This window comes from Psychrobacter sp. JCM 18900 (assembly GCF_904846625.1).
GTDB lineage: Bacteria > Pseudomonadota > Gammaproteobacteria > Pseudomonadales > Moraxellaceae > Psychrobacter.
Genome location: NZ_CAJHBL010000007.1, coordinates 113035 through 155873, shown reverse-complemented (window position 1 = coordinate 155873; position 42839 = coordinate 113035). Strand labels below are relative to the sequence as shown.

Below are 42839 nucleotides of genomic sequence, written 5' to 3'. Positions count from 1 at the left end.
TATCATGTTTTAATAGTCTGTCAACTTCTTTTTTTTAATTTGTTTCAACAAGTTAACTGGGTTATTAATGTGTAATCTACACACTAGCTACTTCCAGCTCGTCTTGATGAGGTGCGTATTATAGACGCTATATTTATTTAGTCAAGAAGTATTTTCTATTTAATTCAAACAATTTACATCGTCCAAATCAGTAAGCCACTTCCCTTTCAACTGGGTGGCATTATACGGAGTTTTAGATAGAAAACAAGGAAACTCTATAAATAATCTCAGTTATTTTCTATCAGTGATATCGTATTAACCTAACCCATTGTTATCGCTATCAAACTTTAAATACTGTCTTTTATATTTGTAGATTGATCTTGTTTACAGTGGCTGACGTACTTCAGCAGTATATATAGCGCGTAAAAAAGGAACTTACCTGACGGTAAGTTCCTTTTTTTAAAACCTAAATACAGCGTTTAGCTTTTCACTTTCGTTTTAATCGTAGTCACGATACCTGATAGTGCATAGATAATACCAATCGCTAAGATACCAACAGGAATATCATAGAGCACGATGCTCATGACTAGCACCCCAATGATAAGCACTACAAAAGGCACTTTCTTTTTATCAAATTCTTTAAAGCTATAGTATTTGACATTACTGACCATCAGTAAACCACAAGTGACGACCCAAGCCGCAAACAGTAGCATGACGGCTGTATCGTATTGACCAATCCACTCGTTATGATCGACTGCAACCATCACAGCGGACGTCACCAATATGGCAGCAAGTGGACTTGCCAAACCAACAAAGTACTTTTTATCGACGATGCCGACCTGAACATTAAAGCGTGCAAGGCGAAAAGCAGCACAAGCGGTAAAAACAAACGCACAGCCAATGCCGATACGACCCAATGGCTCTAAAGCAAAGCTATAAATCAAAATAGCAGGGGCAACGCCAAACGCTAGCATATCTGCTAAAGAGTCGTATTGCTCACCAAATGGACTTTGCGCATTAAGCATACGTGCGACACGTCCATCTGCGCCATCAAGAATAGCGGATAAAAAGATAGCCAAAGCTGCCTTATAGAACTCGCCTTGGGTACTCGCCAAAATCGAGTAAAAGCCTGACAGTAACGATAAGGTTGTGATCAGATTGGGTGCCAAATAGACACCGCGACTAACCACTCTCTTACCTTCGGCTACTTCAGCTTCAATCACCTCAAATGTCAAACCATCATAGCTGTCGTTATCCGCTAGACGGATATTAAACTCATGCTCATCAATAAACGGTGGCTGAGTCGCTGCATTATCTTGCAGCGAGCCGTCGTTTAGCGATGAGTTATTCAAAGGTGCATTATTCGGCTGGCCGATAGGTGGCTGAGTCGTCATCTTAATATCCTTATTGGCCGTTATTGCTATTCGCCGACGAGCCAGCGCACATTGGTCGCACTATCAGGCGTCAAGTTTGGCGCGTCTTCTACTTTTAGTACTGGCTGTAAGAAACGTAATATCTCACGTGCATGGTTATCAAATTGCCATGGCGGATTGATAACCAGTAGACCTGTACCGTTCAGACCAACCGCAACATCATTAGGATAAATGTTTAGCTCACAAACCAGCTGACGTCTCATTTCAGTACGTTTGAGCTTTTTATAGAAGAGCTCTACGGCTTCGATGTTTTTGATTGGGAACCAAAGCGCATAAGTACCTTGTGGCCACTTGTTATAAGCCGCGACCAATAGGTCGATAAGGCGCGTAAAGTCTTTATGCTCTTGCTCATAAGGGGGATCAAGGAAAATCAAACCGCGCTTTTCTTTTGGTGGAATAACAGCGGTGATACCTTCAAAAGCATCACGATGCTGGATACCAATTGGCAACTTATGTAGCTGATAGTTCAACGCATCGTATTCAGTCGCTTTGGCTTCAAAAGCCTCAGCACGCACACCAGCATCAGGCTTTTTAGCGGCGGTTTTTTCGACGTGATGGGCCACCCACCATGGCGAACCAGGATAGACTTTATTGTCATAAGTGAATTTGGCTTGCTTGATGCCTTCCATATAATCTTTGACAGCAGCTGGTGCCTTTTCGGTATCTGCTTTCAGAAAAGCTTGAATACCGCCTTTGGCCTCACCTGTTTTGCGCGCTTCTTCACTGCTTAGTGAATACAGTCCACGACCGCCATAAGCGTCAAGCACATAAAAAGGTTTGTTTTTCTGCCCCAGTTGATTAAGCAGTTGTACCAATAAAATGTGTTTAACCACATCAGCAAAGTTACCAGCGTGGTAGGCGTGTTTATAGTTCATAATCTCAAAAGTTTAAATAAGAAAAATTGCATCTATGGTAGCATAGGCAGAGTAAAAGATAATGTGGTTTTAGTAAGTGCTTTCAATAAAAACGCATTGAATGACGGTATATTGACAGCTGATTGATAATAATGAGATGAAATGACGCAGATTATTAGCAACCTTAACAAGACAGCGTTGGTCGTTGATCATCCGATAGGTCAGGATAATCCACCATTACTGCTGCCAGATACTCATGATGTTAGCCAAGAAATTCCTACTCAGCACGTATTGCAAATGTCTGACTTTGCGGTGGACTGGGAAGATAAGCTGACGGATAAACAGCTCGACACCTTTGTTACTGATGGTTGGCTCATTATTGATGATGTATTCAATAGTACTGCCTTATTAGCACTACAGGCAGAAAGCGGTTTTATTGACTATCGTGATGCAGAGCTGACCGCTGGTGTTCGCATCAGTGATATTCGCGGTGATAGAATACGCTGGATTACTGAAGACTTTTTTGCAGGCTACTATTACCTGCAAAGCATCAATGCTTTGGCCTCGCTATTCAATCGTAGTTTATTCGCTGGTATTCGCCATAGTGAAGCGCATTATGCGTGCTATCCAACTGGCTTTGGCTATCAATGGCACAGTGACAACCCTGCTGAACGTGATGAACGTGTTATTTCGGCAGTGTTTTATCTCAATGATAATTGGGAAGCAACCGATGGCGGCGCGCTAGAAGTCGTGGATAAACATGGCACGCACCATGAAGTGATGCCAGTTGCCAATAGACTGATTATTTTTGATAGTGATTTACGTCATCAAGTACAAATCGCGCATCGTCAACGCTACTCTATCGCTACTTGGATGCGCCGTGACGGTCTTGTACCCTTTGTCGAAGTAGCCGTTTAGCATTTAACCTCTACTCTTTATTTATATTTACCATCTTAATTTATTATACAAAAGGCTTATCCATGTCTGACTCTCATAACCAATTAAGCGCGTCTCAACACACGACCCATCAGCAAGAAACATTAGACTTGAGCATTGCACTGTTAGAGCGTCCTTCAGTGACGCCCGATGACGATGGTTGCCAAGATATGTTGTCAGCACGGTTAGAACAGGCAGGCTTTGATTGCGAGTTTATGTATTTTGGTGATAGAAAACAAAGCGGTGAACATGCCGAAGTTAAAAATTTATGGGCACGCCGCGGTACTACCGATCCAGTGATTTGCTTTGCTGGACATACTGATGTCGTACCAACAGGTGACGAAAAAAACTGGACCTACCCTCCGTTTACTCCAACTATCGCTGATGGGTATCTGTGGGCACGCGGTGCCGCCGATATGAAAACGGGTATTGCAGCTTTTACTGTTGCAGCCGAACGCTTCGTCGCCAATCATCCTGAGCATAATGGCTCGATTGCCTTTTTGATTACTTCAGATGAAGAAGGCCCGTCAATAAATGGTACGGTCAAAGTAATCGAGACTTTAGAAGCTCGTCAAGAAAAAATCACCTACTGTCTCGTTGGTGAGCCATCAAGTACCGATACGTTAGGTGATATTATCAAAAACGGTCGTCGTGGCTCATTGGGCGCAGAGCTTACTGTTACAGGTAAACAAGGCCATGTCGCCTATCCACATCTAGCATCTAATCCGATTCATGCGGCGATGTCTGCCCTTGCTGAACTGACGTCTACCGCATGGGACAATGGCAATGACTACTTCCCAGCCACGTCATTGCAAATATCAAATATTAACGGCGGCACTGGCGCAACCAATGTCATTCCTGAAACGCTAAACGTGGTTTTTAACTTCCGTTTCTCAACTGAAACGACTGAAGATGAACTAAAGGCAAAAACGCATGCTATCTTTGATAAGCACTTTGCCAACAGTAAAGCGAGCTACGATATTCATTGGAAATTATCTGGTCAGCCGTTTTTGACCCCTGAAGGAAAACTGGTTTCGGCATGTCACAATGCCATCAAAAAAGTTACTGATGTCGATACAACGCTATCTACTTCTGGTGGTACCTCCGATGGACGCTTTATCGCGCCAACTGGTGCCCAAGTCGTTGAACTGGGTGTGCGTAATGCGACGATTCATCAAGTAGATGAAAAAGTAGAAGTCGATGATCTAGGAAAGCTTGCGAAGATTTACGAAGGCATTTTGGAAAATTTGTTGCTAGATTAAATGTAGTATTAATTGCGACTGTCTAATTGATGACATCCGCTCAAAGAAAAAGCGCTACCTGATTTAGGTTAGCGCTTTTTTTGTCATTGTTTTTGTCGATAATGGGTCGAGCAGCTTAAGTTACTTAAGCCAATTACTAATTTTACTCGATACCAATATAGACATCAACTTGACCGTATTCTAAGTTACCACCGATATAATGCTCAAAATCTACATTAAAAGTGCGGGTATGCTCGCAATCTGGTGCATTGAAATACTCCCAAGCACTTTCCCATGCATTCATCACAGTGTTAGGCATATAACCTTCTTCAGAAAACACCAAGTACTTTCCTGCAGGAATATCAACCGTCACTACGTTACTAGCATTGGCTACACTGTCGCTTTCTGACTGAGCATCTTGCTCGCTGGCTACTTTCCAACTGGCCACAACGTCAAAGGCTCCTGCCAGATCATCGCTTTCATAGTTGTGATAGACACCATAAATGTCTTCACCTTCAGGGAGTTCACCCGCATGATTTTGATAAAACTTCTGCCATAATCTGCCAAGCTTGGCAGTGTCATGGCTTATCTCAGCGTTATTAGTGGTACGAACGCTGATACCGCGACAAGCTATCGCTTCTGGTAGCTCTTTAATTTGTGAGGTCATGATGCGGCCTTTTTTATCTGTTTATTTAGTTTTCTGTTTGTAGCAATGCTGGCATATCGAATCGATTAATCTGCTTCATCAATCCAATTCATTTGAATGGCTTCTAGGATGCCTTCATTTGATTTTTGTGGATCATCATCAAAGCCTTCAAGCTCAGTTACCCAGCGATGCAAATCAGTAAAACGAATATACTGCGGATCTGTTTCTGGGAATTTTTCATAAAGCTCAATCGCGATATCTAAGCTGTCTGTCCATTTTAATTTTTGTGGGGTCATAACGGTACCTTTTTTTAGTCGTTTTGAGAATCATCATCTTAAAGACGATACCATCGTCCTAATACTGATGACTTGATGGGCTCTATCCTACCAAAATTCAGCAAATGATTATAGCCAAGTTATTTTACGATGCTATTTTTCAATACTGGGTTTCAATACTGGTTTGCGATGTGGCTTAGGCTGATTTAGTCGATTTTACCGCGACTTGATGCTCATTCCATGTATTAATGGTGTCTGTTAATTGCTCGCCCATCATATCTAATACTTCTGGTGTTCGCATACCTTTACTATCTGTAAAAACAAACTTAGTCATACCAACACCCATCAGCTGATTTTTAACAAAAAACCGATGCTCAAAATACACGTATTTATGATCCCATCCTGCGACTGCACTGCTAAGCGTCATTTTATCCAAAAATTTAATTTGCTTAAGATAAATCATCTCTTGCATGGCAATCACCCAATTGAGCGACTTGATGCCTTTTTCGTGACAGCACGCCTTTACCCAACGTGTCACGTTTAGCTCAATAAATGATAGATAACGATAATTGGGCAAATGATCGCGAAATCCCATATCGTGGGGCAAAATTCGATAATGACGGACGGTCGGTGCAGTCAATGTCTCTAGACTGATAGTTTCGCTCGTCGATTGATGCTTGAGCTGTTGTTTAAGTAAGCTGACCATAATAAAAAAACGCAGTAGCATATTCATAAATCTTTCTCTTATTTCATCGTATTTATAATTGGTAATCGTCTATCGTTAAAGCTATTCAGATGGGTTAAAAGGTTAATCAGGTGCATACCGTATAGTGAGTATATAAAGCACAATTGATTTTGTGATCATTGAAAAACCAACTCTAGTTGGCAATAACCTCAGTCTATAGTCAGCTCATAAATGTCGCCCACTTTAACGCAAAAAAAGCCACCTCAGTGACTTTCTTTATCTAAAACTTATCTGCAAATAATAATGGTTAAAAACATAGCTTAGAGATTAATGACCGCCGCCATTGATAGTACGTACCATCTCTTCTACCATTTTCTTGGCATCACCAAAGATCATCATCGTTTTGTCCATGTAGAATAAGCTGTTATCCAGACCAGCATAACCGGTACTCATTGAACGCTTGATAACCATAACCGTCTGAGCTTTGCTGACTTCTAGAATCGGCATACCGAAGATTGGAGAAGTAGGATCATCTTTCGCAGATGGGTTCACAACGTCGTTTGCACCAATAACCAAGACCACATCTGTACTCGCAAAGTCTGAGTTAATCTCGTCCATTTCTAAAATATCATCATAAGGTACATCAGCTTCAGCCAATAGGACGTTCATATGACCTGGCATACGACCAGCAACTGGATGAATGGCAAAACGAACATTCACACCTTCTTCTTTTAATAGCTCATATAGCTCTTTTACTGCATTCTGTGCACGGCCTTGTGCCATACCATAACCTGGTACGATGACCACGCTGCTAGCATTAGACATGAGGAACCCTGCGTCTTCTGCTGAGCCTGCTTTGTAGTTCTTCGGTGCACCATCATCGCCGCCTGCGGCAACAGCTGACGTACCCATCCCACCAAACAAGACATTAAGTAGTGAGCGGTTCATGGCTTTACACATGATGTAAGACAAGATCGCACCTGATGAACCGACCAGCGAACCCGCGATAATCAGCATCGAGTTGCCAAGCGTAAAACCAATGCCTGCTGCTGCCCAACCTGAGAATGAGTTCAGTAGTGATACGACTACTGGCATATCACCGCCGCCAATTGGGGCAATCCACATCCAACCAAAGATAACCGCAATCACTGCCATCGCATAAAATGCTGGTAATGAATCAGTGACGAAATACACCCCGCCGAAACCAATCATCGCAATGAATAATAGCGCTTGAACCGGTTTTACCCAGCCGCCAACCAATGTTTTCGCCCAGCTTTTCGCTGCCAATTTACCAAAGGCAAAGACTGAGGCTGAGAACGTAATCGCACCGATGAAGCAACCGATAAATAGCTCGATGCGAGCAACGGCACCATGCTGCTGTTCAGTGTGTAATACCGTCGCAAGTGCAATCGCAACCGCTGCCAAACCGACGAATGAATGCATCAAAGCAACCGTTTCTGGCATTTGCGTCATCGCGACCGTTTTTGCCTTCCACATACCAACAAGAGCACCCAATACCATCGCACCGATGATCAACCAAAGCACAGGGCCTTCTGCTAAGAAGAACGTCGTGACGACAGCAATTGCCATCGCTGCCATACCAAAACGGTTGCCGCGAATCGCTGTCTTTGGGCTAGACAAACCACGTAACGTTAAAACAAAGAGGATAGCGCCGACTAGATAGAACCAATCTGCATTTGCCGCAATCATTGTTGAAAAGTCGTTCATGCGTCACCTCCGGCATCAGTGGTTGCGACTGGTGCTTTTTTCACTTTCGGTTTGAACATTGCAAGCATACGCTCAGTCACGGCAAAGCCACCAAAAATATTGATACTGGCTAAAAATACCGCGAAGGCACCAAGCAAACTGGTCGGTGTAAACATTGAACCATCAATCGTGACGGTCTGTAGCATCGCACCCACGATGACGATACTTGATAAAGCGTTGGTTACCGCCATCAATGGCGTATGTAATGCAGGCGTCACGCCCCAAACCACGTAGTATCCGACAAAAATAGCGAGCACAAATACAGTGAAAATCGCTACAAATGGTGTGCTACTCATGGCCGCACCGGCTGGCGCTGCAGCTAAAATAGTGGCAATCATCTAATCCTCCTAAAAATTTATTCATTACTGGCAAATGTGTAGTGACAAAATATGTGGTAATAGACTGTTCAAACTAGCGTTTGGCTAGTCGTACCTGACTGTCATGTGTCACTGCCAGTGCGCCCTGAATCTCGTCTTCCATGTCTAAGTTAAGTGCCAAGCTAGCCGATGCATCATCGCCAGCAGGTGCAATCAATGTCGTAATAAAGTTAACAAGGTTATTGGCATACAAATCTGAAGACTGTGCGGCTAGCATAGATGGGATATTGGCGGCACCAACGATACGTACGCCGTTGTCTGTGGTGATGGTTTCGTTAGGCACACTGCCTTCGACGTTACCACCTGTGCCAGCCGCCATATCGATCAGTACGGAACCTGCTTTCATTTTGGCAAGCGTTGCGCCATGTACCAAACGCGGTGCGTTACGACCAGGGATTTGCGCCGTGGTAATAACGATGTCAGCGTTGCTCAATGCTTTGTCCACGACAGCCGCTTGATCTTTGACATATTGCTCTGATGGCGTCCATGCATAACCACCGGTAGACTTGGCTGTTTCAGCCTCCTCTGCACTCATCGGCACATCAAGCCATTTACCACCGAGTGATTCCACTTGCTCGCGAGCGGTCGGACGTAGGTCACTGGCTTCTACCACTGCACCCAAACGCTTTGCTGTCGCAATCGCTTGTAGACCTGCAACCCCAACACCTAGGATAACGACTTTGGCTGGCTTAACCGTACCCGCTGAAGTCATAAACATCGGGAAAGGACGCGAATACTCATTGGCCGCGAGCAATACGGCTTTATAACCAGCAAGGTTGGCTTGTGATGACAATACGTCCATATTTTGTGCGCGTGACAGTGTGCGAGGCAATAACTCCATTGCAAAGACTGTCGCGCCTTTGGCTGCATAAGTGTCAAGCTGAGTGTTGCGATACGGGTCAAGCATACCAATGACAATCTGACCAGACGACAAGCTTTCAGTGGCTTCAGCTGGTAGGTCATTGACGGTGGTAATAATCTTAGACTGGGTAATCACCTCGGTACGACTACTGGCAATGTCGGCGCCCGCAGCCTGATACAACTCATCAGCATAGTATGCTGCTTGGCCTGCACCTGACTGAATGACGACTTCAAACCCAAGTTTACGCAATTTTTTGACTGCGTCTGGGGTTATGGCTACACGGCTCTCGCTCGTGATATCTGCACTGATTACACCGATTTTCATACCGTCTCCTTACTTACGTCCAATGACTATATTTACGTCTCACGACTACCTTTAATACCCTCAACGCACATCTAAAAAGCACAGGGGACAAAACCCTTTGATCATGATTAATCCATTACAGCGACCAAAGGTTATCAATTTAATAAATGATAGCTACTTTACCATCATGCCTTTTTATTATAGAGATATCGTTCGTCAAGTTTCATTGTCTAATGATGACCCACAAGTAAAATAAAAATTTAGGTATTTACACCATTGGCATACTTTTTGTTGGTATATTAAAGCCTTTTATTTTTCCAAAAAACGCTTAAGCCTTATAGATACGGGCCTACATTCATTTATTTCCTAATTCTAAATCCATCTTTTTGTTAAAAATATAACGTCAATAAACATAAAGTAAGCAAGGTGAAGTCAAGTTCCACCCATGCATACCGTATAATAAGAATACTTGACACTCGAAAAAACCCGTCATCGACTCATTATAATAAGGAATAACCATGTATTTTTTGCTTTCCCCTGCAAAATCTCTGAACGAAACAGACGCTATACCACTAAACTTAGGTAACTATTATAGTCAGCCCGAGCTAATCGAGCGCTCACAAGAATTGATGAAAGTACTGAAGTCAAAAGAGCCCGTTGACCTACAAGAATTGATGAGTATATCTGACGATTTGGCTCAGCTTAATGCTACGCGCAATCAACAATGGCATTGGAGCGAAGCGCAACCATTTACTAACGATGCCTCTGATAATGCCGCTAAGCCTGCAGGCTATTTATTCGATGGCGATGTCTATACTGGACTTGATATGTATCATATGGACAAAGATACCGCTACTTATGTCAATGAGCACTTAGGTATTTTGTCTGGACTGTATGGAGTACTAAAGCCACTAGATCTGATCCAGCCATATCGTTTAGAGATGGGCACCAAGCTGAAAAATGAGCGCGGTGACAATCTTTATGAGTTTTGGGGTGAGGAAGTGACTAACGTTATCAATGCGCGTATGGCTGACAGCGATGACAAAACATTGGTTAATTTAGCTTCTAATGAATACTTTAAGGCGGTAAAAAAGAAAGCACTGAAGGCAGATATCGTCACGCCACGATTTGAAGACGAGAAAAATGGTCAATACAAAGTGATTAGCTTTTATGCCAAAAAAGCCCGTGGACTAATGGTGAAATATGCTGCTGATAATAAGCTGACCAATGCTGAACAGCTAAAGCAGTTTGACTTGGCAGGATATTACTATTGTGAAGACGCGTCTGATGATAAGACGTGGACGTTTAGAAGGGATGCGGCGGATCAGTAACTTGATATAATATGAGTCACAATTATAAAAAACCCATCATAAGCCGAAACTTATGATGGGTTTTTCATTCTCCAACTACTAAACATTTTAGGTCCTATACTCTAAAGCGCAACTTATCCCTTGATACATCAAGTACCACTGTTGCATTATAAACATTATAGGTATGGAGACGATCAATATCTGTCTCCCAGTCCGGTTGAATATAACGTACAAAGGTTTCCTTATAAGAGGTCAGTGTCAACTCTTCTACTAGATACAAAGCAATCCTACGCCCGTATCTAATGGTTCCATCTTGAGCAGTGCGAAATAACTGACCATTTTTTCGAAATAGTGCTCCCGCTAGTCGTGAGCCACGCACATCAATCTTGAAAGGTGCACAAGGATGAATGACCCAGTTATCTGATTCTAAGCTGTCAGAAGTATAGATATGCAGCTCTAAATCTATTGTCATATTTGACACTGAACCATGCGTTGTAAAAAGATACCATAATCCATTGTGCCCTATGACTGCACTATCTGCTGCCTGAACGCCCGAAACTAACTCTTTAACTTTCTTCCACTTTCGGGGAAAATCTACTGCCTTCAATAAGTTGATACAATGAGTATCTGCAGCTTCTGGAATCATATATACCGCACCCTTATGCTCAAACACATTGGGAAAGCTTAAGTGCGTGCTAATACCTAAATCTGCGGGACCAGTGTCAATAATTTGACGGTTTTTATTTAGTTCTATCCACTCTATTCGACCAATATTCTCTTTATAGTTCAAGCTTTCAAAAAATATGTAACGTCTTGAGTCGTGTTCAATATAAAAGGGATCAGCCCAAAAGCAGCCTTTCGCAGGCAGTATCTCTGTGTATGTGTGTATTGGTTGATCAACAGATCCAATAAAGAGGCTCCACTGATTGAGATAAAAACTCTTATAAAAAGTTTTGACAGTATAGTATTTTAAGAATCTAGGTAAGTGTTTGATGGTCATTGATAAGTCAGGTTTATGATGAACCGTGTGTTCGTCAGTTGTCTTGATAGACTTTCCGGTATTAACTCCAACTCTATTCCTGTGGAAGTACCAATATAATATCGATGCTGCTATCCCATTTGACTTACGCTTAGTTAAGTTATAATCCCAGTAAAATAACGTGCCATAACCTTCCCCTACTACTTTATCTACATTAAGGTGTTCATTTAATAATTGCAAAGTAACGACGCTACTTTCCCATTGTTCAGCAAACTGCCAATATAACGTAGGCTTATCATGTTGTATTGCATTGTTGCCATAATGAAAAAAAAGCACGCCATTTTTTGTAATACTTAAAATTTTTCCTGTCAGCGCTCCGAAACCAATATTAAGCAGGTAATCTAAATCCGCAGCTTCGATTTTCTCAATCACTGAATCTTCAATTTCTTCAGTGTACTCACCCTGCTTCGGTATAGACATGATAGTAGACATTGAGCCATTTTCTGATAAGTCGTGGATAGAATAATGTTTAGCATTACTCTTAGTTCGAGAAAGAGAAGAGAATATTTTTTGATTAATTAGGGGAATAGACTTTAGTACACTGCGTTTTTGTTTTATATTTCGTTGAATAGCGATACAAACCTCGACAACTCCTTCATCCACTAATGACTTAAGTGGTTCAAAGTTGTACCACGCCAAGGTCTTATCTTCTACAAGGATTCCAAGTCTAATCTTCTTCATCGTGATCACATTAAATGGCACACGATATTTTGCGCATTCTGATCCGCAACACGTGTCCAAACTCCTTTTAAGTAAAATGTCATTCCATTATATATTCAAATAATAGCATATATAGTAGTACATGTTAAAAGAAACTCACCATTAAAATTAGACACAAAAAAGTCCTGCTATCTTTCGATAACAGAACTTTTAATAGCCAAATAGACTTTATGACAAAATCATACTTTTAGCGAAACGCGATTCATCGAGAAAGGTGAGAAAATGGTCAATATAAAGTGAAGTGCTGAACAGCTAAAGCAGTTTGATTTGGCAGGATATTATTACTGTGAAGACGCGTCCGATAATAAAACGTGGACGTTTAGACGAGATGCGGCGGATCAGTAGCTTGATATAAAATACATTTATTACATTCAATAGAAGCGTTGCATTCAGTACTTCTAACCCAGTCATCCAATATCTTTTAGTTGAACATATGAACAGATCACAACAACCCTTCTTGTGTCATCATTTCTTGTATCGAGGCACGGTTTAGCATGGCTTGATAATGTGCGTTTAGGTGTGTCCAATCCTGTGCTCGACTCGCATATCGCTGACTCCAGTGAGCAATCATAAATAAATGAAAATCAGCCCCACTTAATTGATCGCCTAACAACCATGGACCATGACTCGCCAATCCCTTTTCAATAATATCCCAGCAGTGGGTTAGCACATCATTCGCTTTATCTTTCACTTGCTGCAAATTGTGCTCGTCACTGATGTACTGCTCGGGATGTGCCCAGTGATTAGCGGCTTCTTGCAGTGTAGAAGACATCCAAAACAAATACTGGTAATAGACACCGCGCTTAGGGCATCCTATATTAGGTGCTAGCCCAGACTCTGGTTGTTGATCTAACACATACATTAAAATTGCCGCAGACTCATAAACAACCTGTCCTTTATGCACTAACGTAGGTACCTTACCATTTGGGTTAATGGCTAGATATCCAGCTGATTTTTGCATGTTTTTAGACAGGTCTATTTCTATCATTTCATAAGACGCGCCTAGCTCCTCAAAGACAGCATGGGTGGCCATATTGGCACCACCCTTGTCCCAATATAAAGTATAAATAATCGTGTCCTTCTTGCTGTGGCAATTAATAGATAAAACCATTGCACTGAGTTATAAAGATTATTCTCTAACGTGAAATAATCGACATGATAGCGTCCGCTAGTTGAGGGATTTCCGTCATTTTCAAACCGGCAATATTGATTCTGCCATTTGGCATGCCATAGATAGCGAACTCATCTTGCAACATGAGCATTTGACTCTCTGTTAGCGGTAATAGAGAAAACATGCCTTTTTGATGCGAAATATCCAAAAACTCTGCAGGTGCACCCCTATCTTTTAATGCTGCGCCTAATGCTTGGCGAATAGTATCTACCCTACTACGGTAGCTTGCCAGCTCGACTAGCCAAGCGTCTGGTTTGTCTAGCAAATAAGAAGCCACTGCGGCACCGTGATTGGGCGGCATAGAATAGTTGGCACGTGTGATGGTTTCTAAAAGTGTCTGTATATCTGCGTGACGCTCATGGTTCGTCGTCATCACCGTAGCAATACCCGTACGCTCGTTGTACAGCCCCATATTTTTTGAACAGCTGGCGGCGATAAATGCAAAGTCAGCGTCTTCGATCATTAGACGAAGACCTGCAGCATCGGTATCAGGATCATCGCCAAAACCTTGATACGCCATATCAATAAACGGGACAATATTTTTCTGTTTACATTTATCAGAAAACAGTTGCCACTGCTCTAAAGAAGGATCTATACCGGTAGGATTGTGGCAGCACGCATGTAATAACAACACGTCTCCTTCTTTTGCTTTTTCTAGCGCGGCAAAACACGCATCAATATCTAACTGACCATTTTTATTTTGCCATGGATACGTATTAATCGTTAACCCAGCACCTTCCATCAGCGGACGATGATTGATATAGCCAGGGTTACTGATCCAAACGGTTGCATCTGGAGAGAGCGTGGCGATAAAGTCAGCAATGAGTCGTAGCGCCCCTGATGCCCCAACCGTCTGAATCGTGCATTGGTTTTTTAGACTTGGACTGTCACCCAGTACAAATTTTGCCATTTGCTGGTTAAAATTAGCGTTACCCGATAACATGCCGTAAGCCTTTGAATGCGCTTGGTGAGCAAGATGGATTTCTGCGTCTTGCACGGTTTTCATCACAGGTGTATTGCCATGCTCATCTCGATAGACACCAACCAATAGATCTATTTTATTTTTACGCTGGTCAGCGCGAAACCTACCTAACAATGCCCACAGTGGATCACCATTGATAACAGGCATATTATCTAACATCATGATACTTCCTTAATTAATTTATTGCGCTCGATTGGACAAAATGACACCAATGGTACTGAGTACGATGCCGCATATCATAATAACTGATAGAGACTCATTGAGTATCAGCGTAGCCAGTATAGCGGTTAATCCGGGTGACAAAGAGCCAAGTAATAAGGTACGAATGGAGCCTAGCTGTTTAACCGCATAAGAAAACGCAATGGTTGATACTACCCCTACACCAAGTCCTTGTACTAGGATAAACGGAAGCGCGTCATCAAAAGATACAGACCCTATATTCGTCTCCACGATACCAGACAGAACCATCATCAATGTCAGAAAAAACGAGGTATAAGAGAGCACGATCGCGATAGCTATTGGACTCAGTTTGGTGCTTTTTAACCCTAAGGTATAACCCGCCCAAATCAGGCTTGCCATCAGTAATAACCCCACACCGTACAGAAGACTATTAGGTATTGACTGTGCACGCCCGCCAATCATAGTAGCGATACCGAAGAGAATAAGAATTAATGCGGCAAATTTTCTTAATGATATTCGCTGGCGATAAAAAACAAAAGACAATATTGCGGCAAAGAAGACTGGCGTACCTGTCAAAATAGTACCAACGTAAGCTGCTGGCACTGTACTTGCACCAAAAGCGGCTAATAAAAGAAAAGGCACGCCACCAAGTAAAACGAACATGATATCTGGCAGTCTTATGTTTTTGACTTCATTCAAACTAGAGAGTACCCAAGGAGTCAACAAAACCAGCGGTACACTAAAGCGAATAAGCATGACATCGGCAATAGTTAGCGACGATGCTCCAACCGCTCGTACAGTCAACGCAAAGCCTGACCAAATCAATAATACGACGCTCATCGCCACATAGCCTTTGGTTAGTGGCGACATTACAAACAAAGGATTTTTGCGCGATGAGGGATGGAATATCGTATTCATAGTCGTGTCTTATGCTGGTATACAAAGACCAATTATCGATTAAAATACGCGCTTTTATCTCTATTTATTCATTGCAATTTTGCGAATATTTGGTGGATAATGCTAACTAAATAAAAATTATTGGCATAAAAAGCCAAAAGGTAAATTATGGACAAAATCGATCGCCATATCTTGGAAGTGCTCCAAAAAGAAGCGCGCTTATCTACGGCGGAATTGTCCGAACGTATAGGGCTGTCGCCTTCTCCTTGCGCGCGACGCCTAAAACGTTTGGAAGATGAAGGTTATATAGAGAACTATCAAGCAAACGTAAATAAAGCCAAAGCGGGTATTGCGATGAGTTTCTTTGTGGAAGTCAGTCTCAACAGCCACCAAGAAGAATCTATCGCAGCCTTCGAGCGTGCCCTTTCCAATATGGACGAGGTGATTAATGGACATGTGGTATCGGGTTCTTACGATTATTTATTAGAAGTGGTGAGCCCCAATCTCGATGGTTATGAGCGGTTCACCCGTAAGCTACACAAGCTTGCTAGCGTAAAAGACATTCACACTCATTTATCGGTAAGAAAGGTAATCAATAAGACGACTCTACCTATTTTTGTATGAGATTCTTCTATACTGATTAAGAAAATAATGTCTCGTTCGATCATTTGTGAGTAGCAAGACCCATAATAAGTTCATTTGGATTTGACAGAACATTGCTATGATAAAGAAGTGTCTGATGATAAGACTTGGGTTTTTAGACGGGATACGGCGGATCAGAGGTAGATTGAATAATTAAGCCAGCATAATAATTTACCATACTTCAGGTTGGAGGTAAGGGCTTAATTAACTACTGTAATTGTATGATGCCTAGCAATATAAATGAGGAAGATAAAAATGAGATTGAAAAATACGCCCGTAATTTCACTAACATTTTTAATGTTTTTGTGTGCCACTAATGCATTAGCCATTCAACAATTAGAAGATATGGATCAGGCAGTGATAGATGCTGAACAGGCAGTGATAGAGGATAGTAAAAGTTCTCCTTGGTTTTTTGTAGGGCATTCTGTCTCGGGTTTTGATTACTATCTTAATATAGATACTATTAAAAAATATAGTCAGTACGAGCCCTTACGTTATAAACATGGCGGTCTAGATTTTGCGGAAACACATACAAAAGTGTGGTGGCGTGTTGTAAGAAATAACGGGGACTATGATCAAATTCAAACTAAATTCTATTGCTCAAAAAGTTCTGCTATCAATGTGTCGGGCATTATGTATTCAAAAGATGGTATTTATCAAGGAGACTTGAAATTCAGTAGCTTTGTTGAACCCATTGTACCTGATACTGTACATGCGGATATATCGAAAACAGTATGTGAACTTTCTTAGGTAATACTCCACCTTTATATAAATTTAAAGTAAGAATTTTGACGAACAGTTAAAATATTCTGAGTTAAAAACCTATAATATAACATCTAGATGACCTAACTTTACTAAGTTTAATTTCTCTAAAAACAATGTTTTAGTATATAAAAACCCCGATAAGCCATAGCCTATCGGGGTTTTATGTTGAATAATTTAAATAAGACTTTCACAGTTACTATATTAAATCCCATAAAAAAAGCCCTGCTATCTTTCGATAACAGAGCTTTCAATAGTCAAATAGACTTCATGATAAAATCATACTTTTAGCGAAAAGCGATTTATCGAGGAAGATAAGCAAAAATAGTACTTGTTGTACATTGAGCGTATCTGACAAAGATAAATCGCTTTGCAGCAGAAGTAAAATTACATCATGCCGCCCATTCCACCCATACCGCCCATTCCAGCACCACCGCCCATAGCAGCCATACCGTCATCACCTTGCGGTAAATCAGTGATCATAACTTCAGTCGTTAGCATTAGGCCTGCAACAGATGCTGCATTTTCTAGCGCTGAACGAGCAACTTTAGCTGGATCAAGGATACCCATCTCTAGCATATCGCCATATTCGCCAGTCGCTGCGTTGTAACCGTAGTTACCACTGCCACTCTTCACTTCGTTGACCACAACTGAAGCTTCTTCGCCAGCGTTGGTTACGATTTGACGTAGTGGTGCTTCCATCGCGCGACGTAGGATGTTCATACCAGCGTTTTGATCATCGTTGTCACCGCGTAGTTCAGACAATGCATTCATCGCACGAACTAAGGCAACACCGCCGCCAGGTACAACGCCTTCTTCAACCGCTGCACGAGTTGCATGTAGCGCATCGTCAACACGGTCTTTCTTCTCTTTCATTTCAGTTTCAGTTGCTGCGCCGACTTTGATTACTGCTACGCCACCTGCTAATTTAGCAACACGCTCTTGTAGCTTTTCTTTATCATAGTCAGAAGTAGACTCTTCGATTTGACGGTTGATAGACTCAACACGGTTTTCGATGTCAGCTTTGTTGCCAGCGCCATCAACGATAACGGTGTTTTCTTTACCGACAGTCACTTTCTTAGCAGTACCAAGTTGCTCTAGAGTAGCAGTCTCTAAGCTTAGGCCAATCTCTTCAGAGATTACAGTACCGCCAGTTAGCGTTGCGATGTCTTCTAGCATTGCTTTACGACGATCGCCGAAACCTGGTGCTTTAACGGCACAAGTTTTCAAGCCGCCACGCATGTTGTTTACAACTAGTGTTGCCAACGCTTCGTTTTCTACATCTTCAGCGATGATTAGCAATGGCTTACTCTGCTGCATTACTTGCTCAAGTAATGGCACGATCTCACGGATGTTGCTGATTTTTTTGTCAACCAACAAGATATATGGGTTTTCAAATTCAGCAGTTAAGCTGTCTTGCTTGTTAGCAAAGTATGGACTGATATAACCACGGTCAAACTGCATACCTTCTACAACTTCTAGGGTATCTTCGAAGCTTGAACCTTCTTCAACAGTGATAACGCCTTGCTTGCCTACTTTTTCCATCGCTTGCGAGATCAGCTCACCGATTTTGGTGTCTGAGTTTGCAGAGATAGAACCAACTTGAGCGATTGCTTTGTGATCGTCAGCTGGCGTTGATAGTTTATGGATTTCTTTAACCGCTTCACGTACTGCTTTGTCGATACCGCGCTTAAGATCCATTGGGTTCATGCCGGCAGCCACTGACTTCATGCCTTCTTGTAGGATTGACTGAGCCAATACAGTCGCAGTGGTTGTACCATCACCAGCGACATCATTAGTGCGACTAGCCACTTCACGTACCAACTGTGCACCCATATTTTCAAATTTGTTTTCTAGCTCGATTTCTTTGGCAACGGATACACCATCTTTAGTGATGGTAGGTGCGCCAAATGATTTGTCGATAACAACGTTACGACCTTTAGGGCCTAGTGTTACACGTACTGCATTTGCTAGAACGTTTACGCCGTCCATCATCTGTTTACGGGCATCAATGCCGAATTTTACGTCTTTTGCCATGTTAAATTACTCCACTATTATAAGTATGAGAATACAATTGATTGATTTGATAGTTGTTTATCAAAAGCGATTATTAGAAACTGCTATCAAAATGTGCTGAGTATAAAATAATACTCAAAAGGACTAGCCTTCTAGCACACCCAATACATCAGACTCTTTCATAATCAATAGTTCTTCACCGTCAACCTTTACGGTTTGACCAGCATATTGACCGAACAAAACTTTGTCGCCAGCTTTTACATCTAACGCACGAGTTTCACCGTTGTCACGAACTTGACCATTACCAACTGCAAGCACTTCACCTTGTGAAGGTTTCTCTTGTGCTGAACCAGGAAGCAAGATACCACCAGCAGTCTTTGTTTCTTCTTCTATGCGGCGGACGACAATACGGTCATGTAAAGGACGAATGTTCATCGATATGACTCCAAAAGTTGGTTAATAAAATTAAGGGTTTATTTGAATTAATGGTCTCAATACCAGTATCTATAGGAAACACTGCCAAAAACAATGCTTTATAGATAAGCCTTGAGCTTGTAACAAAAAGTGGGGGCAAGGTGAGTTCGGTTCAAGTGTAAAGCCCAAAAATTTACAAGATTATTTTGCAGAAATTGATCAACCAACATCTCATATCGATGCTTTACGTTTAATAGAGTCGATATGCTAGTTAGATAAAGGACAAGAAGTAGAAGTATTTAAAGATATTGACGAGCTGAATTTATATTTTGACCAATGCTAAATTAACTATAGAAACATTTGCTACAAGCTCTACACGAAGCGGTATGACACCACGCTTGAAAATGTAACAGCGTATGACCATTATAGGTCTGGTAAACATAATAAGAACGAACGAAAAAAATTGCTATATCGGCAATAAATTAATGAAGGGGTATCTATGAGTTTTTCATCAATGCACAAAAAGTCATCAAGCGACACTGTTGATAATGCTAATAACGCAAAACGCAGTCCATCTAAATTTTTATCTGCCTTAGTAACAGGCATCAGTATCTCTACCGTTGGAGCTTTGAGTATGACCGCACCTACCCTTGCCAGCGCAAAAACCGTTCAACCATCAACTGCCGATTATAGTTTTACCGTTGAGGACAAATACAAAGGCACAGCAACTCGTACGCTAAGCAAATCTGGTAATACGTGGAAATATAACGTTAAGGCTCGCGTCGCTGGTGTGGCTAGTGCCTCGCAAAACAGCACTTTTATACTTAATGGTAATAATGTCAGTCCCACGCAGGCAAGCACTACGTACAAACTACTTGGCATGGGTCGCACACATAAACTAGACTTTAACCCAAGCAGCAAAAAAGTCACCAGTAACTATAAGGGCAAGTCGACGACTATGAACATGTCGCAACAAGCCTTTGATGATTTGAGCCTTGAGGTACAGATTCGTCAGGATTTATTAAACGGTAAGTTCTCTGGTAATTACTACATGGCAAAAAAAGACAAAATCGAGAAGACGCCATTTAAAAAATCAGGCAGCACTAAAATTACCGTACCAGCGGGTACCTTTGATACGGTACGTGTTGACCGCGTCCACGATGACGATAGCCGCTCTACCAGCTTTTGGTTAGCCCCAAGCTTGGACTATATGCCAGTTAAAGTTAGCCAAATTAACGATGGTAAGAAAATGGATTTAGAATTAACTAAGATTAATTAATCTACTTATCTTGAAAGTTATAAACAAAAAAGCGGCGCTCCAGATGGGGCGCCGCTTTTTTATGGTTTTAGATCGATAGGTATAACTTATTAGGCTTCAGGTAAGTTCAATTATTGACGAGGTTTCTTCACAACGTTATTCATCGAAGGCAGGCGTTTAAGCAAAATAAACAGCCAAACATTGATGGCAAGCAGTAGGACAAAATCAAGCAAATAAACCACTATCTCCGCCCAGCTACTGCCATATATACGTGTAAACAGCACCACACCACTCGCGCCCAAATATACTAGGGTAAACATACTACTTATCAACAATGCATAAGGTGAACGACCACGCAATATCCATGGCGTCAAAATCAATGCTGGCACTAGCCATAACGCCTGCCAAGCAATACCGCCAACGATATCAGGGCTACTAGGATTAAAGATACTAATAAAGATAGGCAATCCGAGCAGTCTATAAACGAGCCAAATTAACCACGTAACCTTTAAGCGCTGTGCAATAGGTGCGATAGGCTTAACCGTTTTAAGAGGCTTTGTATGAGAGCGGGTTGTGGCCATTAGATATTTTGATTTCCTAAATGAATAATATACTGCTGAATATGAATAGTTAGTGCATGCTTATAACTGAGTGGTTACAAGCATTGAATCATAGACTTTGAGACTCAGACGATTCTAGACAGCAGGTTTATAAAAGTTGCTTATCGGCCCCAATTAGCCTGTGCTAATGCAGCTGCAGTAATCGCTAAACGGCGACCCTGCGCAATACCCAAATCTCGCTCGTCAGTAGATATAGGCTGATCATGCGATGCACCGCTGACATGGCTGGCACCGTAAGGCGTGCCGCCGCGATGAGTACGATTCAGTGCTGGCTCTGCATAGGGCACACCTACGATGACCATACCGTGATGCATCAACGGCAACATCATCGTCAACAACGTCGTTTCTTGACCGCCATGCATGGAACCTGTCGCCGTAAACACTGAGGCTGGTTTGTTTTGTAGATTCCCTGCCAGCCATAGGGTCACGGTATTATCCCAAAAATACTTCATGGGTGCGGCCATATTACCAAAGTGCGTTGGGCTACCAAGCGCTAGACCGCTACAGTCTTTTAGATCGTCCATCGTACAGTATAAGTCGCCCTCATCAGGTATCGCAGGCTTGCTTGACGTGGTTTCAGGTGCCACTGTCGGTACCGTACGGATACGCGCGGTCATGCCAGCATCTTCAACACCTTGCGCGATAGCATATGCTAATGTCTTAGTCGTACCGTAATTAGAATAATAAAGCACCAAAACATAAGGGTCGGTCTGACTCATTAGCAAAGCTTCCTTATAAAATTGTTAACCATACTAGCCACCAAAAATGCGGCGAAATATACGACTAACTGGCATTGTAGAATATGTGCACATTATGCCCGAGTCATTCACTGTCATGCAAATAACCATGATTGATAACCTGACTTATATTGTATCTGATGTGCTACATGGTGCATTTTGACACAATTAAACCGCAGATGATAACCGTTCATCTTTGTTACACTATTGTCACTCTTACTTTTGCTTAATGGTCGACATGGAAAAATTATCTCAAAAACTCCCGTTTTTACAGCAGCGCTGGTTTCAGTTTTTACGGTTTTTGACTCGGCATTTTTTTGAAGATAATTGCCAGCAAAAGGCGGCTTCACTGACGTACACCACTATGCTGTCGATCGTACCTGTGTTGACGGTATTACTAATGATTTTGTCATCTGTACCAGCACTCGCATCGGTTAGAGCTCAGATTTATGACGTCATTTATAGCAATCTGTTGCCGCAATCGAGCATGCAAGTTAGCGAGTATATTAATAGCTTTGCCGAAAAGTCATCCAACCTAACCATTATCGGTGCCATGATTTTATTCTTTACGACTATCATGACCTTGACCACTATTGAACGCGCGTTTAACCAGATTTGGCGAGTAGAAGACCGCTCTGGTGGCATCAAAAGCATGCTGCGTTATTGGACCATTGTTACGTTGGGACCGCTGGTGTTGGGTACCGCTTTTATCGCTTCAAGTACCGTACAAAGTCTGAGTTTTCTTAATCGTCAAATTGCAGGCTACGGTATCGACTGGAGCTTTTGGGTACAAATGGCATCGATTGGTATTACGATGGCGGGCTTTATCGGTATGTACTGGTTTATTCCAAAGGCGCGCGTACCAGCAAAGAACGCAGCTATCGCTGGCGTGTTTGTGGCTATTGTCTTTGAATTAATGAAGCATCTGTTTGGTACAGTGATGGCTAACTTTACCAGCTACGAAGCGATTTACGGCGCTTTTGCCGCCTTGCCTATCTTTCTACTATGGATTTATCTGTCGTGGAATTTGATTTTATTAGGCGTTGAAATCAGCTATACCTTGACCATTTTTGAGACAGAAGAAGTCTACCCTCGTCACCCGTTACTCAGCTTGCTAGATATGTTGAACTTGGTCTATACCCACCACTTAAAAGGTGAAGCCGTTAGCGAACAAGCACTGCGCAATGTCTTAGGTCGCAAAGAGCTACCGAAATGGTATACCTATATCAACTACCTGCAAGACAGCAATCTGATTACCATGACGGATGATGATGACTATGTGCTCAAAAGAGACCTGAGTAGGATGACGTTATGGGACTTTTATCGTACCTTGCCCTATCCACTTCCTATCAAGGACGAGTTGGATGAGATGAGATTAGAAGGTCAAAAGCCTTGGCTAAGTTTATTGGTAAAACGCTTTGAAAACACCGAAGCATATGCCAAACAGCAATTGCATCTGCCGCTAAATGCTATCTTTGCTAATAGCGAACCGCGTAAACAATCTAACAGTAAGCATGGCGATGACCGTAAACTATTTAGAAAAACCTCTGCCGCCACTGAAAACGTACAACGACATGATAATCTAGATAGACATAATGAGAGTGCTTACAACGGTAATAATCCACATCTAGAAGCATCACCGCACCTAGAGCCTATGGCTTATGACAAAGACAGTGCTATTGAATATGATGATCACGACAATGAAGCCATCATACCTTTAGGGACTAGTGAGAATCATACTGAAACAGATATGACCAGACGTGCGCATAAAAGCGCTATTATTACAGAAGCAGATAACCCTAAGGCTCATCACAGTGAATAAAAATGATGGAGACAGCATCTGGATACGTACGATCAATGCAGGTCAAAACAGGCTTAAGCAGTTCACTAAGTTGTGGTCAATACAAACGCTGACCGACTTGCCTGATCGTTTAAATAACTTGTGGCAGTGGCTGATTGGCTCTTATTGGTTTATCCCAACCGCTTGTGTCATCGTCGGTATTTTACTTGCTCCTTTACTAGTCGCGATTGACCAAAACTTTGATCGTGAAACGGTAAAAGAGATCTCCTTTGCCTTTACTGGTGATGACGAAGCGGCGCGCGCGATTATGACAGCTATCGCTGGTGCGGTACTGGGCGTGGCAGGTACGACATTTTCGATTACAATCGCCGTCCTGTCGATGGCATCCTCACAGTTTGGTCCAAGACTGCTACGTAACTTTTTGACTGACACTCCAAACCAGTTTGTCCTTGGCGCTTTTATCGGTACATTTAGCTATAGCTTACTGGTATTGAAGTCTATCCATAAGTCTGACGTAGCTTTTGGTGTGCCGCAATTGGCAGTGACCTTTGCTATTATCATGGCGATTATCTGTGCGCTGCTCTTGGTTTATTTTGTACAGCATATGGTGCATGCTATTCAGGCGTCACATGTCATTCAAAATGCTAGCAACGATGCAATTGCAAACATTTACTATTGGTATAACGATCGATGTGATATTCAACATCAACGCGATGCTGAGCACCATGATATCGAGCAGTTCCAAAACTGGCCTGCTATGCCGATTTATTCACCAAATTCAGGTTATCTACAGCAGATTTATCTTGAGTCATTGATTGCGCTGTCACAAGATTATGGTGGCGTGGTACAAATGCATGTCAACCTCGGTAATTACGTCACTGACAAAAACGTCATTGGTTACTTTTATCAGCGGCCTGCATCTCATCCAAATAATCAAAAGAAGACAGCGACCCCACATCTGGCAGTGATACCAAGAGCGCCTGATGGACTGTTTTGGCAACGTCTTGCAGGTTGCCTACGACTTGAGCAACGATTGGCGCACTCTAACGACATTGCCTATAGCTTAGGTCAGATGACGGAGATTGCTGTACGCGCGTTATCCCCTGGTATCAATGATCCAAAGACTGCGGTCAATTGCGTCCAATCTTTAACCAGTTGTTTGAGTATCATGATGCGTCGTCAGCCACCAAGCCCTTATCATTTTCACATACCGCAGTCAGACACTAACGATAGCTCTGAAACTACTATCAAACAGAAGCGACTGGCCATATTGGCACTAGTCACTCATATCCCAAAGATTTCTGACTTTATCAATGTATCACTCGGTGAGATACGTCGTTATGCAGCTGCTGACCTCATGGTCTTAAAAGCATTATGTCAGGCAATGGTCAATTTGAACTATGCACGGGTTAACAGCGCACAGCAGCAAACGCTATTACATGAATTGCATCTGATTCAGCACGCTGGTGAAGAGAATTTAAATTATCAAGAGCTGGTCGATGACTTGGTCGCTATGTGCGAACAAGCCAAGCAATTTATCCTTGATAACGATGCGCAGCACAAGCATTTTAATTACGTGAGTGAGTTTGAAGCGGATATTCGTCAAGCGTTACAGACACAGTCTAGTTAATGATATGACCAATTAACTGTTTAAATAGATGGCAATATCAGTCTTTATAAACACATTACTTATAATCACAACCCCTATAGCCAACAACACTTATAACATCCCTATAAGCCCTGCGCTTTAGATACTTTTTATATTCATATGAGACCTACTTTTTATGGCATCTGCAACCAGCCTCACCATACTAGAAATCAGCGCCATATTTTTGTCGATTACTGCTTCGTTAACTTATATTAATCACCGTTTTATTGGTCTGCCGACCACTATCGGTGTCATGGTCATCTCTATCTTATTGTCAATCGGCGCGATATTTTTGGGCTTCTTAGGGTTTGATCAGCTGATTGATTACGAAGTCAGTTTATTGGAGCAACTTGATTTTACCGAAGTGCTCTTAGACGGCATGCTATCGATGTTGCTATTCGCAGGTGCATTACACGTTAATATTGGTGACTTAAGACGCTACAAGTTACCTATCGGCATCCTTGCGGGTCTTGGCACGGTCATATCGGCGATGCTCATTGCGACCGCGATTTACTTTATGCTGCCGCTATTCGGTTTCGGCTTACCGTTTCTCTGGTGCCTGTTATTTGGTGCGCTTATCTCCCCTACCGATCCTATTGCTGTAATGGGTATTTTGTCGTCAGCAGGCGCTCCAAAGAGTATCGAGACCGTCATCGCTGGTGAATCATTGTTCAATGATGGCATCGGCGTGGTCATCTTCGTCCTACTGCTAGGGATTTTATCTAGCGGTGATATTCCTACTGCCAACTACGTTGCACATACTTTGGCGGTTGAAGCTGGTGGCGGCGTTGTTTTCGGACTGGTACTTGGTGCGATTTTGTACTACTTGCTCAAAAGCATTGATAGCTATCAAGAAGAGGTGCTATTAACATTAGCAGGCGTCATCGGTGGCTATGCGCTGGCCAGTCATTGGCACTTATCAGGGCCACTCGCCATGGTCATGATGGGCCTAATGGTTGGTAATCGTGGTCGCGAGCTAGCCATGAGTGACAAGACACGGCACTATATTGATTTGTTTTGGGAATTGATTGATGAGATTTTAAATGCCATTTTGTTTGTACTCATCGGTCTAGAAGTGGTGATGATTGCTTATTCAGGCAATTTATTTATCGCGAGTGGTTTGACGATTTTGATTGCACTGATTGCTCGATTTATCGTGGTAGGTATGACGACCAAGACCTTTCATAGTCAGCTTGATTTGCCTACGGGCGCATGGAAAGTTCTGACGTGGGGCGGTTTACGCGGTGGTATCTCGGTCGCATTAGTATTACAGCTACCAATCGGGGCTGAACGAGAGATTTTATTGGCACTCACTTATGCAGTGGTGATATTCTCCATCTTGGTACAAGGTCTAAGCGTCGGTAAAGTCGCTAAAAGCATTCGTAAGGATGAAAAAACAGTGGAGATGCAGAGTGGCGTATAATCAGTTCACTATAACTAATAGACTCAATACAATAGGATTAAAGCTTTATGTATCAGAATAAATTTATAGCCTTTATTGACATATTAGGATTTGGCGCTTTAGTAGAAAATAGTGAAAATGCACCTGAGATTGCCCAAAGTATTCTAGATACGCTACTTTCTATGAGTCCTGACAAACTTCAAGAGTCAATGTATGTTTCAATTAATGAAGAGAGCATACCTACAAGTGAACTCATTGGATTAAAAAACATTATAGCTATGATGAATAAAGGGATGAATAATGCTCACCATGTAACTATTTCATATTTTTCAGATAGCTTAGTATTGTCAGCAGATGCTGACAATGTTATTGCTTCACAATCCATACTCGAAATTTTATCTAAACTAAGTGTCGAGTTATGGGATAAATACTCAATATTAATTCGTGGGGGAATAACAGTAGGGAAACTAGTTCATAAAGACAACGGTCCCCTTTTTGGACCAGCTATGAATCGAGCATATTTTTTAGAGTCAAAAGAGGCCAACACACCAAGAATAATTTTTGATCAGCATTGCATAGACCTTTTTCGAGAAACTAGTACTTTCAGTATTTTTGATTCTCTAATTGAGGTAGATGATAAATATAGCTATTTCTCTCTACCTACTTGCTTACGTTATATAACAACTGCAAGCTCGTTAGCTCTTTCGGAAAATAAACAGCTTGAATCTGCTAGAAAAGCCCAAACTGAAATTTTACCAAAAATTCAAAAGATCATTTCATCTTCTATTTCTCAAAAGATAAAAGACAAATATATATGGCTTGAAGCTGAAACGATTAGAACGATATAGAGATAATACACAATTACTGACTTCTTTCTAACTGTTATCACGCTTATTTGACTTACTGAAAAGCTGTGGCTCATACAATGTCACTTTCTTGACAAAAAATCCAGCATGAGATACTTGTCTTATGCTGGATTTTTTGACTTAAATTTAAACGTTATATCAAGCCCTTTCGTTTCATATTACGATAAACCACAATAATAATGAGCAGATTAGAAACCAATATTCCAAGCTTAAACCAGTCAAATGGGCTAACGATCAGATAGTAGATTTCTATAGGAATAAATACCCCGTAGCCTAATACCCCAAACCAATACGCCCATGTTTTGTCATGCCATAAACCATAAGCTTCTAGGAAGCGCAAACTGGCGTAAGCAAATATCAATAATAAAAACATCGGCCAGTTTTTACTTGCCTGCTGAGCAATACGTACGGCACTATCGATTTGCGGGGCAAGCATATGGCCGAAGCTGCGCTGCCAAGTAACGGTTGCCGTCGTCAGCCAATGCTCAAGATTGGTATGCCACCACCATAATGCCCCTGCTCCTAGTAACGCACCAATACCTTTCACTACCTCATAAATGGCCACTGCTTTGATAGACTCACTCGCCGTACTGCGCGATTTTTCTTGCTGACCATTCATGGTAACCCCTTTATCCTTCGAGGATGGCGGCAGACGGTCATCCTGTTGGGGCAAATTAGCCAAAGAATGTCTCCACAACACGTCCTTGCAACTGCTGATTGAAAAACGGTGTGTTCTTACCACTCGATAGCATAGATTGCGCGGTTACTTGCCACTCAAGGTTAGGATCGACCAATACTGCACCGCCAATCGCTTCGTACTGCTCGCTAATACCTGCGATTTTTGCAGGATTCAGGCAGATTTTGTCTACCAGTTGCGAGAGTGTTAATACCTCATCATTTACCAGCTGACATGCTAGCGCCATAAAGGTATCGAAGTTTGAGATACCTGGCGTACTCTCAGCAAATGGTGCTTTTTTGGCGGTACTATTCAGTGGCTCGTGATGACTACAGATAGCGTCGATAGTGCCATCCTTTAACCCACGGCGGATTGCCTGCTGATCTGTATTACTACGCAGTGGTGGCAACACGTACGCCTGAGCATTAAATCCTTCCAAGTTATCATCGGTTAAGTAAAGCTGATGCATCGCAACATCACACGTAACAGGCAGACCTTTGTCTTTTGCCCAGCGCATAAGCTCGATAGAGGACTTACAGGATAACTGGCTAAAATGAGCAGCGATTCCGGTCTCTTCCACCATCAGTAGCTGCGTAGACAACGCAACAGTTTCTGCAATCCAAGGAATCCCCTGCAGTCCATGATAAGAAGCAATATAGCCCTCATGTGCCACCCCATCTCCAGACAGACTTGGCTCATCAGGATAAAAGAATACCTTCATGCCAAAGGTTGCTGCGTATTCTAGTGTGCGTAGCAATACTAAGTCATTGCGAAAAGGTCTACGCGCATTAGATACTGCGATACAGCCGCCCTTCTTGAGCCCTGCGATATTAGACGGTCGTTCGCCCTCTAACCCTGTGGTCAATGCACCCAAAATATGCAAGTAAATCCCGCCATCACTCAAGGCGCGCTCACGTAAACCTTTCAAAAGTGAACCATTTTCTAAAATAGGATTGGTATCAGGCGGCGTCACTACATGCAAAAAGCCATTACCACGAGCAGCGCTGCCTTCTGATTTTAGCGTGCCGTGTTGCTGCTGGCCTGGCTCACGCAGGCGCGCGCATAGATCTACTAGTGGTGGTAATAACCACATCTCACGGTCAGAATCGAGTGTAGATAGTTTTTCTGTTGCAGTTTGCGGCAATGCATCTTTAAATGCTTTTGGTAAATGGTCAAGAATGGGTGCATCAGTATTAAGCATGGTAGACATAACGTTATTACCGTATCAATAAAATGAAATAAATGAGAATAAGTCGCGCGGCAGGCTGTTACTTGCCAGCCGCTTGATGAGCACGCTGACCTTCCATCGCAAGCGATAAGACCGCCATACGAATGGCAATGCCGTTATTTACCTGCTTTAAGATAACGGATTGTGCGCCATCAGCCACACTAGAGGCAATCTCAACACCACGATTCATCGGCCCTGGATGCATCACCAATGCATCAGGTTTAGCGAGAGCTACCCGCTCTGGCGTGATCCCATAATGCTTGTAATATTCACTTGATGATGCCAATAGCGGCGAACCGATACGCTCATTTTGGATTCTTAATCCCATGATCACATCACAATCAGTGACACAATCATCCATATTTTCGTACACCTGCACACCAAAACGCTCAATGCCTTTAGGCAATAAAGTGCGCGGCGCACAAACACGAATATCTGTCACACCTAGTGTTTGCAAGGCACTGATATCAGAGCGTGCTACGCGTGAATGCTTAATATCACCAACGATCGCGATAGACAACTCTTCGAATGGACGCGGTGCCTCACGGTGAATGGTCAACATGTCGAGCATTCCTTGAGTAGGATGCGCATGCCAGCCATCACCGCCATTAATGATTGCGATATCAGGCGTGACTTCTGTTGCCATAAAATGCGCAGCACCTGATGCTGAATGGCGTACTACAAAGATATCTGCGGTCATTGCCTGTAGATTCCACAGCGTATCACGCAGACTCTCGCCTTTTTTGGTGCTCGAACGTTCGATATCGATATTGAGTACATTGGCACCCAAGCGTTTTTCTGCCACCTCGAATGTCGTCCGGGTACGAGTCGATGGTTCAAAAAACAAATTCATGACCGTATAACCGTCTAACTCAGGACGATTGATTAGCTGTCCATTATCATCAAAGAAAGTCTCTGCTTTTGCGATAATAGCTTTGAGCTGTGCTTTATTAAGCCCTTCAACACCTAAGAAATGCCGGATACTGCCATCGGTATTGAGCTGCGGATGACTTAGTGACGTATTGAGCCTTTGATGAATCGTATTGGGATCAAATTTTGCATAATCAGTCGGTGAGACTGGTTGTGTAGCGCTACTATCGATAGAATTTGACATAATGGCGAGTCTTTATTGTGGGTTTATATGAGTCTATAGTAATCACTTATTCATCTTTGTTCGATCATTTATCACTGATAGGCATAGATACAAAGGACATTTTGACGCTTATTTGCTACAATTTACCGTAATCAAACTCGACCAAAAAATAGCCTCAGCAGACAATCAGAAAGCGTGAGTAGACATGCCGTATTCTCATAGAGAATAATTCTGACAAAACTATAAATGAATAACAATAGATATAGTGTAGCCGATTTTGTGGTCGGGACAAAGATGCCGTATTAGCTATTTAAGAATTTACCTATTTCAGGTGTGCTAAATGCCACCTACTTCTTTACTTTGACACCTATCCGTTCTTTTACTTTCCATACCATTTATTAGGAAGCCTTATGACGACCTTAGCAGACTATCTAAACCAACATGCCACTAGCCCTGCACTTAACGATGTGATTACCACCGTCACTGATGTCGGTAAGACGATTTCACAATTGCTCAGAAAAGGCGCTTTAGCAGACATTCTGGGCGAAGCCGGTAACCAAAACGTCCAAGGCGAAGATCAGAAAAAATTAGACGTGTTGGCCAATGACCTACTACTAGATGCATTGGCAAAAAATACACATTGTGCTGGTGTTGCGTCAGAAGAGCTTGATGACGCGACCCCTGCTAATGACGATGGTAGCCTATTGGTACTATTTGACCCATTAGATGGCTCATCAAATATCGACATCAATATGGCTGTAGGTACGATTTTTTCTATCTTACCGTATGATCGCCAAGGTCAAACCAGTGAAAACAGCGACTATCTACAGGCAGGTAACAAACAACTAGCGGCTGGCTATCTGCTATATGGCACCTCTACTGTCCTAGCGCTAACCATCGCTGATAAAGTTGTGATGTTTAGCCTAGACCCAGAGACGTCTGACTATGTGTTGATAGAAGACAATGTTCAAATCGATGCCGATACGAGCGAGTATGCTATTAATAGCTCAAATTATCGCTACTGGCGCGCGCCAATGCAGCAGTACATCGATGAGTTAATTGCTGGCGAGACTGGGGTACGTGGGCGCGATTTTAATACACGCTGGGTAGCCGCCATGGTTGGTGACGTCCATCGTATCTTATGCCGCGGTGGTCTGTTCACTTATCCGTTTGATACCAAATACGCTCACAAAGCGGGTAAATTACGCTTAATGTATGAAGCCAACCCAATGAGCCTATTGATTGAACGTGCAGGTGGCGGTGCAACAGACGCCGTCAACCGCATCCTAGATATCGAACCGACTGATATCCATCAACGTGTTCCTGTGGTACTCGGTAGTAAAAACGAAGTCGATTACGTAAAAGACTTACACGTCAATTATTCTGAAAAATAATTGATTGACGCACCTGTTAAGAGTAGCCAACATAATGCTAAATCAATAATAGGCATTATGCTGGTTATCTAAACAACTCCTTTACTCTTCTCTAAGCGATCCACTATGGTAACAAATCCCACCGAGCTGATTACCTCAGATAAGAACACAACAGTGAAGCTTGTAAAAGCACTGTTGTCCCAAGCACGCCAGCGTAAAAAGAACGGTCAGACAGTCATAGAAGGCGTCCATTTGATAGATGCTGCGCTGCGTAGTGACTATCCTTTCGTCCAGATACTACTGTCTGAGTCAGCGCATAGCCACCCTGAAGTTCAGCAGGTATTGACTCGCCTGCCCACTTATACGCCTATTCTTACTTTATCAAACTCACTCTATGAGAGTATTCGTAGCTTGGGTACTGGCATTGATATCATGGCGATAATCAAAGTACCAACGCCTAGCCTATCGATGATCGATGAGGACTGCTTAATCTTGAACGACGTGCAGGATAGCGGGAATGTTGGTACGCTGCTACGCACAGCAGCAGCCGTCGGTATCCGCAACATCCTATGCACCAGTGCGACCGCTCAAGCTTGGTCTCCTAAGACGCTACGAGCAGGTATGGGTGCACAGTTTGCACTGACTATTTATGAAGGCTTGAGTACGCAAGATATTTTAGATCATGTACAAGTGCCGCTTTTGGCGACTAGCTCACATACAGATACTATCATTTACGAGCACGACTTATCTGCGCCTGTAGCATGGATTATGGGTCATGAAGGCCAAGGCGTTAGCGACGATTTGATGCAATGTGCCACGCCTATCGCTTTACCGCAGCCAAATGGTCAAGAGAGCTTAAATGTAGCGATTGCAGGGTCTTTATGTCTGTATGAGACCTTACGCCAAAGACAATACTCTTAGCATGCATTTATAACTGTTATTAAAGCCTAATTTATTAAGCATAAAAAAACCCACTACCAATTGATAGTGGGTTTTTTATCATCTGTCTACTACTGATATAGTCAAAGAAGTCTAAAACGAATACAAGGCAGCCAACTGCAGATTGTACAAGTAGTACATCTAAGGAGAGTAACGCCGTAGCCGTTTAGTAGTTCTGTGACTATATATTAAACCTTGCTAGTAAGCTCAGGTAGTGCTTCGAATAGATCAGCTTCTAAGAAGTAATCAGCAACGCTAGCAATAGGTGCTTCTGGGTCATTGTTGATAGCAACGATGACTTTAGAATCTTTCATACCAGCCAAATGCTGAATCGCGCCTGAGATACCAGCTGCGATATATAGCTGCGGTGCAACGATTTTACCCGTTTGACCGACCTGCATATCATTTGGTACATAGCCTGCGTCAACAGCGGCACGTGATGCACCAACAGCAGCGCCTAGCTTGTCAGCCAATGGCTCAATGTACTTGGTGAAGTTTTCACCGTTTGCCAAGGCACGACCACCAGAAACAACGATACCAGCTGACGTCAATTCTGGACGATCAGACTTAGCCATTTCTTCGTTAACGAAGCTAGCTTTACCAGTTTCTTGTACGTTATCGATAGTTTCAACAGTAGCTGAACCACCTTCGCTTGCCACTGGGTCAAACGCAGTAGTACGTACGGTTAGTACCACTTTGTCTTCTGTCGTTTTCACTGTCGCCGTCGCATTACCTGCATAGATAGGACGCTCAAACGTTTGCGCATCTAACACACCTGAGATTTCAGACAGCATGCTTACGTCAAGTAACGCAGCAACGCGTGGCATAAAGTTTTTACCAGTCGTGGTCGCAGCCGCTAGGATATGGCTGTAATCACCAGCGATATCAGCAACCAATAGCGCCACGTTACCTGCCAATTGATGCTCATAAGCAGCATTGTCAGCCAATAGTACTTTAGTCACACCTTCTGCTTTTGCCGCTTCATCAGCGACAGCTTGGCTACCACTACCAGCAACCAATACGTGGATATCATCACCCATTTGTTTAGCAGCAGCGATGGTGTTTAAAGTTGCCTTTTTGAGACTGGCATTGTCATGTTCTGCATATACCAAAATTGCCATGGTTTTAGTCCTTTATATATTCGTATTATCTATTCATGCGGTTGTTTGTGTACAAAGCTATTTGAGAAACTATCATTTAATCTAAGATAAAGCAGTCAAATTCACAGCCTTGTACAGGATATGCCGTAGCGAAGTATCCAATCATTAAAACATTAAATGACTTTTGCTTCGTTTCTTAGCTTATCGACCAACTCATCAACTGACCCTACTGTAATACCAGCTTTACGGTCAGCAGGTGGCACGACTTTAATAATCTCTTGCTTAGATGTCATATCAACACCGAAATCTGCTGGCGTTTTCTCATCAAGTGGCTTTTTCTTCGCTTTCATGATGTTAGGCAATTTAGCATAACGTGGCTCATTCAAACGTAGATCAGTCGTGATGACTGCTGGCAAATCAAGAGCAACAGTTTGTAGGCCACCATCGATTTCACGTGTTACGTTTACTTTGTCGCCTTCAACCTTCACTTCTGATGCAAACGTACCCTGACCGATACCCATCAATGCCGCTAGCATCTGGCCCGTTTGGTTGTTGTCATCATCAATCGCTTGCTTACCTAATAAGATGATATCAGTGCTTTCAGCTTCAGCGATGCTTTTTAGAATCTTAGCAACTTGTAGTGGATATGGCTTTTCGTCACTTACGACTAACACACCACGGTCAGCACCTAGCGCTAGGGCTGCACGAATCTGCTCTTGTGACTCTTTTGGACCGATTGAAGCAACAATGATCTCATCAATGACGCCAGCTTCTTTTAGGCGAACCGCTTCTTCTACTGCGATTTCATCAAAAGGGTTGATTGACATTTTAGTGTTTGATAAGTCAACGCCAGAGTTGTCGGCTTTTACACGAACTTTTACGTTATAATCAATGACACGCTTGACCGCTACTAATGCTTTCATACGTTCCTCGTTTATTAATGTTATGAGTTAAAAATTGTCAGTTAAGAACCAAAGGTTCGTTGTGGTTCAAATTGTCGTTCAAAATACTGCTCAAGGTTATTACTACATCAACAGAATATAGTTAACTAAGAAAGATGAGCCAATATCTAAGAGCATATTAGCATTGTATCTCTTACTAATGAAATCTGCTAAAGCTAAGCCAACCGTTATTATCAGACCTATGTATCTTGCGTCAGCAGGCAGATAAGGTCAAGACAACGCCGTGAATAATGCGTCATAAATTTGTCAACACTCTATAATAAATACTCTATAAGCACATCGTTTCACGTTTTTCATGGTTCAATGGTTCAACAGCTCAAAATGCTTATACCCTTTATAGCATTCTAAGCCTTAGCTTTACTTAATATTTTGTTATTATTTATCTCTTCAAAGTTAACGGATAAGAATAGTTAATCGAGTCAGACCTGCGACTTACCATTCTTACTAGCACCAAGCAATAATTCGCTATCACGTATATCGTCAAATAAAGACCAATCAGGTTCGACATCATTGTTCTTGATGACACTCATATCACCTGTCGTCTCCATAATCACTGCAAACACTTCTGTTTTCGCTTTGATACCATTTTTACGTAACACTTCCTGAACATCACTAGTGCTAAGATTAGCCTCTTTTAAGTTATCTTCTAAATATTCACCATGAGCCATTAGGATAATAGCTTGATTGTCTATTAAAGCTTTGAGCGGTTTTATCTTACGTCTGATAACTGAGATAACGCCCTGAATTAAGAATAACACCGCAACAGCAAATAACCCTTGAAGTAGAGAAGGCTTATCTGACAATACCGTCGATGCCAATATACTACCAATACCAACGGTCATCGCAAAATCATGGCTTGATAACTTGGAAAAACTGCGTAAACCCATCAATCGAGTAAAAAACATCAGCCCTACATAAAAGCCTATAGCAGATAAAGAAATCCCAAGCACTTGTTGCCAGTCAATTGAAAGCCAGTTTTCCCACTTCATAATACAACCTTATCTATTACATCTTTATTAAATCATTGTCCGTTATTACCTGATGATGTTAACCGTCGAAATCAATAGCACTTTACATTAGCAACACTTTGTCATATCAAAAAAGCCCCATAAAAAAAGCAACCTGATAAGAGGTTGCTTCTTTTTAAAGTCGATACAGTATTTTTATTGTTTTAACAAACAAAGTAATCAATGCATATTGATAATCTTATTGTCATTAAGTTTACTGACAAGCAGTTAACCTAATAATAAATGAGATTAGATAGCTTCGATTTGCTCAGCTTGTGGGCCTTTTTTGCCATCACCTAAGATGAAAGACACTTTTTGGCCTTCGGCTAGAGTTTTGAAACCGTTACCTTGGATAGCGCTGTAGTGAGCGAATACGTCTTGTCCGCCATTGTCTTGAGCGATAAAACCAAAACCTTTAGCTTCATTAAACCACTTTACAGTGCCTTCAACTTTATCTGACATAAATTTTCCTGACTCTTTAACTGTTGGCGAGACTTGTGTCATCACCGATTAATTGATATATACCCTAATATTTTCTGCTAAATGCGGCGGCCAAAAACGCTAAATAATCTTAAAGAAAATTTGAATTTTTTGCCTCAAATATTTTGAGTACAGTCTGATTATAACAGTTTTCCATGGTAGGAACAGTCTAAATTGCTGATTTTTGTAAATAAATACTAACCATTGTTGCAAGCTAACATCGATAGTAATAAGCTTCATATCTTATTGATATAAAATAGTTTTTATTTATAGATGCACTACAGCTTCATCAGTAAACCACTAATTAAATAAGTCGACATAGATGATAGTAGGTTGGAATATTAGTTACTGCAATGGTGATGTCGGTAGCCATGCTGAACTCAATACGAGCAAACATAACGCAAAAAACACCAATGAAAATGACTGACTATAGGCAATATATTTTGCTGGAATGACTAAGTCTTTAGGAGAGTCAGGGATGCCTTTGCGCTTAAGTAGCTTGGTACCGTATATCCAACCAAAGGTCGTGTATATACCATATGCAGCAGGCACTGCGATAGCTAATGGGGTCAAATCAATAACGTATAAAATCACCACTGATATGAAGAACCATAGAGTATCTAACAATGAACTGACTTTGAAGAATTTAGACTGAGGCAGTTTACCATCGGTCTGTTTGAGCATCTCCCCTTCTATCCAAATTAAAACTGCTACCACAGCGCTAAGAGTAATATATACGAATTGCGGCGTTAGCCAGTCTGAATAAGATATTTGCACAGCATACAACCTATTATCTATAGAAAGTGAGAATGAAGCATTCACCCGCTTCGAATACTTAGAAACGGGTAAGAACAATGACGGATGTTAATCGCAAAGGCGCTTTGGCCAATGTTAAGGTGCCTGCTTATATTGGGTAGCAATTAATGGTTTTCAACCGATAACCCAGATTCAAATCAAAGCGAAAAACGCCTATCAAATACTTTGCATAAAAAAACCCATGCTATCAAGTGATAACATGGGCTATTTAATCTAAATCAGATTTTTATTTGAATAAGACTTTTATCTGTATAAGACTTAGTTTTTGTCTTTATCGATGATTTTGTTGCCGCCGATCCACGGCATCATGCCACGTAGCTTAGCACCAGTGATTTCGATTTGATGATCAGCGTTGTTACGACGACGCGCAGTCATTGATGGGTAGTTGGTTGCGCCTTCAGAGATGAACATTTTCGCGTATTCACCAGACTGGATGCGTTTTAGTGCATTACGCATGGCTTCACGTGACTGCTCATTGATAACCTCAGGGCCAGTAACATATTCGCCGTATTCAGCGTTGTTACTGATTGAGTAGTTCATGTCAGCGATGCCGCCTTCATACATCAAGTCAACGATAAGTTTTAGCTCATGCAGACATTCGAAATAAGCCATTTCTGGTGCATAGCCAGCTTCTGTTAGTGTCTCAAAGCCCATTTTAACCAGCTCTACTGCACCACCACAAAGTACGGCTTGCTCACCGAATAGATCCGTTTCAGTCTCATCTTTGAACGTTGTTTCGATGATGCCTGAACGACCACCACCAACGCCAGCAGCATACGATAATGCTAACTGTTTGGCTTGACCAGAAGCGTCTTGATAGATAGCGATAAGATCAGGGATACCGCCGCCTTTAGCGAACTCTGAACGTACAGTATGACCTGGTGCTTTTGGTGCAACCATGATGACATCAAGATCGCCACGTGGTACAACTTGGTTGTAATGAATTGCAAAACCGTGAGCAAAAGCTAGTGTAGCGCCTTCTTTGATATTTGGCTCGATTACATCATTATAAAGCTCTTTTTGGAACTCATCAGGCGTCAAAATCATAATAACGTCAGCAGCTTTTACCGCTTCTTCTACTTCAGCAACTTTTAGACCAGCATTTTCAGCTTTTTTCCATGAGCTTGAATTTGCACGTAGACCAACAGTTACATCGACGTCTGAATCTTGTAGGTTAAGCGCGTGTGCATGGCCTTGTGAACCGTAACCGATAATAGCAACTTTTTTACCTTGGATAATAGATAGGTCACAATCTTTGTCATAATAAACGTTCATAAATAGAGTCCTTGTTCTCAATCATGGCTTGCCATGGATAGTAAGCGCTTATGCTGTAGTCAATATAATGACTAAGATAAGCGCTTTGTTGATTAGATAAATAAATATTGGTTTACACTGGTTTTGATAAATAATTAAATGCTTAGAGTCTTTTCACCGCGGGCAATACCAATCACACCTGAGCGAACCACTTCCATAATACGCTCACGGCCAATCACATCGATAAAACCATCAAGTTTGGCTTTGTCGCCCACGATTTGAATCGTATATAAGTTCGAATTTACATCGACGATTTGTGCGCGGAAAATATCTGCGCTACGTTTAATCTCTTCACGAACACCGCCTGTTGCACGGACTTTAATGAGCATCAATTCACGCTCAACGTGTACGTTCTCCGTCAGATTAAGCACTTTAACCACTTCAATCAATTTATGCAATTGTTTGGTGATTTGCTCAATTCTTTCAGGTGACGTAATAGTCGTAACCGTTAGACGTGAAATACTTGGGTCATCAGTAGGTGCGACGTTCAAAGTTTCGATATTGTAGCCACGTTGTGAGAACAAGCCGACTAACCGCGACAACGAACCCGCTTCGTTTTCCATCAATACCGAAATCAGATGTTGTTGTTGCATTAGGTACGCTCCCCTTTTGTTAACCACATATCACGCATGGCCTGTCCAGCGATTTGCATTGGATATACATGCTCATTACGATCGACGTAAACATCGATAAATACCAGTTTGTCTTTCATAGCCATTGCTTCAGCCAATTGTGCTTCCATGGTTGCAGGGTCAGTAATTTTGATACCGACATGACCATAGCTTTCAGCCAATTTGACAAAATCTGGTAAGGAGTTCATATAAGACTGGGCATGACGACCTTCATACAGCATATCTTGCCACTGCTTCACCATACCAAGCTGCGCATTGTTAATGTTCAGAATTTTAACTGGTAAGTTATATTGCAAGCAGGTCGATAGCTCTTGGATATTCATCTGAATAGAGCCTTCACCAGTAATACAAACCACATCACGCTCAGGATTGGCAAGTTTGGCAGCCATTGCATACGGCAGACCAACCCCCATGGTACCAAGACCACCTGAATTCAGCCATTGACGTGGCTCATTGTAAGTATAGTAAAGAGCTGCGAACATCTGATGCTGACCGACGTCACTTGTGATAATAGCGTTACTGTTAGTCACTTTATCTAAAGCTTGCACGACACTTTGTGGCTTAATGCCATTATCTGTGCTGGTGTCATAACGTAAGCCATGACGCTTACGCCACTCATTAATTTGTGACCACCAATCGAGCAATGCGTGCTGCTCTAACTGCTTGTCTTGACCAACAATCTCTAGCATGTCCGTTAAGACTGACTTCACATCACCTACGATAGGAATGTGCGCAAGAATCGTTTTTGAAATTGACGCAGGATCGATGTCGATATGAATGATAGTTGCGTTAGGGCAGAATTTTTTAACGTTATTGGTCACACGATCATCGAAACGCGCGCCGACGGCCAAAATCACATCAGCATGGTGCATACTCATATTGGCTTCGTAAGTACCGTGCATGCCAAGCATACCTAAGAACTGACGATCAGAGCCAGGGAATGTACCAAGACCCATCAAAGTATTAGTCACTGGTAAATTCAGACGATGTGCAAGATCTGTTAACTCTTCGTGCGCATTGCTCCAAATCACACCGCCGCCTGCATATACAACAGGACGCTGCGCTGCTAATAGCGTTTCAATGGCTTTTTTGATTTGACCGCTGTGACCTTTGAGTGAAGGCTGATACGAACGTATAAATACTTCTTCTGGATATTCGTAAGCGAATTTTTCGCTAGGCGCAGTCATGTCTTTTGGCACATCAATGACAACAGGGCCTGGGCGACCAGTCTGGGCAATATAAAATGCCTTTTTTACAATCATTGGAATTTCGCTAGCATGGCGTACTTGGAAGCTATGCTTAACGATAGGACGTGATACGCCTACCATATCGGTTTCTTGGAAAGCATCTTCACCGATTAGGCTGCTTGGCACCTGACCTGCGATTACAACCATTGGTACAGAGTCCATAAAGGCAGTAGCAATAGCTGTCACGGTATTGGTCGCACCAGGGCCTGATGTGGCCAACACGACGCCAGTATTACCAGTCACTCGCGAATAAGCATCGGCCATGTGGCCCGCTGCTTGCTCGTGACGTACTAAGATGTGCTCAATATTTTCTTGCTGAAACAGCGCATCATAAATGTGTAAGACCGCGCCACCTGGATAGCCAAAGATGTATTCGACACCTTCGTCAGTCAGTGCTTGCACCAGCATTTCAGCGCCCGATAGCATCACAGGCTGTGCACTACCTTCTGCAAGACGTTGTTGCTTTTGTTCAAAATTTTTGGCGGCATTACCCGTTTGGGTATGTCCCGTCATGTTCGGACTTTGCGTGGTTTGCGTCACTGTCATCACCTTTTTTTGCGGCGAGAATTTGCGGGGTTCTATGAGCAAAAATAATCACTTACCGTCGTTATTTCTACTTATTGAATGATCGCTAATTCTTGTCCATATCAAGAATATCTGCCCAATAGGTTTAATTAAAAATGTCTCATAGGACAATACTAATCAAACATAGCAGTGTATTTTAGGTCAGCTTTGTGATGGATGTTTATCGATATACAGTGACAAGATGCGAGTGCATCTATAAAAGAAGACGCTTATTATTGAGATTAGATACTAGCAAGTACCTATTGTAACTTTATTTGTGTGACTTTATTTGTACAGATGCATCGATATACACAAGTAAAAAACTTCATAGCCAATGCTAAATTATAAGATCTTTAGAACTTACAATAGGCTTTGGTGAAACCTCTTAACGGCGTACTATATCGCGTTTGATACAGCTGCTAAAAACACATTTAGCACATTTCAAATAATAAGTTTATCTTAGTCATTGTAGACAGATAAGTCCGGAGACAATGTATCGCTATCAATAGTGGTCGTTGTGCCACTATGCTTGCTATATCATTATCACAAAGGAAATAAAACTGCATAAGCTACCGATAAGTAACTCGTCGTTTTCTTTCTCAAGTGCCACGGCAACATCGTAAAAGCCGCTCACTGACCAATCAACTGCTATTATATTCGATGGTTTACGAGTTATTGTCAAGAAAAACTTCTAAAGCCTATCCCAAACTATTAGTTATTAAATAATATACATTGATAAGTATTATTTGCTAGAATCGATAGTCGATACATTATTACTACCAATAAAACGTTCAAGTGTTATATTTACACCCATATACATTTGATTTTTATTAAATAAGAGGATTGCTACTATGGCATATGCGTCTAAGATATATACCGCTGCCAAACTGTTGATGAGTACTGCGTGTATGCTAATGCTGTCCATGAATGCCAGTCAGGCTATTCAAGTTTATAAATCCATTGGGGCACACGGTGAAGTAAAATATAGCCAACATGCGCCGCAAGTCGGTAAAAATATCGAACTGATTGAGTTTCGTAGTGATGGTAGACAGAATAATGCAGGACAAATGGCAGGGAAAACAGATCCTAACCAAAGCAGCAATGCTCAAACTGCAGAAGAACAACGAGTAGCAGCACTTGAAGCACGCATTAAAGAACAAGAAGCTCAAGCTAATGCTCAACGCTGCCAATCACTGCGTAATAACTTGACCAACCTAAATGTCGGCGGCCGTATCTATGAGATGGATGCCAACGGTAAACGTCAATATTTAGATGGTCGTGAGATTGAGCTTAAGCGCGAGCGCGTACAGCAAGCGATTACTCAGTATTGCTCCAACCCTTCTACCTAACCAGACCTCTTGAAAGCAAATCTCAAACTATCATAAGCTGCATGACGTGACGAATGGCTGCTGGCATATCTTGAGCTTGTAGCCCTCGTTGCCCTACTAGCATTATATTGGTGTTGCTATTCGCTTGATTTACTAATACATCTCCTGCAAACCCATGTATAAGAACCGCTTGATTTAAGCTCCGTGCCTCTGCTGATAAGTCTTGCTGTGCCAATAGTCCAGCGGTCACCCCAGAT

At 42.1% G+C, this 42839-nt stretch carries 41 protein-coding genes (1 of these 41 running past the window's edge); 13 read left to right on the top strand and 28 right to left on the bottom strand.

Annotation, left to right across the window (positions count from 1 at the left end; genetic code table 11):
* Positions 1–458 precede the first annotated feature (458 nt).
* Both pssA and JMX96_RS12865 read right to left on the bottom strand, forming a co-directional pair.
* A complete protein-coding gene (gene pssA / locus JMX96_RS12870) occupies positions 459–1373 on the bottom strand; it encodes a CDP-diacylglycerol--serine O-phosphatidyltransferase (protein WP_227511196.1) in 915 nt (304 codons plus the stop codon).
* A gap of 26 nt (positions 1374–1399) precedes the next feature.
* Positions 1400–2287 (bottom strand): 23S rRNA (adenine(2030)-N(6))-methyltransferase RlmJ, encoded by an 888-nt coding sequence (locus JMX96_RS12865; RefSeq protein WP_057758888.1) that lies wholly within the window; start codon positions 2285–2287, stop codon positions 1400–1402.
* Between the two features lie 141 nt (positions 2288–2428).
* Here JMX96_RS12865 and JMX96_RS12860 point away from each other — a divergent pair, with 141 nt between their 5' ends.
* Positions 2429–3184 carry a 2OG-Fe(II) oxygenase gene (locus tag JMX96_RS12860; protein ID WP_201569500.1) on the top strand — a complete coding sequence of 252 codons (756 nt, stop codon included), beginning with the start codon at positions 2429–2431 and terminating at the stop codon, positions 3182–3184.
* A 62-nt stretch (positions 3185–3246) separates the two neighbouring features.
* Positions 3247–4464 (top strand): succinyl-diaminopimelate desuccinylase, encoded by a 1218-nt coding sequence (dapE, locus tag JMX96_RS12855; protein WP_201569498.1) that lies wholly within the window; start codon positions 3247–3249, stop codon positions 4462–4464.
* A 142-nt stretch (positions 4465–4606) separates the two neighbouring features.
* Here dapE and JMX96_RS12850 read toward each other — a convergent pair whose 3' ends face one another.
* The 6 genes from JMX96_RS12850 to JMX96_RS12825 all read right to left on the bottom strand — a co-directional run bounded on the left by JMX96_RS12850 (position 4607) and on the right by JMX96_RS12825 (position 9379).
* The gene (locus JMX96_RS12850; RefSeq protein ID WP_191114814.1) at positions 4607–5110 is read right to left on the bottom strand and encodes a GyrI-like domain-containing protein; all 504 of its coding nucleotides are present in this window, start codon (positions 5108–5110) and stop codon (positions 4607–4609) included.
* A gap of 65 nt (positions 5111–5175) precedes the next feature.
* A complete protein-coding gene (gene iscX / locus JMX96_RS12845) occupies positions 5176–5385 on the bottom strand; it encodes a Fe-S cluster assembly protein IscX (RefSeq protein WP_021812734.1) in 210 nt (69 codons plus the stop codon).
* A 175-nt stretch (positions 5386–5560) separates the two neighbouring features.
* Positions 5561–6097: an acyl-CoA thioesterase gene (locus JMX96_RS12840; RefSeq protein WP_201549342.1), complete on the bottom strand. Its 537-nt coding sequence runs from the start codon at positions 6095–6097 to the stop codon at positions 5561–5563.
* A 279-nt stretch (positions 6098–6376) separates the two neighbouring features.
* Positions 6377–7777 carry an NAD(P)(+) transhydrogenase (Re/Si-specific) subunit beta gene (locus JMX96_RS12835; RefSeq protein WP_102092432.1) on the bottom strand — a complete coding sequence of 467 codons (1401 nt, stop codon included), beginning with the start codon at positions 7775–7777 and terminating at the stop codon, positions 6377–6379.
* On the bottom strand, positions 7774–8112 hold the full coding sequence (locus JMX96_RS12830; RefSeq protein ID WP_197707696.1) for a proton-translocating transhydrogenase family protein: 339 nt from the start codon (positions 8110–8112) through the stop codon (positions 7774–7776). The genes JMX96_RS12835 and JMX96_RS12830 overlap by 4 nt, the downstream gene beginning before the upstream one ends.
* A 115-nt stretch (positions 8113–8227) precedes the next feature.
* Positions 8228–9379 (bottom strand): Re/Si-specific NAD(P)(+) transhydrogenase subunit alpha, encoded by a 1152-nt coding sequence (locus JMX96_RS12825; protein WP_165596760.1) that lies wholly within the window; start codon positions 9377–9379, stop codon positions 8228–8230.
* 497 nt (positions 9380–9876) lie between these two features.
* Here JMX96_RS12825 and yaaA point away from each other — a divergent pair, with 497 nt between their 5' ends.
* Positions 9877–10689 carry a peroxide stress protein YaaA gene (yaaA, locus tag JMX96_RS12820; protein ID WP_201569496.1) on the top strand — a complete coding sequence of 271 codons (813 nt, stop codon included), beginning with the start codon at positions 9877–9879 and terminating at the stop codon, positions 10687–10689.
* 94 nt (positions 10690–10783) lie between these two features.
* Here yaaA and JMX96_RS12815 read toward each other — a convergent pair whose 3' ends face one another.
* The 4 genes from JMX96_RS12815 to JMX96_RS12800 all read right to left on the bottom strand — a co-directional run bounded on the left by JMX96_RS12815 (position 10784) and on the right by JMX96_RS12800 (position 15678).
* On the bottom strand, positions 10784–12388 hold the full coding sequence (locus JMX96_RS12815; RefSeq protein ID WP_201569494.1) for a hypothetical protein: 1605 nt from the start codon (positions 12386–12388) through the stop codon (positions 10784–10786).
* Positions 12389–12869: 481 nt separating this feature from the next.
* Entirely contained in the window at positions 12870–13538 is a 669-nt protein-coding gene (locus JMX96_RS12810; protein WP_227677049.1) for a glutathione S-transferase family protein, read from the bottom strand.
* Between the two features lie 25 nt (positions 13539–13563).
* The gene (locus tag JMX96_RS12805) at positions 13564–14742 is read right to left on the bottom strand and encodes an aromatic amino acid transaminase (RefSeq protein WP_201569490.1); all 1179 of its coding nucleotides are present in this window, start codon (positions 14740–14742) and stop codon (positions 13564–13566) included.
* A gap of 18 nt (positions 14743–14760) precedes the next feature.
* Positions 14761–15678 carry a DMT family transporter gene (locus tag JMX96_RS12800; RefSeq protein ID WP_227677048.1) on the bottom strand — a complete coding sequence of 306 codons (918 nt, stop codon included), beginning with the start codon at positions 15676–15678 and terminating at the stop codon, positions 14761–14763.
* 147 nt (positions 15679–15825) lie between these two features.
* On the opposite strand from JMX96_RS12800, the gene JMX96_RS12795 reads away from it, so the two are divergent.
* Together JMX96_RS12795 and JMX96_RS12790 are read left to right on the top strand one after the other, a co-directional pair.
* On the top strand, positions 15826–16281 hold the full coding sequence (locus JMX96_RS12795; protein ID WP_057758867.1) for an Lrp/AsnC family transcriptional regulator: 456 nt from the start codon (positions 15826–15828) through the stop codon (positions 16279–16281).
* A 273-nt stretch (positions 16282–16554) separates the two neighbouring features.
* Positions 16555–17049, top strand: a complete 495-nt coding sequence (locus JMX96_RS12790) for a hypothetical protein (RefSeq protein ID WP_201569488.1) — start codon at positions 16555–16557, stop codon at positions 17047–17049.
* A 399-nt stretch (positions 17050–17448) separates the two neighbouring features.
* Here JMX96_RS12790 and groL read toward each other — a convergent pair whose 3' ends face one another.
* Complete coding sequence (gene groL, locus JMX96_RS12785; RefSeq protein ID WP_101204842.1) at positions 17449–19098, bottom strand: chaperonin GroEL; 1650 nt, start codon at positions 19096–19098, stop codon at positions 17449–17451.
* Between the two features lie 123 nt (positions 19099–19221).
* The gene (groES, locus tag JMX96_RS12780; RefSeq protein ID WP_057758860.1) at positions 19222–19512 is read right to left on the bottom strand and encodes a co-chaperone GroES; all 291 of its coding nucleotides are present in this window, start codon (positions 19510–19512) and stop codon (positions 19222–19224) included.
* 478 nt (positions 19513–19990) lie between these two features.
* On the opposite strand from groES, the gene JMX96_RS12775 reads away from it, so the two are divergent.
* Entirely contained in the window at positions 19991–20770 is a 780-nt protein-coding gene (locus tag JMX96_RS12775; protein WP_201569486.1) for a DUF3108 domain-containing protein, read from the top strand.
* 110 nt (positions 20771–20880) lie between these two features.
* Here JMX96_RS12775 and JMX96_RS12770 read toward each other — a convergent pair whose 3' ends face one another.
* Both JMX96_RS12770 and wrbA read right to left on the bottom strand, forming a co-directional pair.
* Positions 20881–21330 carry a hypothetical protein gene (locus JMX96_RS12770; protein WP_201569484.1) on the bottom strand — a complete coding sequence of 150 codons (450 nt, stop codon included), beginning with the start codon at positions 21328–21330 and terminating at the stop codon, positions 20881–20883.
* A gap of 140 nt (positions 21331–21470) precedes the next feature.
* Positions 21471–22088 carry an NAD(P)H:quinone oxidoreductase gene (gene wrbA, locus JMX96_RS12765; protein WP_201569482.1) on the bottom strand — a complete coding sequence of 206 codons (618 nt, stop codon included), beginning with the start codon at positions 22086–22088 and terminating at the stop codon, positions 21471–21473.
* 256 nt (positions 22089–22344) lie between these two features.
* On the opposite strand from wrbA, the gene JMX96_RS12760 reads away from it, so the two are divergent.
* From JMX96_RS12760 to JMX96_RS12745, 4 genes are all read left to right on the top strand, one after another.
* Positions 22345–23928 (top strand): YihY/virulence factor BrkB family protein, encoded by a 1584-nt coding sequence (locus JMX96_RS12760; protein ID WP_201569480.1) that lies wholly within the window; start codon positions 22345–22347, stop codon positions 23926–23928.
* Positions 23921–25537 (top strand): DUF2254 domain-containing protein, encoded by a 1617-nt coding sequence (locus JMX96_RS12755; RefSeq protein WP_227677047.1) that lies wholly within the window; start codon positions 23921–23923, stop codon positions 25535–25537. The genes JMX96_RS12760 and JMX96_RS12755 overlap by 8 nt, the downstream gene beginning before the upstream one ends.
* A gap of 154 nt (positions 25538–25691) precedes the next feature.
* Positions 25692–26978 (top strand): cation:proton antiporter, encoded by a 1287-nt coding sequence (locus JMX96_RS12750; protein ID WP_201569478.1) that lies wholly within the window; start codon positions 25692–25694, stop codon positions 26976–26978.
* A 47-nt stretch (positions 26979–27025) separates the two neighbouring features.
* Positions 27026–27805, top strand: coding sequence for a hypothetical protein (locus tag JMX96_RS12745; RefSeq protein WP_201569476.1), 780 nt, complete (start codon positions 27026–27028; stop codon positions 27803–27805).
* Positions 27806–27956: 151 nt separating this feature from the next.
* Here the strand turns inward: JMX96_RS12745 and JMX96_RS12740 are convergent, their stop codons facing one another.
* From JMX96_RS12740 to JMX96_RS12730, 3 genes are read right to left on the bottom strand one after another with little or no spacing between them, the layout of a single operon-like run.
* Positions 27957–28442: a DUF2127 domain-containing protein gene (locus tag JMX96_RS12740; RefSeq protein WP_370587262.1), complete on the bottom strand. Its 486-nt coding sequence runs from the start codon at positions 28440–28442 to the stop codon at positions 27957–27959.
* 55 nt (positions 28443–28497) lie between these two features.
* The gene (locus JMX96_RS12735; RefSeq protein WP_179799546.1) at positions 28498–29709 is read right to left on the bottom strand and encodes a dihydroorotase; all 1212 of its coding nucleotides are present in this window, start codon (positions 29707–29709) and stop codon (positions 28498–28500) included.
* A 58-nt stretch (positions 29710–29767) separates the two neighbouring features.
* On the bottom strand, positions 29768–30841 hold the full coding sequence (locus JMX96_RS12730) for an aspartate carbamoyltransferase catalytic subunit (protein ID WP_201569472.1): 1074 nt from the start codon (positions 30839–30841) through the stop codon (positions 29768–29770).
* Between the two features lie 389 nt (positions 30842–31230).
* Here JMX96_RS12730 and JMX96_RS12725 point away from each other — a divergent pair, with 389 nt between their 5' ends.
* Positions 31231–32214, top strand: a complete 984-nt coding sequence (locus tag JMX96_RS12725) for a class 1 fructose-bisphosphatase (protein ID WP_201569470.1) — start codon at positions 31231–31233, stop codon at positions 32212–32214.
* 105 nt (positions 32215–32319) lie between these two features.
* Positions 32320–33114 (top strand): TrmH family RNA methyltransferase, encoded by a 795-nt coding sequence (locus JMX96_RS12720; protein ID WP_201569467.1) that lies wholly within the window; start codon positions 32320–32322, stop codon positions 33112–33114.
* 206 nt (positions 33115–33320) lie between these two features.
* On the opposite strand, the gene JMX96_RS12715 is transcribed toward JMX96_RS12720, so the two are convergent.
* The 8 genes from JMX96_RS12715 to JMX96_RS12680 all read right to left on the bottom strand — a co-directional run bounded on the left by JMX96_RS12715 (position 33321) and on the right by JMX96_RS12680 (position 41116).
* Positions 33321–34253: an electron transfer flavoprotein subunit alpha/FixB family protein gene (locus JMX96_RS12715; RefSeq protein WP_201569465.1), complete on the bottom strand. Its 933-nt coding sequence runs from the start codon at positions 34251–34253 to the stop codon at positions 33321–33323.
* A 152-nt stretch (positions 34254–34405) separates the two neighbouring features.
* Positions 34406–35155, bottom strand: coding sequence for an electron transfer flavoprotein subunit beta/FixA family protein (locus JMX96_RS12710; protein WP_057758837.1), 750 nt, complete (start codon positions 35153–35155; stop codon positions 34406–34408).
* 458 nt (positions 35156–35613) lie between these two features.
* Positions 35614–36183, bottom strand: coding sequence for a DUF421 domain-containing protein (locus tag JMX96_RS12705; protein ID WP_201569463.1), 570 nt, complete (start codon positions 36181–36183; stop codon positions 35614–35616).
* 267 nt (positions 36184–36450) lie between these two features.
* On the bottom strand, positions 36451–36663 hold the full coding sequence (locus JMX96_RS12700; protein WP_057758834.1) for a cold-shock protein: 213 nt from the start codon (positions 36661–36663) through the stop codon (positions 36451–36453).
* A gap of 363 nt (positions 36664–37026) precedes the next feature.
* Complete coding sequence (locus JMX96_RS12695) at positions 37027–37458, bottom strand: hypothetical protein (RefSeq protein ID WP_101204855.1); 432 nt, start codon at positions 37456–37458, stop codon at positions 37027–37029.
* A 297-nt stretch (positions 37459–37755) separates the two neighbouring features.
* Positions 37756–38772, bottom strand: coding sequence for a ketol-acid reductoisomerase (gene ilvC / locus JMX96_RS12690; protein ID WP_101204856.1), 1017 nt, complete (start codon positions 38770–38772; stop codon positions 37756–37758).
* A gap of 134 nt (positions 38773–38906) precedes the next feature.
* On the bottom strand, positions 38907–39404 hold the full coding sequence (gene ilvN / locus JMX96_RS12685) for an acetolactate synthase small subunit (protein ID WP_057758828.1): 498 nt from the start codon (positions 39402–39404) through the stop codon (positions 38907–38909).
* Positions 39404–41116 (bottom strand): acetolactate synthase 3 large subunit, encoded by a 1713-nt coding sequence (locus tag JMX96_RS12680; RefSeq protein ID WP_197411831.1) that lies wholly within the window; start codon positions 41114–41116, stop codon positions 39404–39406. The genes ilvN and JMX96_RS12680 overlap by 1 nt, the downstream gene beginning before the upstream one ends.
* Before the next feature lie 989 nt (positions 41117–42105).
* On the opposite strand from JMX96_RS12680, the gene JMX96_RS12675 reads away from it, so the two are divergent.
* Positions 42106–42603, top strand: coding sequence for a DUF4124 domain-containing protein (locus tag JMX96_RS12675; protein WP_101204858.1), 498 nt, complete (start codon positions 42106–42108; stop codon positions 42601–42603).
* 22 nt (positions 42604–42625) lie between these two features.
* Here the strand turns inward: JMX96_RS12675 and JMX96_RS12670 are convergent, their stop codons facing one another.
* A protein-coding gene (locus JMX96_RS12670) for an NAD(P)H-hydrate dehydratase (RefSeq protein ID WP_201569461.1) crosses the window boundary here: on the bottom strand, positions 42626–42839 show its final stretch. It continues 1610 nt past the right edge of the window; the window shows 214 of its 1824 coding nt (coding positions 1611–1824); its start codon lies beyond the right edge, outside the window; it ends in the stop codon at positions 42626–42628.

Excerpts from the sequence above, each read along its gene's own strand:
- pssA (WP_227511196.1), bottom strand. The coding sequence starts at position 1,373 with ATGACGACTCAGCCACCTATCGGCCAGCCGAATAATGCACCTTTGAAT.
- JMX96_RS12865 (WP_057758888.1), bottom strand. The coding sequence starts at position 2,287 with ATGAACTATAAACACGCCTACCACGCTGGTAACTTTGCTGATGTGGTT.
- JMX96_RS12860 (WP_201569500.1), top strand. The coding sequence starts at position 2,429 with ATGACGCAGATTATTAGCAACCTTAACAAGACAGCGTTGGTCGTTGAT.
- dapE (WP_201569498.1), top strand. The coding sequence starts at position 3,247 with ATGTCTGACTCTCATAACCAATTAAGCGCGTCTCAACACACGACCCAT.
- JMX96_RS12850 (WP_191114814.1), bottom strand. The coding sequence starts at position 5,110 with ATGACCTCACAAATTAAAGAGCTACCAGAAGCGATAGCTTGTCGCGGT.
- iscX (WP_021812734.1), bottom strand. The coding sequence starts at position 5,385 with ATGACCCCACAAAAATTAAAATGGACAGACAGCTTAGATATCGCGATT.
- JMX96_RS12840 (WP_201549342.1), bottom strand. The coding sequence starts at position 6,097 with ATGAATATGCTACTGCGTTTTTTTATTATGGTCAGCTTACTTAAACAA.
- JMX96_RS12835 (WP_102092432.1), bottom strand. The coding sequence starts at position 7,777 with ATGAACGACTTTTCAACAATGATTGCGGCAAATGCAGATTGGTTCTAT.
- JMX96_RS12830 (WP_197707696.1), bottom strand. The coding sequence starts at position 8,112 with ATGAGTAGCACACCATTTGTAGCGATTTTCACTGTATTTGTGCTCGCT.
- JMX96_RS12825 (WP_165596760.1), bottom strand. The coding sequence starts at position 9,379 with ATGAAAATCGGTGTAATCAGTGCAGATATCACGAGCGAGAGCCGTGTA.
- yaaA (WP_201569496.1), top strand. The coding sequence starts at position 9,877 with ATGTATTTTTTGCTTTCCCCTGCAAAATCTCTGAACGAAACAGACGCT.
- JMX96_RS12815 (WP_201569494.1), bottom strand. The coding sequence starts at position 12,388 with ATGAAGAAGATTAGACTTGGAATCCTTGTAGAAGATAAGACCTTGGCG.
- JMX96_RS12810 (WP_227677049.1), bottom strand. The coding sequence starts at position 13,538 with ATGGTTTTATCTATTAATTGCCACAGCAAGAAGGACACGATTATTTAT.
- JMX96_RS12805 (WP_201569490.1), bottom strand. The coding sequence starts at position 14,742 with ATGATGTTAGATAATATGCCTGTTATCAATGGTGATCCACTGTGGGCA.
- JMX96_RS12800 (WP_227677048.1), bottom strand. The coding sequence starts at position 15,678 with ATGAATACGATATTCCATCCCTCATCGCGCAAAAATCCTTTGTTTGTA.
- JMX96_RS12795 (WP_057758867.1), top strand. The coding sequence starts at position 15,826 with ATGGACAAAATCGATCGCCATATCTTGGAAGTGCTCCAAAAAGAAGCG.
- JMX96_RS12790 (WP_201569488.1), top strand. The coding sequence starts at position 16,555 with ATGAGATTGAAAAATACGCCCGTAATTTCACTAACATTTTTAATGTTT.
- groL (WP_101204842.1), bottom strand. The coding sequence starts at position 19,098 with ATGGCAAAAGACGTAAAATTCGGCATTGATGCCCGTAAACAGATGATG.
- groES (WP_057758860.1), bottom strand. The coding sequence starts at position 19,512 with ATGAACATTCGTCCTTTACATGACCGTATTGTCGTCCGCCGCATAGAA.
- JMX96_RS12775 (WP_201569486.1), top strand. The coding sequence starts at position 19,991 with ATGAGTTTTTCATCAATGCACAAAAAGTCATCAAGCGACACTGTTGAT.
- JMX96_RS12770 (WP_201569484.1), bottom strand. The coding sequence starts at position 21,330 with ATGGCCACAACCCGCTCTCATACAAAGCCTCTTAAAACGGTTAAGCCT.
- wrbA (WP_201569482.1), bottom strand. The coding sequence starts at position 22,088 with ATGAGTCAGACCGACCCTTATGTTTTGGTGCTTTATTATTCTAATTAC.
- JMX96_RS12760 (WP_201569480.1), top strand. The coding sequence starts at position 22,345 with ATGGAAAAATTATCTCAAAAACTCCCGTTTTTACAGCAGCGCTGGTTT.
- JMX96_RS12750 (WP_201569478.1), top strand. The coding sequence starts at position 25,692 with ATGGCATCTGCAACCAGCCTCACCATACTAGAAATCAGCGCCATATTT.
- JMX96_RS12745 (WP_201569476.1), top strand. The coding sequence starts at position 27,026 with ATGTATCAGAATAAATTTATAGCCTTTATTGACATATTAGGATTTGGC.
- JMX96_RS12740 (WP_370587262.1), bottom strand. The coding sequence starts at position 28,442 with ATGAATGGTCAGCAAGAAAAATCGCGCAGTACGGCGAGTGAGTCTATC.
- JMX96_RS12735 (WP_179799546.1), bottom strand. The coding sequence starts at position 29,709 with ATGTCTACCATGCTTAATACTGATGCACCCATTCTTGACCATTTACCA.
- JMX96_RS12730 (WP_201569472.1), bottom strand. The coding sequence starts at position 30,841 with ATGTCAAATTCTATCGATAGTAGCGCTACACAACCAGTCTCACCGACT.
- JMX96_RS12725 (WP_201569470.1), top strand. The coding sequence starts at position 31,231 with ATGACGACCTTAGCAGACTATCTAAACCAACATGCCACTAGCCCTGCA.
- JMX96_RS12720 (WP_201569467.1), top strand. The coding sequence starts at position 32,320 with ATGGTAACAAATCCCACCGAGCTGATTACCTCAGATAAGAACACAACA.
- JMX96_RS12715 (WP_201569465.1), bottom strand. The coding sequence starts at position 34,253 with ATGGCAATTTTGGTATATGCAGAACATGACAATGCCAGTCTCAAAAAG.
- JMX96_RS12710 (WP_057758837.1), bottom strand. The coding sequence starts at position 35,155 with ATGAAAGCATTAGTAGCGGTCAAGCGTGTCATTGATTATAACGTAAAA.
- JMX96_RS12705 (WP_201569463.1), bottom strand. The coding sequence starts at position 36,183 with ATGAAGTGGGAAAACTGGCTTTCAATTGACTGGCAACAAGTGCTTGGG.
- JMX96_RS12700 (WP_057758834.1), bottom strand. The coding sequence starts at position 36,663 with ATGTCAGATAAAGTTGAAGGCACTGTAAAGTGGTTTAATGAAGCTAAA.
- ilvC (WP_101204856.1), bottom strand. The coding sequence starts at position 38,772 with ATGAACGTTTATTATGACAAAGATTGTGACCTATCTATTATCCAAGGT.
- ilvN (WP_057758828.1), bottom strand. The coding sequence starts at position 39,404 with ATGCAACAACAACATCTGATTTCGGTATTGATGGAAAACGAAGCGGGT.
- JMX96_RS12680 (WP_197411831.1), bottom strand. The coding sequence starts at position 41,116 with ATGCTATCGGGCGCTGAAATGCTGGTGCAAGCACTGACTGACGAAGGT.
- JMX96_RS12675 (WP_101204858.1), top strand. The coding sequence starts at position 42,106 with ATGGCATATGCGTCTAAGATATATACCGCTGCCAAACTGTTGATGAGT.